Source organism: Salinimonas profundi (assembly GCF_014750655.1).
Taxonomy (GTDB): Bacteria; Pseudomonadota; Gammaproteobacteria; order Enterobacterales; family Alteromonadaceae; genus Alteromonas; species Alteromonas profundi_A.
The window spans coordinates 57,672-106,346 of sequence record NZ_JABBXD010000012.1; the positions used below are offsets into that span (position 1 = coordinate 57,672).

At 48.1% G+C, this 48,675-nt stretch carries 45 protein-coding genes (1 of these 45 cut by a window edge); 30 read left to right on the plus strand and 15 right to left on the minus strand.

Annotated elements, in window-relative coordinates; all coding sequences use genetic code 11:
* The 5 genes in view from lepB to HHX48_RS16365 are tightly spaced (at most 15 nt apart) and all read left to right on the plus strand, a layout consistent with a single transcriptional unit that may run on beyond the window.
* A protein-coding gene (gene lepB, locus HHX48_RS16345; RefSeq protein WP_191026404.1) for a signal peptidase I crosses the window boundary here: on the plus strand, positions 1-218 show its 3' portion. The gene continues 661 nt to the left of window position 1, outside the view; the window shows 218 of its 879 coding nt (coding positions 662-879); its start codon lies off the left edge, out of view; it ends in the stop codon at positions 216-218.
* On the plus strand, positions 218-907 hold the full coding sequence (rnc, locus tag HHX48_RS16350; protein WP_191026405.1) for a ribonuclease III: 690 nt from the start codon (positions 218-220) through the stop codon (positions 905-907). Before lepB ends, rnc begins: the two co-directional genes overlap by 1 nt.
* A complete protein-coding gene (era, locus tag HHX48_RS16355; protein WP_191026406.1) occupies positions 894-1,805 on the plus strand; it encodes a GTPase Era in 912 nt (303 codons plus the stop codon). Before rnc ends, era begins: the two co-directional genes overlap by 14 nt.
* Before the next feature lie 15 nt (positions 1,806-1,820).
* On the plus strand, positions 1,821-2,459 hold the full coding sequence (gene pdxH / locus HHX48_RS16360) for a pyridoxamine 5'-phosphate oxidase (protein ID WP_191026407.1): 639 nt from the start codon (positions 1,821-1,823) through the stop codon (positions 2,457-2,459).
* Positions 2,456-3,247, plus strand: a complete 792-nt coding sequence (locus tag HHX48_RS16365) for a TatD family hydrolase (RefSeq protein ID WP_191026408.1) — start codon at positions 2,456-2,458, stop codon at positions 3,245-3,247. Before pdxH ends, HHX48_RS16365 begins: the two co-directional genes overlap by 4 nt.
* Here the strand turns inward: HHX48_RS16365 and HHX48_RS16370 are convergent.
* Positions 3,193-3,762 carry an AhpA/YtjB family protein gene (locus HHX48_RS16370; protein ID WP_191026409.1) on the minus strand — a complete coding sequence of 190 codons (570 nt, stop codon included), beginning with the start codon at positions 3,760-3,762 and terminating at the stop codon, positions 3,193-3,195. The two genes, HHX48_RS16365 and HHX48_RS16370, sit on opposite strands and share 55 nt — an antisense overlap.
* A gap of 205 nt (positions 3,763-3,967) precedes the next feature.
* On the opposite strand from HHX48_RS16370, the gene serB reads away from it, so the two are divergent.
* A complete protein-coding gene (gene serB, locus HHX48_RS16375) occupies positions 3,968-4,981 on the plus strand; it encodes a phosphoserine phosphatase SerB (protein WP_191026410.1) in 1,014 nt (337 codons plus the stop codon).
* Here the strand turns inward: serB and HHX48_RS16380 are convergent.
* Positions 4,970-7,501 carry a PilZ domain-containing protein gene (locus HHX48_RS16380; RefSeq protein ID WP_191026411.1) on the minus strand — a complete coding sequence of 844 codons (2,532 nt, stop codon included), beginning with the start codon at positions 7,499-7,501 and terminating at the stop codon, positions 4,970-4,972. The genes serB and HHX48_RS16380 overlap by 12 nt on opposite strands.
* Positions 7,502-7,646: 145 nt before the next feature.
* Between HHX48_RS16380 and radA the strand changes: the two genes are divergently transcribed.
* Positions 7,647-9,011: a DNA repair protein RadA gene (radA, locus tag HHX48_RS16385; RefSeq protein ID WP_191026412.1), complete on the plus strand. Its 1,365-nt coding sequence runs from the start codon at positions 7,647-7,649 to the stop codon at positions 9,009-9,011.
* On the opposite strand, the gene HHX48_RS16390 is transcribed toward radA, so the two are convergent.
* Both HHX48_RS16390 and ettA read right to left on the minus strand, forming a co-directional pair.
* Positions 8,987-9,400 carry a PilZ domain-containing protein gene (locus tag HHX48_RS16390; protein ID WP_191026413.1) on the minus strand — a complete coding sequence of 138 codons (414 nt, stop codon included), beginning with the start codon at positions 9,398-9,400 and terminating at the stop codon, positions 8,987-8,989. The genes radA and HHX48_RS16390 overlap by 25 nt on opposite strands.
* Positions 9,401-9,637: 237 nt before the next feature.
* The gene (gene ettA, locus HHX48_RS16395) at positions 9,638-11,308 is read right to left on the minus strand and encodes an energy-dependent translational throttle protein EttA (RefSeq protein ID WP_191026414.1); all 1,671 of its coding nucleotides are present in this window, start codon (positions 11,306-11,308) and stop codon (positions 9,638-9,640) included.
* 209 nt (positions 11,309-11,517) lie between these two features.
* On the opposite strand from ettA, the gene lpxD reads away from it, so the two are divergent.
* The 10 genes from lpxD (at position 11,518) to HHX48_RS16445 (ending at position 19,905) form a co-directional block, all read left to right on the plus strand.
* Positions 11,518-12,561 (plus strand): UDP-3-O-(3-hydroxymyristoyl)glucosamine N-acyltransferase, encoded by a 1,044-nt coding sequence (gene lpxD / locus HHX48_RS16400; RefSeq protein WP_191026415.1) that lies wholly within the window; start codon positions 11,518-11,520, stop codon positions 12,559-12,561.
* Between the two features lie 123 nt (positions 12,562-12,684).
* Positions 12,685-13,941 carry a serine hydroxymethyltransferase gene (gene glyA / locus HHX48_RS16405; protein WP_191026416.1) on the plus strand — a complete coding sequence of 419 codons (1,257 nt, stop codon included), beginning with the start codon at positions 12,685-12,687 and terminating at the stop codon, positions 13,939-13,941.
* 60 nt (positions 13,942-14,001) lie between these two features.
* Positions 14,002-14,451, plus strand: coding sequence for a transcriptional regulator NrdR (gene nrdR / locus HHX48_RS16410; protein WP_191026417.1), 450 nt, complete (start codon positions 14,002-14,004; stop codon positions 14,449-14,451).
* 7 nt (positions 14,452-14,458) lie between these two features.
* Positions 14,459-15,592 carry a bifunctional diaminohydroxyphosphoribosylaminopyrimidine deaminase/5-amino-6-(5-phosphoribosylamino)uracil reductase RibD gene (gene ribD / locus HHX48_RS16415; protein WP_191026418.1) on the plus strand — a complete coding sequence of 378 codons (1,134 nt, stop codon included), beginning with the start codon at positions 14,459-14,461 and terminating at the stop codon, positions 15,590-15,592.
* Positions 15,593-15,599: 7 nt separating this feature from the next.
* Positions 15,600-16,262 (plus strand): riboflavin synthase, encoded by a 663-nt coding sequence (locus tag HHX48_RS16420; protein ID WP_191026419.1) that lies wholly within the window; start codon positions 15,600-15,602, stop codon positions 16,260-16,262.
* A 24-nt stretch (positions 16,263-16,286) separates the two neighbouring features.
* Positions 16,287-17,396 carry a bifunctional 3,4-dihydroxy-2-butanone-4-phosphate synthase/GTP cyclohydrolase II gene (gene ribBA / locus HHX48_RS16425; protein WP_191026420.1) on the plus strand — a complete coding sequence of 370 codons (1,110 nt, stop codon included), beginning with the start codon at positions 16,287-16,289 and terminating at the stop codon, positions 17,394-17,396.
* Between the two features lie 94 nt (positions 17,397-17,490).
* On the plus strand, positions 17,491-17,964 hold the full coding sequence (gene ribH, locus HHX48_RS16430; RefSeq protein WP_191026421.1) for a 6,7-dimethyl-8-ribityllumazine synthase: 474 nt from the start codon (positions 17,491-17,493) through the stop codon (positions 17,962-17,964).
* 9 nt (positions 17,965-17,973) lie between these two features.
* A complete protein-coding gene (gene nusB / locus HHX48_RS16435) occupies positions 17,974-18,396 on the plus strand; it encodes a transcription antitermination factor NusB (RefSeq protein WP_191026422.1) in 423 nt (140 codons plus the stop codon).
* A 58-nt stretch (positions 18,397-18,454) separates the two neighbouring features.
* On the plus strand, positions 18,455-19,420 hold the full coding sequence (gene thiL / locus HHX48_RS16440; RefSeq protein WP_191026423.1) for a thiamine-phosphate kinase: 966 nt from the start codon (positions 18,455-18,457) through the stop codon (positions 19,418-19,420).
* On the plus strand, positions 19,420-19,905 hold the full coding sequence (locus HHX48_RS16445; protein WP_191026424.1) for a phosphatidylglycerophosphatase A family protein: 486 nt from the start codon (positions 19,420-19,422) through the stop codon (positions 19,903-19,905). Before thiL ends, HHX48_RS16445 begins: the two co-directional genes overlap by 1 nt.
* A gap of 38 nt (positions 19,906-19,943) precedes the next feature.
* Here HHX48_RS16445 and dxs read toward each other — a convergent pair whose 3' ends face one another.
* Genes dxs through xseB form a run of 3 tightly spaced genes read right to left on the minus strand, consistent with a single transcriptional unit; the run spans position 19,944 to position 23,017 of the window.
* Positions 19,944-21,809 (minus strand): 1-deoxy-D-xylulose-5-phosphate synthase, encoded by a 1,866-nt coding sequence (gene dxs, locus HHX48_RS16450; RefSeq protein WP_191026425.1) that lies wholly within the window; start codon positions 21,807-21,809, stop codon positions 19,944-19,946.
* A gap of 35 nt (positions 21,810-21,844) precedes the next feature.
* Positions 21,845-22,732, minus strand: a complete 888-nt coding sequence (locus HHX48_RS16455) for a farnesyl diphosphate synthase (RefSeq protein WP_191026426.1) — start codon at positions 22,730-22,732, stop codon at positions 21,845-21,847.
* Positions 22,733-22,777: 45 nt separating this feature from the next.
* The gene (gene xseB, locus HHX48_RS16460; protein ID WP_317983515.1) at positions 22,778-23,017 is read right to left on the minus strand and encodes an exodeoxyribonuclease VII small subunit; all 240 of its coding nucleotides are present in this window, start codon (positions 23,015-23,017) and stop codon (positions 22,778-22,780) included.
* A gap of 301 nt (positions 23,018-23,318) precedes the next feature.
* Between xseB and pomA the strand changes: the two genes are divergently transcribed.
* The 6 genes from pomA (at position 23,319) to HHX48_RS16490 (ending at position 31,590) form a co-directional block, all read left to right on the plus strand.
* Positions 23,319-24,080, plus strand: a complete 762-nt coding sequence (gene pomA, locus HHX48_RS16465; RefSeq protein ID WP_191026428.1) for a flagellar motor protein PomA — start codon at positions 23,319-23,321, stop codon at positions 24,078-24,080.
* Positions 24,081-24,085: 5 nt separating this feature from the next.
* Positions 24,086-25,018 carry a flagellar motor protein MotB gene (locus tag HHX48_RS16470; protein ID WP_191026429.1) on the plus strand — a complete coding sequence of 311 codons (933 nt, stop codon included), beginning with the start codon at positions 24,086-24,088 and terminating at the stop codon, positions 25,016-25,018.
* A gap of 269 nt (positions 25,019-25,287) precedes the next feature.
* Positions 25,288-27,459 carry a TonB-dependent receptor gene (locus tag HHX48_RS16475; protein WP_191026430.1) on the plus strand — a complete coding sequence of 724 codons (2,172 nt, stop codon included), beginning with the start codon at positions 25,288-25,290 and terminating at the stop codon, positions 27,457-27,459.
* 29 nt (positions 27,460-27,488) lie between these two features.
* Positions 27,489-28,037, plus strand: coding sequence for a hypothetical protein (locus tag HHX48_RS16480; protein ID WP_191026431.1), 549 nt, complete (start codon positions 27,489-27,491; stop codon positions 28,035-28,037).
* A 12-nt stretch (positions 28,038-28,049) separates the two neighbouring features.
* The gene (locus tag HHX48_RS16485) at positions 28,050-29,495 is read left to right on the plus strand and encodes a PepSY-associated TM helix domain-containing protein (RefSeq protein WP_191026432.1); all 1,446 of its coding nucleotides are present in this window, start codon (positions 28,050-28,052) and stop codon (positions 29,493-29,495) included.
* A 193-nt stretch (positions 29,496-29,688) separates the two neighbouring features.
* The gene (locus tag HHX48_RS16490) at positions 29,689-31,590 is read left to right on the plus strand and encodes a family 16 glycosylhydrolase (protein ID WP_191026433.1); all 1,902 of its coding nucleotides are present in this window, start codon (positions 29,689-29,691) and stop codon (positions 31,588-31,590) included.
* A gap of 104 nt (positions 31,591-31,694) precedes the next feature.
* On the opposite strand, the gene HHX48_RS16495 is transcribed toward HHX48_RS16490, so the two are convergent.
* The 5 genes from HHX48_RS16495 to HHX48_RS16515 are packed head-to-tail and all read right to left on the minus strand — an operon-like array spanning position 31,695 to position 36,101.
* Positions 31,695-32,951, minus strand: coding sequence for an SAM-dependent methyltransferase (locus HHX48_RS16495; RefSeq protein WP_191026434.1), 1,257 nt, complete (start codon positions 32,949-32,951; stop codon positions 31,695-31,697).
* 8 nt (positions 32,952-32,959) lie between these two features.
* The gene (locus HHX48_RS16500) at positions 32,960-33,685 is read right to left on the minus strand and encodes a DUF1365 domain-containing protein (RefSeq protein WP_191026435.1); all 726 of its coding nucleotides are present in this window, start codon (positions 33,683-33,685) and stop codon (positions 32,960-32,962) included.
* Positions 33,682-34,944: an NAD(P)/FAD-dependent oxidoreductase gene (locus HHX48_RS16505; RefSeq protein WP_191026436.1), complete on the minus strand. Its 1,263-nt coding sequence runs from the start codon at positions 34,942-34,944 to the stop codon at positions 33,682-33,684. Before HHX48_RS16505 ends, HHX48_RS16500 begins: the two co-directional genes overlap by 4 nt.
* 12 nt (positions 34,945-34,956) lie before the next feature.
* Complete coding sequence (locus tag HHX48_RS16510; RefSeq protein WP_191026437.1) at positions 34,957-35,673, minus strand: SDR family NAD(P)-dependent oxidoreductase; 717 nt, start codon at positions 35,671-35,673, stop codon at positions 34,957-34,959.
* A complete protein-coding gene (locus tag HHX48_RS16515; protein ID WP_191026438.1) occupies positions 35,670-36,101 on the minus strand; it encodes a nuclear transport factor 2 family protein in 432 nt (143 codons plus the stop codon). The genes HHX48_RS16510 and HHX48_RS16515 overlap by 4 nt, the downstream gene beginning before the upstream one ends.
* A 159-nt stretch (positions 36,102-36,260) precedes the next feature.
* Between HHX48_RS16515 and HHX48_RS16520 the strand changes: the two genes are divergently transcribed.
* From HHX48_RS16520 to HHX48_RS16530, 3 genes are all read left to right on the plus strand, one after another.
* Positions 36,261-36,836 carry an LON peptidase substrate-binding domain-containing protein gene (locus tag HHX48_RS16520; RefSeq protein ID WP_191026439.1) on the plus strand — a complete coding sequence of 192 codons (576 nt, stop codon included), beginning with the start codon at positions 36,261-36,263 and terminating at the stop codon, positions 36,834-36,836.
* Between the two features lie 127 nt (positions 36,837-36,963).
* On the plus strand, positions 36,964-37,575 hold the full coding sequence (locus HHX48_RS16525; RefSeq protein ID WP_139755813.1) for a sigma-70 family RNA polymerase sigma factor: 612 nt from the start codon (positions 36,964-36,966) through the stop codon (positions 37,573-37,575).
* Positions 37,568-38,266 (plus strand): ChrR family anti-sigma-E factor, encoded by a 699-nt coding sequence (locus tag HHX48_RS16530; RefSeq protein WP_191026440.1) that lies wholly within the window; start codon positions 37,568-37,570, stop codon positions 38,264-38,266. The genes HHX48_RS16525 and HHX48_RS16530 overlap by 8 nt, the downstream gene beginning before the upstream one ends.
* A 31-nt stretch (positions 38,267-38,297) precedes the next feature.
* Here the strand turns inward: HHX48_RS16530 and HHX48_RS16535 are convergent, their stop codons facing one another.
* Complete coding sequence (locus HHX48_RS16535; RefSeq protein WP_191026441.1) at positions 38,298-39,065, minus strand: outer membrane protein assembly factor BamD; 768 nt, start codon at positions 39,063-39,065, stop codon at positions 38,298-38,300.
* 168 nt (positions 39,066-39,233) lie between these two features.
* Here HHX48_RS16535 and rluD point away from each other — a divergent pair, with 168 nt between their 5' ends.
* From rluD to clpB, 3 genes are all read left to right on the plus strand, one after another.
* Entirely contained in the window at positions 39,234-40,217 is a 984-nt protein-coding gene (gene rluD / locus HHX48_RS16540) for a 23S rRNA pseudouridine(1911/1915/1917) synthase RluD (protein ID WP_191026442.1), read from the plus strand.
* On the plus strand, positions 40,198-40,935 hold the full coding sequence (gene pgeF / locus HHX48_RS16545; RefSeq protein WP_191026443.1) for a peptidoglycan editing factor PgeF: 738 nt from the start codon (positions 40,198-40,200) through the stop codon (positions 40,933-40,935). Before rluD ends, pgeF begins: the two co-directional genes overlap by 20 nt.
* Before the next feature lie 98 nt (positions 40,936-41,033).
* Positions 41,034-43,625, plus strand: coding sequence for an ATP-dependent chaperone ClpB (clpB, locus tag HHX48_RS16550; protein WP_191026444.1), 2,592 nt, complete (start codon positions 41,034-41,036; stop codon positions 43,623-43,625).
* A 36-nt stretch (positions 43,626-43,661) separates the two neighbouring features.
* Here clpB and prsT read toward each other — a convergent pair whose 3' ends face one another.
* Both prsT and xdp1 read right to left on the minus strand, forming a co-directional pair.
* Entirely contained in the window at positions 43,662-46,439 is a 2,778-nt protein-coding gene (gene prsT, locus HHX48_RS16555) for an XrtA/PEP-CTERM system TPR-repeat protein PrsT (protein ID WP_191026445.1), read from the minus strand.
* Between the two features lie 90 nt (positions 46,440-46,529).
* Positions 46,530-47,258 (minus strand): exosortase-dependent surface protein XDP1, encoded by a 729-nt coding sequence (xdp1, locus tag HHX48_RS16560; RefSeq protein WP_191026446.1) that lies wholly within the window; start codon positions 47,256-47,258, stop codon positions 46,530-46,532.
* 270 nt (positions 47,259-47,528) lie between these two features.
* On the opposite strand from xdp1, the gene pssA reads away from it, so the two are divergent.
* Positions 47,529-48,338: a CDP-diacylglycerol--serine O-phosphatidyltransferase gene (gene pssA / locus HHX48_RS16565; RefSeq protein ID WP_191026447.1), complete on the plus strand. Its 810-nt coding sequence runs from the start codon at positions 47,529-47,531 to the stop codon at positions 48,336-48,338.
* Positions 48,339-48,675: the final 337 nt, after the last annotated feature.

Consider the following 48,675-nt stretch of genomic DNA (forward strand, 5'->3'; position numbering starts at 1 on the left):
ACGAATGGCTGGTGCCTGAAGGCGAATATTTCGTGATGGGCGATAACCGCGATAATAGTCGTGACAGCCGATACTGGGGCTTTGTGCCTGATGCTAACCTGGTGGGTAAAGCAGTCGCTATCTGGATCAGTTTCGAGTTCGAACGTAGTGCTGAAGATATCATTCCAACCTGGGTTCCTACGGGCGTGCGTTTTGATCGTATAGGTGGAATTGAATAATGCAGGGCATCGACAAATATATACATTTGTCACGCGCACTGGGACATACGTTTGCTGATGAGGCGTTACTTGAACAGGCGCTCACGCACCGAAGTGCAGCCAAAACGCACAACGAGCGGTTAGAGTTTCTTGGCGATGCTATTTTAGGAATGGTGATCGCCGATACGCTTTATAAAGCGTTTCCAACTGTACCTGAAGGAAAGCTGACCCGAATGCGCTCCACACTTGTTAAGGGTGAAACCCTGGCTGAGTTGGCGAAGGAAGCGAACGTGGGTGAATTATTGCGTCTGGGGCAGGGGGAGCTGAAAAGTGGCGGGCATCGCCGAAGTTCAATCCTGGCCGATGCCATGGAAGCGATTCTGGGCGCGATTTACCTGGATGCCGGGCTGCCAAAAGTCCAGCAAGTTATTGCCAGCTTATGGGATTCCCGTATTAAAAGCCTGGATCCTAATGAACATCCAAAAGACAATAAAACCCGGTTGCAGGAATTTCTGCAGTCGCGTCGCTTGTCATTACCCGTCTATGAAGTGGTAGATATTACCGGACAGGATCACGCGCAAACATTTAATGTTAGTTGCGCCGTTGAAGAATTTAACCTGACTGTGAGCGCGACAGGTAACAGTCGCCGTAAAGCTGAGCAGCAGGCGGCCAGGCTTATGCTGGAGAAAGTTGAACATGCAGCCAAATGATATTGATACACGTTGTGGCCTGGTAGCGATTGTCGGTCGCCCGAATGTGGGTAAGTCTACGTTGCTTAACCGGTTGCTTGGTCAAAAGGTCAGTATCACATCCCGCAAGCCACAAACCACACGCCATCGGATCCTGGGCATCGACACCGAGGACGAGTATCAGGCAATTTACGTCGACACGCCGGGGCTGCACAAAGAAGAAAAACGTGCAATTAACCGTTTCATGAACCGTGCTGCGTCAAGTTCACTTGCAGAGGTCGGACTGATTCTTTTTGTGGTTGAAGGCACCCGCTGGACCGATGATGATGAGATGGTACTTAATAAAGTCAGACAGGCCGGATTGCCAGTGTTTCTGGTGATCAATAAAGTCGATAAAGTTCCTGATAAAGAGGCGCTATTTGCACAGCTGCAGCAATTATCTGAAAAGTTCGCGTTTGAACATATTGTGCCTGTAAGTGCCAAACAGGGTAAGCAGGTCGACGCGCTGCGTGATCTGGTGAAACAGAGCCTGCCGCCAAGCGAGTTTTTCTTTCCCGAAGATTATATCACTGACCGCTCCAGTCGCTTTATGGCGGCTGAAATCATCCGGGAAAAGCTCATGCGCTACACCGGTGATGAGCTGCCTTATGCCACAACGGTCGAGATTGAACAATTCAAGATGACTGATAATGGTGTGTACCGCATCAATGGCCTTATTCTGGTAGAGCGGGAAAGTCAGAAGCGTATGGTGATCGGTAAAGGTGGTCAGCATATTAAAACAATTGGCGAACAGGCTCGTATAGATATGGAGCACCTTTTTGATACTAAGGTGTTTCTTGAGTTATGGGTAAAAGTTAAACAAGGCTGGGCAGACGATGAGCGGGCGTTGCGTTCATTGGGCTATGGCGACGACAACTAAATCAAAGGAGCGATAATGGCTATTTCTGATATGCGCAGACAATATTCTGCTGGTAGCCTGAGTGAAAGTGATTTAACACCTACGCCTTTACCGCTATTTAAGCAGTGGCTGGATGATGCGATTAATGCAAGCATTCCTGATCCAACGGCGATGACCGTGGCAACCGTCAACGCTGACGGTCAGCCGTCGCAGCGGATTGTGTTATTAAAAGATGTCAGCCCCTCCGGATTTACCTTTTTTACAAATCTGGGCAGCCGCAAAGCGTCAGAGATAGAAAATAATCCCAATGTATCTTTGCATTTTCCCTGGTTCTTTATGGAGCGCCAGGTCCGTGTCAGTGGCGTGGCACATAAACTGAGTGTAAAGGAAAATGCTGCCTACTTTTTCAGCAGGCCGAAAGATTCCCAGTTAGCGGCTTATGCGTCCAGACAAAGTCAGCCGTTATCATCAAAGCAGCTATTGTTAACCCAGTTTCAACAGCTCAAGGAAAAGTTTGCAGAAAAGTCTTTGCCCATTCCTGATTTTTGGGGCGGTTTTCGGGTTGCGCCCACGCAAGTTGAATTCTGGCAAGGCGGGGAAAACCGCTTACATGATCGCTTTGAATATACCCGGCTTGAAGAGGATAACTGGCAGATTCAACGCCTGATGCCATGATTGATAGCCACTGCCACCTGGACTTCGATATTTTTGACAGTGACCTGCATCAGATCATCGAAGATGCAAAAGCAGCAGGGGTGTCGCGATTTTTGATACCCGGTACTACGCCTGACGGCTGGCAACGGCAACTCACGCTAAAGCAAAAGTATCCCTACATTGATATCGCACTGGGGTTGCACCCGTACTTTCCTGACACGCTTATCGACAGACATATTGATACCCTTGAAGCGGTGCTGGCTGACAACCAGCAGCAGGTCGTCGCGTTGGGAGAGATAGGGCTGGACAGCACTGTCGAAATCGCAATGGCGCAACAGGAGCGTATGTTGTGTGCGCAACTTGAGCTGGCTCAAACGTTACATCTGCCTGTTATCCTTCACCACAGAAAGACACATCACCTGTTGCTCAAACATATCAATGCGCTTAATTTTAAAGAAGGCGGCGTAATCCACGCATTTTCCGGCAGTGAGCAGGTTGCCAGAGATTATATCGATCGCGGTTTTTATCTGGGGATCGGCGGCACCATAACCTATTCGCGAGCCAGTAAAACCAGAGAGGCAGTCGCATCACTGCCGTTAAGCAGCTTGTTGCTGGAAACAGATGCGCCGGATATGCCCTTGTGCGGCTATCAGGGCGAGCGAAATACGCCAGCGAAGGTGAGCCTGGTCGCGCAGACACTTGCGCAGCTTCACGATACCAGTATTGACCACATTAGTGAGATCACCGACGGTAATTATCGACGCCTGTTTTGCTCTGAGGGGAATGAAGGAGAGCGGCCCAGCGCATGATAGCGGGCTTTGATTACCGGGCGAAGTTTGTAAAATGATCGGGCAAGATAAATACCGACGACAAATCCAACGATGCAGATTGTCAGCATAAGAAGCCATTGTGCTGAGTGAAGCATGCCTGGTCCCCGCTCATCAGTCTTGTGATGGGTCAATACCCGGATATAACCTAATACAGAGCCCGCATCATTTCGTATATCCTGAACATGGGTTACTGCCGGACCAGTCTGAGACACCAGAGAACTTAACCTGTCCTGCGGGGCAATCTGAACGCCCCGACTATCAAAGACGCCTGCCTGCAGAACCCGATCGTCTGAGGTAAGTACGTTAAGTGCCGCGTTCAGTGCAGCATTATCTTCATTTTGCATGACCGGACTGAGCAGTCGCGCGTACTGCTGCGTCAGCAGCTCACCCGGAGAGCGTTGCTGATCCCTGATCCATGCTTGCTGGAAATCCCGGTACTCTAATGCAGTGAATACGCATAACGCTATAAGGCTCAATACAATCATGATATGCATGAACCGCTTTACCGCATGATAGCCACTGATTGCTTCTGGCTGCGCCCGACGACTTTGAGGGGCAGGACTCTGGCTAATAATAGTTTCACCCTATACAACAAATATCTTTTCATTCTATGTCATTAAATGAAAATTCCAACATTATTTCCCTTCTAATCACCTTAATGTACGATAGCGCTCTGTTTACTATCAATCAGGACACGCCGTGACCACATTGGTTATCAATGCTTCGCAGCACTATCAGAGCCAGTTTTTACTTGAGAGTTTTCAAAATCGTGCATTTCTCACCTACTGTGATGGCCTTTGGCAGCGGGATAATCAGCCGCAGTGTCAGCACAATGCCAGCGTGCTTACAATATGGGGACAGGCACTTACCTTTTATCAACTGGAGGGGGTGATCCGCGACCTCAGTGATGTCGCAACTGTGGGCGACCTGTCTCGCCATCTTTTTTGTACCACCTTTGGTGAAACAGTATTACACGGTAAGGTAACTGTGAAAGATGCCAGCCTGCTGTCACAGCGTCTGGATGAAATCTCCCGCGCTTATCACGTCGACATTGCCGTGCAGAATGAACAGCCACGTCTTGAGGAGCCGGGACTTCTGGTCATGGATATGGACAGTACGGTCATTCAGATTGAGTGTATTGATGAAATAGCCAAGCTTGCCGGTAAGGGCGAGGCGGTTCAGGCTGTCACCGCTAAAGCAATGCGCGGTGAACTGGATTTTAACGAAAGTCTGATCAGTCGCGTGGACTGTCTTAAAGGTGTGCCTGTTGCGCAACTGGAGCAAATCAGAAATAACATTCCGCTTATGCCGGGCGTCCAGTTATTGATTCGCGAACTGAAGCTTCGCAACTGGCACATCGCCATTGCTTCTGGCGGATTCACTTACTTTGCTGATTATCTGAAAACACGGTTGGGCCTGAGTGCTGCGTTTTCTAACGTGCTGGAGACAGCGGATGGTCAACTGACCGGTAAAGTCATTGGCGACATCGTCAATGCCGAGGTAAAAGCACAAAAAGTCATTGAGCTGGCATCGCAGTATCACATTGATACGCCGCAATGTGTTGCGATGGGAGATGGCGCAAACGATTTAAAAATGATGGAAAAAGCCGGATTGGGTGTCGCCTGTCATGCTAAGCCCGTTGTTAACGAAAAGGCAGATACCGCCATCCGTTTTGGTGGTCTCCATAGCTTGCTTTATCTGCTAGCTCAATAAAGAAGCGGTGTCAGCAAAGTTACCAGCATTATGACTGTTAGCGCTTTGCTGGCGGTTTTTGCGAATAAGGGCAGGTTCAATATTGTACCTGCTGAGCACTTCATCGGTGACATCTACCAGGTGCGCACAGGCCACAATATCCCACATGAATTCTTCCAGCTCTCTGGCACGGTGAATGGCGTACATGCTGACGTAATTCATCTCAGCCTGTAGCATTTCCATATCGGGTTTTCCGGTGGTGGTTAACAGTATGTGCAGCGCGATAAACTGGCCGCGACCGATTGCTTCGTTGATAAATTTGATGCGACTTTCGTCCGTAGTGAATTTATCATCAAAACGCGGCAAAATGGCCATGCGGCTTAGCTTTTGATTGGGATCAAAGGCAATAAATAATTCCTGGCGTAATGGCAGGTGCTCAAGCTTGATTTGCTTTATGCCATGCTGGATAAACGGTGACTCCAGGTTACGGTCGCGGAACATAAACTCAAAGTTCAGCTTATCCTCAGGCGCATAGTGTGCTGCAATTTGATGGATACGATGATTATTACGTGAAGCGATTGCCGCTTGTGGCAAATAACGCACGCCTTCTTTGTTCATCGCAAAAGCCAGATTTGGGGTGTTTTTGGCGTTGATACAGCGCAGAGCATGACCAATGCCTGGTATATCTTCCTGCTCATCGTAAGTTTTCAGCGACGACTTATTCTGTTTAATGAGATCATCGAAAAAGTCCCGCGCTACTGCACCGGCCTCGCCATCGGCGGCTTTCAGGTGAATAATATTCTGTTCGCTATTTTTTGCGACTACGCGGTAACGCAAATGCATTAAATCGTAGCTTTCGGTCAGGGTCTGAAGCTTCGGAAAGGCGACGTCGATCATCGTATCCACATCACCTTCAAACGGTTGGTTGAGTTCAACGCGAAGTCCGCGTACCGAGATATCCTCACTGATACCCTTAAAAGCGGTCGCACCATCGGTAGTTGTCAGAGTGATATTCGTTCTGACCAGATAACGCTTTTCCATGCGCTGCTCGTGGTAGCGGTAGCGATAAGTGTCGATAGGCGTGGGTGGGCGATTTCGCGCATGTCCGAAAACACGAAGGTGCGGTAAATTACTTCGGTTAAATTTATACTGACTGTAATGGTGTTGCCCGCTATCGCTGGTGACATCTGTAATGTGAACAACATAGCTGAGATTTTTCAGTCGCGACATCAGGCGTGCGGAAGGCGCCTGATTCTGCCGCTTGATTTTATCACTGACATTATCGGGAATAGATAACGGCGCATGGGCCTGGTCGGGTGACATTTCCCTCATGACCAGTTTAAAGACCCGCCAGCTTACCTTTCTTGCGCCGAAGCCTAAAAACGTCGTTTTGATAACGTCCTTTGCATCCAGTTCCTGCGATGAGGCCGAATAGAAGTAGATCTTATCCTGCTGTAAATGGGTGAATGCATAGACATACAGTTCACGTTCATTTGCCTCGCGGCTGGCCAGCCATTTAAGTCTTGATGCACTGAGCAGGTAGCCAAGACGCAATGAACGCTTTTCATCAGACCAGTAGTCGGTGATATCCGTATTGATTTCATTCAGCATGGCGTATCTGGGCAGCAGTTTATCGCCGATGCTATCGATGAAAACGGGCAGGGAAGGACTGCGGGGGGATAAGAACTGCTCTGCAATTTTACTGTATACCGCGTCAATCGTATTGCTCATATTCACTTTATACCGGCGTTTATTGCCGTGGATAAAGTTTTCCAGAAACTGATCAAATGGCGTGTTCTGGATCTCTGCTGAACGTCTGAGCATCAGATACTGATGATCATTTTTATAGATCATCTTTAACACGCGATAGGTCACGCCATGCTTTTTATCCATAGCAAATTCTTCTTCCAGTCCGCGGAAGAATATTTCAATATCATCATCGACCTGAAGCGTGGTGTCTTTGCTCAGTTTAATCTGCAGCCCTTCGGTTGAAATGTCCACGCTGTTTCCGCGCCACACGCTGCCATCTTTTGCAAACACTTCAATGGTCACCGCGAAGTTCATTCGCTCCTGATTACGGCGCGCATAAGATAACAGGTTGACGACGGGGACCGTGTATTTCTCCAGTGCCATGGTTTGAGGCTGGCTCAGGCGCTGATGGGTGACCTGGCGCTGCTGTTCCTCACGTTCGCGAATGACCCTGAAATTGTTCTCAGTTTCCATCACCGATTCGTAGACACCGAAAGTGAAGCCGCCAAAGATATTCAGTTGCTCCTCAAAGGTGTCTATTGCCACTTCGTCAAGATAGTGCCGGATGCCTCTGTACTCATACAGACGACACTCACCTTTGACCTGACCGCGTAAATCAATGGAGCGCATGCACGGACGGGCCAGACGCTTCATCTCCATTTTTATCAGGAACCGACGTTCTTTAGGCAGGTGTGCTGTCAGCTCGTTTAGCCGTTTTATAAAACCAGGCTTGGTGATTACCGGCTTTAGAGCGTCGATTATGTGGGCGTATTGGCGCAGGTCTTCATTCATGGGCAGTTACAACAGTGATGTCCATCCATTTATTATCGGCAGCGCATGGAGTTTCTACAGTGATAAAATGTGTACCAGTGTTCGGCATGCAGGCGCTTTGTTATCCGTGTAGAATACTCTGAATTGTTCGTTGTGAAAATAGTTTATGGCAAAACGAAAGACCGCTTACGTATGTTCCCAGTGTGGCGCAGACTATCCACGCTGGCAGGGACAGTGCAGTGCCTGCAAAGAATGGAATACGATTACTGAATATGTTGTCTCCGCGGCGAAGACCAGTAGTGCATCGCACTCGGGCTATGCCGGCCAAACGGCGGCGCGCATTGAGAAACTCAATGAAATTGACCTGGCGGCATTGCCCCGCATTACCTCAACCTTTAAAGAACTCGACAGAGTGCTGGGTGGCGGCATTGTGCCCGGGTCTGCGATCTTAATTGGCGGATCCCCGGGCGCCGGTAAAAGTACACTGCTGCTGCAGGTAATGTGTCAGATGGCGAAGGAGCATAACGCGCTGTATGTCACCGGAGAGGAGTCATTGCAACAGGTGGCGATGCGGGCAAGCCGGCTGAACCTGCCGGATGACAAACTGATGATGCTGGCAGAAACCAATGTTGAGACTATTTGCCGGCTGGCTATCGAGCAAAAACCGAGAATCATGGTCATTGACTCTATTCAGGTCATGCATGTTGCAGATATTCAGTCAGCCCCTGGTAGTGTGTCGCAGGTACGCGAAAGTGCTGCGTATCTCACTCGCTTTGCCAAGCAAAATCATATTGCGATGTTCATTGTCGGGCACGTAACCAAAGACGGCAATCTGGCAGGCCCTAAAGTCCTGGAGCACTGTATTGACTGCTCAATGATGCTGGAAGGTGAGAGTGACGGGCGATTCAGAACGCTACGCAGCAATAAAAACCGCTTTGGCGCGGTGAATGAGCTGGGGGTTTTTGGAATGACAGAGCGTGGCTTAAAAGAAGTCAGCAATCCCTCAGCCATTTTTTTAAGCCGCGGGGAAAACCCGGCACCGGGTTCCAGTGTGATGGTTATTTGGGAAGGCACTCGTCCTTTGCTGGTGGAAATACAGGCGCTGGTGGATTATTCGCAGATGGCGAACCCGCGGCGAATTGCAGTCGGTCTTGAACAAAATCGTCTGGCTATGTTGCTGGCTGTTTTGCATCGCCACGGCAATGTTCAGATGAATGATCAGGATGTCTTTGTCAATGTGGTCGGCGGTGTGAAGGTGTCTGAAACCAGCGCGGATTTGGCGTTGCTTCTGGCAATGGTTTCCAGCTTCAGAAACCGCATTTTGCCGCGCGAATTAATCGTATTTGGCGAGGTAGGGCTGGCTGGTGAGATAAGGCCGGTGCCAAACGGAACAGAGCGCATTGCAGAGGCCGCCAAACATGGCTTCAAGCGCGCGATTGTTCCAAAAGGTAACATGCCAAAAAACCGGCTTGAAGGCATTGACGTGGTACCTGTATCACAGCTGTCTCAGGCGCTGGATGCGTTGGAATAAACGGCGTCGATAAATGCGTCCAGATCGTGCTCGTCAAATTGTGCGTCCCCGCTGTTCAGGAGCAGCAGGCGACGCAAATCTGCCAGAGACTGAAGATCAATATGATGTACTTTACAGCCCATGGCAATGGTGGGCTGGCGACTATCGGCATGCCGGTAGAGCTGCTCGATATATATTTCAATTAACGGATGATTATCGTGAGCGAGAAACTGAATAAGATAAGGTTCATGAGAATCAAAAGGCAGGGTGTTGAGCTCAGTTTCAGGGGCGCGCAAACGCAGCCCCTGCAATGAAATGTCTTCAATGATGACCGGCACACTTTCATTGCTGTGACTCAGTGTGCCATTTATATTTAATTTTATTCGCTGAAACTGCCGCTTGTCTGACATGGCATTCTCCGAGTTCTCTTCTTTTTACCTTTGTAAATCACCGTGCTACGCGGGTCAATACGAATTTTCCGGCAACTTCTCAGTAAGCGGTTTCCATTTTCATCTGCATGTTGCTGTTAAGGAAAACTCGTGACGAACGCGAACGCGAACGCGAACGGATTGCGGTTAAGCTGTTTTAGATACGGGCAGGGAGGAGTTAACGTATAAAAAAACCGGGCCATCGCCCGGTTTTTATTGTTACTTTTTCGACATCCGCTTGTATTTGAGGCGGTGCGGTTCAACCACGTCCTGACCATACGTCTCTTTCAGCCAGGTCTCATAATCGTTGTAGTTACCTTCAAAGAAATTAATCTTGCCCTCATCCCGGTAATCCAGAATGTGGGTGGCCACACGGTCGAGAAACCAGCGATCGTGCGAGATAACCATTGCACAGCCCGGAAATTCTAATAATGCATCTTCCAGGGCCCGTAATGTCTCTACATCAAGATCGTTGGTCGGCTCATCCAGTAGCAACACGTTACCACCTGCTTTAAGTAACTTGGCAAGGTGAACCCGGTTACGCTCACCACCTGACAAATCCTTGATGTATTTCTGCTGTGTGGTGCCTTTGAAATTAAAACGACTGCAGTAAGCGCGGGCATTAATCTCAAAATTACCGATACGGATAATATCCTGATCATCAGATATTTCTTTATAGACCGTATTGTTTTCATTCATATGATCGCGGAACTGATCCACACTGGCAATTTGTACGGTTTCACCAATATCAATAGTGCCTGCGTCAGGTTGCTCCTGACCGGTCAGCATCCGAAACAGCGTTGATTTTCCAGCGCCGTTAGGCCCGATAATTCCCACAATGGCACCTTTAGGCACCGAGAATGTCATATCGTCGATAAGAACACGCTCACCGTAGGATTTATGCAAATTCTCAACATCAATGACCTTATCCCCCAGTCGCTCGCCAGGCGGGATAAACAACTCGTTGGTTTCATTACGCTTCTGATAGTCTGATGTCGATAGCTCTTCAAACCGGTTCATTCGTGCTTTAGATTTAGCATGACGACCTTTCGGGTTTGAGCGAACCCATTCCAGTTCCTGCTTAATCGACTTCTGACGAGCATTTTCAGTGCGCTCTTCCTGCTCAAGACGCTTATCTTTTTGCTCAAGCCAGGAGGTATAGTTACCTTCCCACGGAATACCTTCACCACGGTCAAGCTCCAGAATCCAGCCAGCCACATTGTCCAGGAAGTAGCGATCGTGGGTTATGGCAACAACGGTACCTTCATAATCGTGGAGGAAACGTTCCAGCCAGGCAACAGACTCTGCATCAAGGTGGTTGGTAGGCTCGTCAAGCAGCAGCATATCCGGTTTTTCCAACAGCAGGCGACATAGCGCAACACGGCGTCGCTCACCACCTGATAACTTGCTGACATCCGCGTCCCAGGGCGGCAGACGAAGTGCATCAGCGGCGCGTTCCAGCGTGTTTTCAATATTGTGCCCGTCTTTGGCCTGAATAACCGCTTCCAGTTCGCCCTGTTCTTTAGCCAGTGCGTCAAAGTCAGCATCTTCAGCAGCATATTCTGCATAAACTTCATCCAGACGTTTGAGCGCATGGGTGACGTCAGCAACAGCTTCTTCAATGTTACCCCGGACATCTTTTGACTCGTCTAGCTGAGGCTCCTGAGGTAAGTAACCAATATTGATGCCCGGCATGGGTCTGGCTTCACCCTCAATTTCCGTGTCGACACCTGCCATGATTCGAAGCAGAGTGGATTTACCGGCGCCATTGAGACCCAGCACACCAATTTTTGCGCCTGGGAAAAAGCTTAAGGAAATATCTTTTAAGATTTGACGGTTAGGCGGTACAACTTTGCCTACCCGATGCATGGAATAAACGTATTGTGACATGCTTTGTCCTTGCCCTGAAGAAAGGGGGGTATTGTAGCGTTTTTGTCGGCATAATCACCAGCAAAGTCCGATGATAGCGCGTAATTGATGAAGATTTAGTCATCTTTGAGGTGAAACGCCGGATTTGTCTGTAAAGCGGGACGACGAAAAGGCGGTTTTACAGTACTATAGCGTCATTTACTATTTGAATCAGGTATGAGGGGCGTTGCATGGCAGGTGCAGGTAAAAATCAGTACACGCTGGCTGAATTGGCAGAGCATGTAGGTGCGCAGGTGGAAGGCGATGCGTCGATTCAACTTTCCGGCGTGGGGACACTGGCCGGGGCGCAGGCGCATCAGATATCGTTTTTAACCAACACAAAATACAAGCCGCAGCTGGCATCAACCCGTGCTGGTGCTGTTATTCTGCATGAAAAAATGCGCAGCGACAGTCCGGTGCCTGCATTGGTGGTGAGTAACCCACATGCTGCTTTTGCCCTCATTGCACAATTATTTGATACCACACCTGCCGTGGCCTCAGGTATCGCTGAAAGTGCTGTTATTGCAGACTCGGCGCAGGTGGGCGCGAATGTTGCCCTGGGGCATCATGTCATCATCGAAGACGATGTCGTTATCGAAGATAATGTTGTAATCGGTGCCAACACAGTTATCGGTAAAGGCGCACGAATTGGTAAAGACACTATCATCAATCCCAACGTCACTATTTACCATGAGGTGAACATTGGCGAGCGGGTCACGATCCACAGTCAAACCGTTATTGGCGCGTCTGGCTTTGGGTATGCCAATGACAAGGGCCGCTGGATACCCATCCCGCAAACCGGGTCTGTACAAATTGGCGATGACAGTCAAATCGGCGCATCCAGTAGTATCGATCGCGGCGCCATGGAAGATACGGTTATTGGTAAAAATGTTATTATCGATAATCAGGTTCAGGTAGGGCACAACTGTATCATTGAGGACCATTCCTGTATTTGCGGCGCCACGGGGATTGCCGGCTCAGTCCATATTGGTAAGCATGTGATTATCGGTGGTGGCGTTGGTATCAACGGGCACATTCAGATCTGTGACAATGTGCAGGTGACAGGCTACACCATGATAGTACAGGATATTACCGAACCGGGCGTGTATTCATCCGGCCAACCGGCGATGAAAAATCGTGACTGGCGCAGAACGACGGTACGCCTGAATCAGATTGGCAGCCTGTATGATCGCGTAAAAGCGCTGGAAAAAATGCAGGGTAGCGATAATCGCTAGTGTCAACTGATCTTACCACGGCCGTTTATGGTTGAAGGGCCACAAACCAGTATACATACAGGATAAAATCACTAGAATAGGCGTTCATTTTAATGCCATTTCAAATGCTGTTAAGGAGCCTCCATGTTACCTCGCGAAATGACAATTGCGGATTTCGATCCCGAACTGGCTGACGCCATGAAAAAAGAGACTGCGCGTCAGGAACATCATATTGAACTGATCGCATCAGAAAATTATTGCAGCCCCCGTGTAATGGAAGCGCAGGGTTCACAGCTAACCAACAAGTATGCAGAAGGTTATCCTGGCAAGCGATATTATGGAGGCTGTGAGCATGTTGATGTGGTAGAGCAGCTGGCTATCGACAGAGCAAAAGCACTGTTCGGGGCTGACTTTGCAAACGTTCAGCCACACTCAGGCTCTCAGGCAAACTCAGCAGCCTTCATGGCATTATTGGATGCCGGTGATACCGTGCTGGGCATGAGCCTATCTGATGGCGGCCACCTGACTCACGGCTCTCACGTGAATTTTTCAGGTAAGACCTACAATGCTGTTCAGTACGGCCTGAATCATGACACCGGCGAAATTGATTACGCGCAGGTCGAGGCACTGGCTGAAGAACACAAACCGAAAATGATTATCGGTGGTTTCTCTGCTTACTCTGGCATTGTGGATTGGGCAAAGTTTCGTGAAATTGCAGACAAAGTTGGTGCATATCTGCTGGTCGATATGGCGCACGTTGCTGGTCTGGTCGCTGCCGGTGTTTATCCCAACCCGCTGCCGCACGCTCATGTTGTTACAACAACAACGCATAAGACCCTGGCGGGTCCGCGTAGCGGTCTGATTTTGTCATCGTGCGGTGACGAAACTATCTATAAAAAGCTGAACAGTTCAGTTTTTCCGGGTAACCAGGGTGGCCCGTTGTGCCATGTTATTGCGGCGAAAGCTGTGGCGTTTAAAGAAGCACTTGAGCCGGAGTTTAAGACATACCAGCAGCAGGTAGTGACAAACGCTAAAGCGATGGTAAGTGTGCTACAGGAACGTGGTTATAAAGTAGTTTCTGGTGGTACAGAAAATCATTTATTCCTGCTGGACTTAATTGACAAAGACATTACCGGTAAAGATGCTGATGCGGCGCTGGGTAATGCTAATATTACCGTTAATAAAAACTCTGTTCCCAATGACCCGCGTTCACCGTTCGTGACCAGTGGTCTGCGTATCGGTAGTCCTGCCATTACCCGTCGTGGCTTTAAAGAAGAAGAAGCAAAACAGGTAGCAAACTGGATTTGTGATATTCTTGACAACATGGGTGATGACAGTGTCATTGACCGCGTTAAATCAGAAGTTATTGAACTTTGCGATAAATTTCCGGTTTACGCATAAGTAATTGATTGGTGTTGTTCTGAGATGTCGGGGCAACACCGCCGACGATAAGGACGAGCCATGTTTTGCCCGTTTTGCTCCGAGCAGGAAACAAAAGTAATTGATTCCAGATTGGTCGCCGAAGGGCATCAGGTTCGTCGTCGTCGTGAATGCATGGTGTGCCACGAGCGCTTCACGACATTTGAAAGTGCTGAGTTGGTTATGCCGCGGGTAATCAAACGAGATGGCTCCCGCGAGCCTTTTAATGAAGATAAGCTTCGGGCCGGTCTTCAGCGCGCTTTGGAGAAGCGCCCGGTAAGTACTGAAAAGGTTGAGCAATGCGTGCTGTCATTAAAATCCAAGTTACGGGCAACCGGTGAACGGGAAGTGTCCAGCGAACTGCTGGGTAATCTGATTATGACCGCATTGCGTGAACTTGATAAAGTCGCTTATGTTCGATTTGCATCGGTATACCGCTCGTTTGAAGATATCCGTGAATTTGGCGAGGAAATCGCACGTCTTGGTGATTAGGTGATTAATGACCACATCTTCTGAACCATCCGAGTCAATAGAAAATGATTATTTCTGGATGGCGAAGGCACTTCGTCTGGCTGAAAAAGGCCGCTACACAACCTCTCCCAACCCCAATGTGGGTTGCATCATTGTCAATCGCAATAATCAGCAAGTGGGTCAAGGCTATCATCTAAAAGCCGGATCGCCTCATGCAGAAGTTCACGCACTTGAAGAGGCCGGTGAACAGGCACAAGGTGCTACGGCGTATGTAACACTTGAGCCTTGCAGTCATTATGGTCGCACGCCACCGTGTGCAAAAGCGCTTGTTAAGGCGCAGGTCGCCAGAGTAGTGGTAGCGATGACGGATCCCAACCCCAAAGTTAGTGGGCGGGGCATTGCTATGCTGCAAAATGCGGGGATACAGGTGAGCAGCGGCGTCATGGCAGCACAGGCTGCAGCGCTTAACACCGGGTTCATCAAGCGAATGGTAACTGGCAAACCCTGGGTAAGTCTCAAGCTGGCGATTAGCCTGGATGGTAAGATAGCGTTATCTAACGGCCAGAGTCAGTGGATCACAGGTGCAGATGCACGCAGAGATGTACAACGGTATCGCGCGTTAAGTTGCGCCGTTATGACTGGCAGCGGGACCGCCATCGCGGATGATCCGAGTCTGCTGGTACGTCCGGCGCAGGCGGCGCTGGCGTCCTATCCGCTCAAAAGAATACGCCAGCCTGTTCGCGTGGTTATCGACAGAGACAAAACATTACCGGACAACCTGCAGCTTTTTACTGATGGGTTTCCCACCTGGCGCGTTGTCAGCGATGAGCAGACTCCCTCTGCCGATGATTTGCCGTTTGCCGTGACCGACAAGAAAATTAACCTGAGTGACGTGTTGCAGACACTGGCTAAGAAAAATATAAACCGACTATTTGTTGAGGCAGGTCCCGGGTTGGCCGGCGCGTTGCTTGAAGCGGGGGAAGTCGACGAGTTAATCATCTATCAGGCTCCCAAGATTTTGGGCGATAAGGCTCGTAGCATGGTCAGGATGCCTGATTTTGCCTCACTGGATCAGGTAGTGAATTTAACGTTACATCAACAGACTCAGGTGGGAGATGACCTGAAACTGGTATTTCGTGTAGCACCGAGCGAGAAAAGTTGAGAACAGTATGTTTACAGGAATTGTAGCGGCATTGGGAACTATCAGCCGGCTTGACCGCCGCGGAAATGATATCCGGCTGACCGTGTCTACCGGCGAACTTGATATGTCGGATGTGGCATTAGGTGACAGTATTGCCACAAACGGGGTTTGCCTGACCGTTGTTGAATTCGGCAGTGACTTCTACAGCGCCGATGTATCTGCAGAAACGATAAAATATACCGGATTTGCGCACTACAACAGTGGCTCGCGCGTCAATTTGGAAAAGGCGATGCGTCCGACAGACAGGTTCGGCGGGCATATTGTGTCAGGACACGTGGATGGGGTAGGCACCATTGCCAGCATCACCGATCATGGCAAGTATGTTGAAATCTGGGTGGAAGCCCCCATTGATCTCGCCAGATATATTGCGCATAAAGGCAGCATTACTGTGGATGGCGTTAGCCTGACAGTCAATGAGGTTGACGGCGCAAAATTCATGCTGTGGATCATACCGCACACATTACAGGAAACCGTCATTGGTCAGTACCGGTCAGGCACCCGGGTCAATCTGGAAGTTGATGTGGTGGCCCGCTATATAGAGCGGCTAATGCTTGGCGATAAAGCCGCTGAGCCCTCCCGCTCTAAAATCGATATGGCGTTTTTGGCTGAAAACGGATTTCTGAAAAAATAACAGACCCTACAAAAAGCGAAGGTTATGGCACTGAATAAAACAGAAGATATCATTGAAGATATCAGACAGGGTAAAATGGTTATCCTGATGGATGATGAAGATCGCGAAAATGAAGGCGATATCATCATGGCTGCAGAGCATGTTACACCAGAAGCAATTAATTTCATGGTAACGCACGCCCGCGGGCTGGTTTGCCTGCCGATGACCGCAGATCGTTGTAAGCGCCTGAACTTACCGCTAATGGTCGATAAAAACGGGGCGCAGTTTACCACTAACTTCACCGTCTCCATTGAAGCGGCCCGTGGTGTCACCACTGGCATTTCTGCGGCTGATCGGGCGACCACAGTGCGTGCCGCGGTGCATCGCGATGCCAGTGCACAGGACATTGTGCAGCCGGGGCACATTTTCCCGCTGATAGCCAAAGAAGGTGGAGTATTGAATCGGGCCGGACATACTGAGGCTGGTGTGGACCTGGCCCGTCTTGCCGGCTGTGAACCTGCAGCGGTAATTGTTGAAATTCTTAATGAAGACGGCACCATGGCGCGTCGTCCCCAGTTGGAAAAGTTTGCCCAAAAGCATGATTTAAAAATTGGCACCATCGCCGATTTGATTGAGTATCGTAATCTGAATGAAACGACCATCGAAAAGGTCGCCCAGTGCAACTTGCCTACCGAATATGGCGAGTTTGAACTACATACCTATAAAGATATTATTGATAATCAGGTCCACTTTGCTTTGAAAAAAGGCGAGATAACAGCTGAAAATCCTACTCTGGTAAGGGTGCATTTGCATAATACGCTGAGCGATTTGCTTGGCTCGACCCGTTCTATCAACCGGTCCCTGACGCTGCCTGAAGGTATGCGCCAGATTGCCCGAGAGGGTGGAGTATTGGTCGTGCTTGGCAAAGAAGAGGATTTGGTCAGTCAGGTTCAGCGCTTTGCTGCAGAAGACAGAGGCGAGCAACCGGCCGGAAAGACCTGGGAAGGCTCATCCAGAACCATCGGTGTGGGCAGTCAGATTCTGGCATCACTGGGTGTGGAGAAAATGCGTTTGCTCAGCAAGCCAATTAAGTATCATGCGCTGTCAGGTTATGGTCTTGAAGTGGTGGAATATATTCACCCCGACGACGAATAAGAGCTGCTGAGCGAGTCAGCAAAAAAATCATTCCATTTTGTTTATGCGCAGTTGTGCTATACTGCGCGCCGTTTTTTAGCAAGGGTAAACTGCCATGCAGGTAATCGAAGGTAATATCAGAGCAACCGGTAAAAAATTTGCCATTATCGTGTCGCGTTTCAATAGTTTTGTTGTTGAAAGTCTTCTTGAAGGTGCGCTTGACACGCTGGAGCGTCATGGTGAAGTGAGTGATAATGATATTACACTTGTGCGTGTACCGGGTGCGTATGAACTGCCTGTTGCAGCGAAGAAAATTGCTGAAAAAGGTCAATTTGATGCCATTATCGCGTTAGGCGCGGTGATTCGTGGTGGTACACCGCACTTCGACTTTGTTGCTGGTGAATGCAATAAAGGCCTTGCTCAGGTATCTCTTGAATTTGGTATTCCGGTATCTTTTGGCGTTATCACCACTGACTCGATTGAGCAGGCGATTGAACGTTCAGGCACAAAGGCCGGAAACAAAGGTGCAGAAGCAGCTTTGGGTGCACTTGAAATGGTTAATGTCGTTAACGCTTTGGACAGTCTGTAAGGATTAATTGTGAAAGTTTCAGCAAGACGTAAAGCACGCGAACTCGCGGTTCAGGGGATTTACTCCTGGCAGATGAGCAAAAACGACATCGCTCAGGTAGAGCTTGCACTGGCGACCAGTAACAACATGCATCAGGTAGATATGGTGTACTTTCAGGCCATTCTTCGTGGTGTGTCGCAGGACGCTGAACGCCTTGACGGAATTATCAAACCTTACCTGGGACGTTTACCTGAAGAACTCGATCCTATCGAAAAAGCCATTTTGCGAGTTGCTACCTTTGAGTTGGTGGAGCGAATTGATGTGCCATATCGGGTCATTATCAACGAGGCGATCGAGCTGGCCAAAATATTTGGTGCAGAAGACAGCCACAAATTTATTAATGGTGCATTAGATAAAGCGGTCAGAAAGTTGCGCGAAGACGAGCGTAAATGATCTGGCGCTCGAGCGCCCGTCGTAGTGTTACATTCCAGTCTGCACGCATAAGAATATTGTGAAAGAATTTGATTTAATCGGCCGTTATTTTGTAGATGGCGGCTACCAACGTAAAGATGTCGTGGTCGGTATTGGCGATGATTGTGCGGTTACCACCGTCGCGTCTCATCAGCAGTTAGCAATTACTACTGACACACTGGTCGCAGGGGTGCATTTTTTAAAGGATGCGCCGGCTAAATCTGTGGCTTATAAAGCGGTTGCGGTTAATCTTAGTGACCTTGCTGCGATGGGCGCTGAGCCTGCCTGGATAAGCCTTTCTCTTTCAATATCTGATGTAGATGAAGCCTGGATGGTGGATTTTGCCGATGGCATGTATGAGCTAACGCGCTATTATTCCGTACAGTTGATTGGCGGCGATACTGTTCGTGGGCCACTCTCCATGACCATCACAGCGCAGGGGTTCATCCCGCCCGACAACGCGTTAAAGCGGTCGACAGCAAAACCCGGCGACTGGATTTATGTGACCGGTCACCTGGGCGATGCGGCTGCCGGTCTGGATATTCTCACTCATAAACTTGATGCCGGCGATGGGGTAAAAGAGTATCTGGTGAATCGCCATCTTTTCCCCACACCGCGTGTAGCAGCAGGTACCTCGTTGCGACGTGTGGCCAGTTCCTGCATTGATGTATCAGATGGTTTCTTATCTGACCTTAAACATATCCTGAGAGCCTCTGGCTGTGGTGCTGTCGTTCAGGTGGATAAATTACCTGTCTCAAGTCAGTTGCGTGATACGGTGGCTCTGCAACAAGCGATTGATTATGCGCTGACAGGCGGTGATGACTACGAGCTGATTTTTACGGTCAATGAAGAACAGCGAGGTAACCTGGAGACTGCGCTGGCCAGTACGGGTATCAAAATCACGTGTGTCGGACAGATAACCGGTCAGGAGAATAAAATCGATCTTAAAGATCATAAAGATAAATATCCCATGCCGGAAGTGACCGGCTTTGAGCATCAGTTGTAATGCAGCGCCAGTATCGCGAGCGCGTGTCGATGAAAAACCCGGTGCATTTTTGTGCGCTCGGGTTCGGTAGCGGTCTCATTCCGGTTATGCCCGGTACCTTTGGCTCCGCAGCCGCCTTACCTTTACTTGCCGCCACAATATCAGCCCCCTCATGGATGTTTATCAGCCTGACATTGCTTTTTGCGTTTATCGGCGTGTATTTTTGCGGCCGAACCGCTGATGATATGCAGGTGCATGATCATGGCTCTATCGTGTGGGACGAAATTGCCGGCATGTTCTGCACCTTTTTATTTATACCGCTTACGCCATTACACCTGGTGGCCGGATTCGTTCTTTTCAGGCTATTTGATATTTTAAAACCCTGGCCAATTATTGTGGTAGATAAACGCATGCACGGTGGCGCAGGTATTATGCTGGATGATGTTCTGGCCGGATTAATGGCTTGCATGTCGTTACACGCTATTTTGCTTCTCTGGCCATTCTAAAGTGATGGGATAAAAAAACCGGCGTAACGCCGGTTTTTTTAACTTTCCAGAAAGGCGTTAACTTGCCGGATAATGCCTTGTGCATCAAGACCGAGCTCGGTATACATCTCTTGCTGGGTGCCTTGCTCGATGAATTTATCGGGCAAACCAAGCAGAAGGGTGTGAACCAGACGTTTGTCCTGCTGTAAGAACTCAACCACACCGGCACCGGCGCCGCCTGCAATACAGCCATCTTCCAGCGTGACCAGTAATTCGTGCTCATCAGCAAGTTCACGGATAAGCGCTACATCAAGTGGCTTTACAAAGCGCATGTCAGCCAGCGACGCATCCAGAGCCTCAGCAGCCTGCTCAGCAAATGGCATCAGGGTACCAAAGTTCAGGATAGCGACGCGTTTTCCTTTTCGTACTTTGCGGCCTTCTCCGATAGGCAGTGCCTGCATCGATGACTCAGGAGTGACGCCTTTACCAGCACCACGCGGGTAGCGCACCGCTGCTGGTAACTTAGCCAGATGACCGGTATACAACATTTGACGACATTCATTCTCATCTGAAGGCGCCATAATGATCATGTTGGGAATACAGCGTAAGAACGCTAAATCAAATGCGCCCTGATGTGTTTGTCCGTCAGCCCCGACAATTCCGGCACGATCAATAGCAAAGAGAACCGGCAACTCCTGAAGCGCCACATCGTGGATCAATTGGTCATAAGCGCGCTGCAAAAATGTCGAATAAATAGCGACAACCGGGTTCATCCCCTCTTTGGCCAGGCCCGCGGCATATGTCACACTATGCTGCTCAGCGATAGCGACATCGCTGTACTGATCAGGATACTGCTGAGAAAACGTGACCATACCGGAACCCTCACGCATAGCCGGTGTAATTGCCATCAGCTTGGGATCCTTGGCTGCCATGTCGCAAAGCCATTGTCCGAAGACGGCTGAGAAACTTGGTGCACTAGGCTTGGCAGTAGGAAGGGCGTTGTCGGCCGGGTTGAACTTAGGCACCGCGTGAAACTTGATAGGGTCCTTTTCAGCCTGCGGGTAGCCTTTACCTTTTCGGGTAACGACATGAAGCAGTTGCGGGCCTTTAAAGTTACGCATATTACGTAAGGCATCCACCACGGTATTGACATCGTGGCCATCAATCGGCCCGATATAATTAAAACCAAGCTCTTCAAAAATGGTTCCGGGTACAACCATGCCCTTCAGATGCTCTTCTGCACGACTGGCAAACTCTTTAATAGGCGGAACGTTACTTAACAGTTTCTTCCCGCCATCACGAATTTTATTAAAGAAATTACCCGTCAGTAATCGCGCCAGATGCGAATTCAGTGCACCGACATTTTCTGAAATCGACATCTCATTGTCGTTCAGTACAACTACCATATCCTTGTTGATATCACCGGCGTGATTCATCGCCTCAAACGCCATACCGGCGGTCATCGCGCCATCGCCGATGACCGAAACGACTTTTCGGCCTTTGCCTTCTTTTTCTGCGGCAACAGCCATACCCAAACCGGCACTGATGGAGGTCGAGGAGTGGCCAACTGCGAAGGTGTCATAGTCGCTTTCACCCGGCCAGGGGAAAGGGTGAAGTCCGCCTTTTTGGCGAATGGTTGACATGCGACCAGCACGCCCGGTGACAATCTTGTGGGGGTAGGCCTGATGGCCAACATCCCAGATCAATCGATCAAACGGGGTATTGTAGACGTAATGCAGGGCGACGGTCAGCTCAACAGTACCAAGGCCTGAAGCAAAGTGGCCGCTGCTCTGACTGACGCAGGTCAGCAAATACTGTCTGAGCTCATCAGACAGTGTCTTAAGCTTATCCTGAGGCAATGTGCGTAATTGCTCAGGCGTCTGGGCTTTTGCCAGTGTTGGATAATGGGTTAAATCTAAACTCATTGGTTATTATTCTGTCTTTTGCATAGCAGCATTGATTAATGGTTACGATTTACCATTAAATCGGTAAATGCTGTCAGGTATTCGGTATTGTAGGGCAAACTGGCCAGCGCTTGAAGCGCCTCAGCATGCAAATCATTCAGAACCTGTTTTGCCTGCTCCATGCCAAGCAATGCCGGAAACGTATTTTTTCCTAGCGCCTGGTCTGAGCCCTGCGGTTTGCCCAGCATCTGAGCATCACCTTCGACATCAAGAATATCGTCCTGAACCTGGAAGGCCAAACCGATAATACGTGAAAATGTAATGAAGTGTTGCCTGTCTGACTCGCTGATATCAGCAACCTGAGTGATCATTTGCGCACACGCGCTCAGTAAAGCCCCTGTTTTTAACTGATGCAGACGGGTCAGGGCGTCGACGTCGATACTGTTTCCGGTGGTAGCCAGATCAATCGCTTGTCCACCGCACATGCCTTGATAGCCAGACGCTGTCGCAAGGATACTGACCAGTTTTGCTCTGTGCGGGGCTGATTGCTCGGATACCGGTTGCTCCGTTAAAATCGAGAACGCCAGCGTTTGCAAGGCATCGCCCGCTAAAATTGCTGTTGCCTCATCAAATTTAACATGGCAGGTCGGCTGGCCCCGGCGGAGCGCATCGTCATCCATTGCCGGCAGATCATCATGAACCAGAGAATAGGCATGAATGCATTCTATTGCCATACTGATCACATTCTGGTCCTGCTTAGGCACATCCAGCGCGTTGCCTATCAGATGCGTCAGCACCGGTCGCATTCTTTTTCCGCCTACCAGCAACGCATGTTGCATTGCCGCTTTTAAACGGGGAGCATGATCGGGCAGTGACTCAATAAGTGTTAAAAGGCTCTCGTCGGTTTGCTTTTTTATTTGCTGACGAAGCGCATCAAAATTCATAATCTTGCCTGTAAAGGTGCGTAATATGCGGGATAATCTGAAGGGCTATTCGTTATCGTCAGTGAGTTCTGATAACGTGTCCTGACCTTGCTCAGACAACAGTATTTTCACTTTTTGTTCGGCCTGCTCCAGCGCTTGCTGGCTGGCACGGGATAACTTAATCCCACGCTCAAACTTTTCCAACGCTTCGTTAAGCGGCAGGTCGCCATTTTCCATCTGCGTGACGATTGCCTCTAATTCAGTCAGGCTTTCTTCAAATGAAGGGGATTTATCAGTCTCAGTCACAGCTATTTCCATGGTTGGATGAATACGCGCACATTAACCGACAGGGGGGTGGCGGTCAAATGGTTTGTCCAGCTGTGCGACACGCAGTATACGAGGGCGGTGTGCTGATAAAAGTTTGTCATTAGATACGTGAGTTACACAAATCAAACAGCAATTAGTGGAATTTGGTTATAGAATTTTCACGCAATGCCGATAGTATACATGACACTATTTTTGCGGCTTTGTAAGCAGCTAATTTATAAGCATATTAGAAATCATAATCCCGTCGCAAACAACGTATTCATATAGTGAGGATTAACGAGTGGATTTAGCAACCGTCATAGGCATGTTGGGTGGTATTGGTTTTATAGTCATGGCCATGATTCTCGGGGGCGATTTGGTGATCTTCATCGATGTCCCCTCGGTGCTGATTGTATTTGGAGGAACACTGTTTGTAGTGCTTTCTCAATTTACACTGGGGCAGTTTTTTGGTGCAGGGAAAATTGCCGGTAAAGCCTTTATGTTTAAAATCGATACGCCGGACGAGCTGATTGAGAAGATTGTTGAGATGGCCGACTCGGCGCGTAAGGGCGGATTTCTTGCGCTGGAAGAAGCTGAGATAGGTAATTCGTTTATGCAAAAAGGCGTGGATATGCTGGTGGATGGCCACGACATCGAAGTGGTGCGTGAAACGCTGATCAAAGACATTTCCATGACCACTGAGCGGCACGAATTCGGGGTCTCGATTTTCAAAGGGATGGGAGACGTGGCCCCGGCCATGGGCATGATCGGTACGCTTATCGGTCTGGTTGCCATGCTTTCCAATATGGATGATCCCAAAGCCATTGGCCCGGCTATGGCAGTGGCATTGCTGACCACTCTCTACGGTGCATTTTTAGCCAATGTTATCTGTTTGCCCATCGCCTCAAAATTGAAAAACCGCGTAGAGGAAGAAAAGCTGAATCAGAAGCTTATTCTCGATGGTATTGTCGGTATTGCAGATGGCCAGAACCCGCGGGTAATAGAAGGTATTCTTAAAAACTACCTGGCCTCAAGTAAGCGCGGCGCAGCGGACGAGGAGTAAGACTCATGGCGCAGGAAGAAGAATGTCCTAAATGCCCTCCTGAAGGGCTCCCCGCCTGGATGGGAACGTTTGCTGACCTGATGTCGCTGTTAATGTGCTTTTTCGTATTGCTGCTGGCCTTTTCAGAAATGGACGTGCTTAAGTTCAAGCAAATTGCCGGCTCAATGAAGTTTGCATTCGGCGTGCAAAATAAAATTGAAGTCAAAGATATTCCTAAAGGTACGTCTGTAATTGCCATGGAATTTCGTCCCGGTAAACCTGATCCGACACCGATTGAAACCATCCAGCAGCAGACGATTGAAGTCACGCAGCAAATGCTTGAGTTTCAGGCGGGTAATGAGGACTCTGCGGGCGGACGTCAGAAGCAACGTGGCGAACAGCGCGGCGGTCAGGCACAGACAACCTCGACAGAGCAATCTTCATCTGCCCAGCAAAGCGCGGAAAAGGATGAAGTGAATGAAATGATGAAGAAGGTGGCCGAACAGCTGCAAAAAGAAATACTCGATGGCTCTATTGAGTTGGAGAGCCTGGGTCAGCAACTTACCATCCGTATTCGGGAAAATGGCTCGTTTTCCGCCGGATCTGCATTTTTACAGCCGCAGTTTAAACCCATTCTGCGAAAAGTAGGGCGGTTGTTGGCCGACATGCCCGGAGAAATAGAAATTTCCGGACACAGCGACGGCCAGCATATTGCCAATGAGCTTTATCGTTCCAACTGGGATTTATCTGCACAGCGCGCTGTTGCTGTGGCTGAAGAGGTCAGGCTGGCAGATGGCTTTGACGAACGCAGAATGAAAGTGGTGGGTAAAGCAGATACCCAGCCAGTGGTAGAAAAGCCTGCCACGCAGGAGGAGCGTGCCAAAAACCGCCGTGTTGAAATTAATATTAATCAGGGCAAACCGATGGTCTCCAAACCTATCTCGGTACTTGATGACTAGAGACGCAGTGGCAGGGGGCCTGCTATTTAGCTGACCCTCTCACCCTGATAGTGGTATAACAAGCAGAACGCTTAGCTTCATGCGAAGGCCTGATGCGACATCTGATCAACAAAAGCGCCCGTCTTATTTTCTATGCTTGCTGACATTACCTGCCTATTTAGACGTTTCGTCGCACAATCGTCGTACCAGCAAGTGAAAACATTGAAAATGTAAATAAGAATGATTATCATGCGCGGCAGTATTAATCATTCTTGCTTACAGAATTTTCTATGACTTTCAGACGTGCCCTTCTAAGCGCCTCAGTGTGTGCTGTCTTATCCATGCCGACGGTGGCTCAGCAAACCGCTTCGGACCCTTCACAGAACAACAATATTGAGCGCATTGAAGTGCAGGGCTCACAGGTCACATTAAATGGTGAGTACCCTGGGGGGCAGGTTGCCCGTGGCGGGCGTGCCGGTATCCTGGGCAATCTTGATTTTATGGATTCGCCATTTATGGCTACGAATTTCACAGATGAAATTGTGCGAAATCAGCAATCGAAAAGTATCGCCGATGTTCTGCAAAATGATCCTGTAGTGCGGGTAGCACGTGGCTTTGGTAACTTTCAGGAAGTCTATATTATTCGTGGTTTCCCGGTTTACTCGGATGATATGACCTATAACGGTCTGTATGGCATTTTACCGCGTCAGTACGTGGCCGCTGAGTTACTGGAGCGTGTTGAGGTATTTCGCGGAGCCAGTACATTTTTAAATGGCGCGGCGCCCGGAGGCAGTGGCCTGGGTGGCCTGGTCAACGTAGTACCCAAACGAGCACCAGAAACTGCTTTGAATCGAATCCGGGTAGGTGTCGAGGGGCAGGGGCACACCTATATTGCAGCTGATGTTGGCCGGCGCTATGGTGATGAGAACGAAAATACCGGTATTCGGGTGAATCTGGTAAAACGTGATGGTGAGACTGCTGTTGATGAACAGGACCGCGAGGTATCTGTCGCTTCATTTGGCGTGGATTATCAGAGTGATGCACTTCGTTTGTCTGCCGATCTTGGATTTCAGGAGCATGACGTCGACGCCCCGCGTCCCAGCGTAACGCCATTTGGGGCTATTCCCTCCGCGCCAGAGGCAGATAATAACTTTGCGCAGCCATGGACGTTCACCAGTGAAGAGCAGCTTTTTGGTGCTGTTCGCGCCGAATACGATGTACTTGAAAATACCTCGACGTGGCTGGCAATGGGATTCAGAAGTGGCGAGGAAGAAAACGTGCTGGCCAACCCCACGGCATCTGCCGACGGAGATTTCAGTGCTTATCGCTTTGATAACACCAGAGAAGATAATGTCCGCTCCTATGAGGCCGGAATCCGCAGTCGCTTCTCAATTGCCGGCGTAGCACATAACCTGATTGTGTCTGCGTCATCGTTTTCAATGGATTCAAAAAATGCGTATGCTTTTTCTGATTTCAGTGGATTTGTCGGTAATCTGTATAACCCAGTGCCGGCTATGCAGCCGAGTGCCGATTTCTTCACAGGCGGTAACCTTTCACAGCCGCTGGTTACCCTGACCAATGAAAATGAAAGTGTGGCCCTGGCGGATATGATGTCTTTCTTTAATGACAGTGTCATGGTAACGCTGGGCGCGCGTTTTCAGGCCATCGAAACGTCGAGTTTCGACTATAACACCGGCGAGGTACTGTCCAGGTATGATGAATCAAGAGTCACCCCTGTGGCGGGCGTGGTTTATAAGCCGCGTGAAACAATTTCCCTTTATGCCAATTACAGTGAAGGATTAGTTCCCGGCGAGGTTGCACCTTCACAATCAGGTGGTCAGCCGGTCAACAACGCCGGTGAAGTGCTTGATCCTTTCCGCTCTCAGCAGTTTGAAGCCGGTGTAAAAGTTGATGTAGGTAAAATCGGTGGAGTTATCAGTGTCTATTCCACCGAAAAACCAAGTGCCATTGTAAATGAGAATATATTTAGTAGTGATGGCGAGCAACGTAATCGCGGCGTAGAGATATCGGTATTCGGGCTGCCACATCCTGATGTGAAACTGCTGGGGGGATTAACGCTGGTTCAGGCGGAACAGACGAACACTCAGGATGGTCTTAACGAAGGAAAAGATGTAGTGGGGATACCCGATTTTCAGGCCAATATCAATGTGGAGTGGGATGTTGCCGCCGCACCAGGCCTGACGCTGGATACACGCGGCATTTATACCAGTGAGCAATACGCCGATGCCGCCAATATCTACGAAGTCGACAGTAGTCACAGAGTGGACATTGGTGCACGTTACTCAATGATGCTGGGCAACACAGATCTGACCTTGCAGGCTCGTCTGGAAAATGTGTTTGATAATAATTATTGGGCTTCTGTGGGCGGCTTCCCGGGTGCAAATTATCTTGTGCTTAGCGAGCCACGGACCGCTAAACTCACGGCCTCATTTGCATTCTGACAGACGGCGAACAACAGATGATTTTTACCATGGCAGGCATTTTACTGACAAACATTGCGACAATTTGTCTGTATCGTGGATGGCTGGCTGAAGGCGCAAACAAAAGTAAAGCGAGTCAGGGTTTTACCTTTGCAGGCTGGCTGCTGATACCTGTCAGCATCTACGTGTCAGGTCTTGAATCCGGGATAAGATTCGCGGTTGCGTTTGCCATTATTACAGTTTGCTTTTCAGCCTGGTTACTTATTGTCAGAGCACGAACACAGCGTCACACTGGTCGTGAGCGCGCGAAGCATCGAAAGGCGCTGAACTGGCGCGCTGCAGCACAAGGTCTTATCCCACAGCTCCTGACCGCCATTGCACTTATACCGGTGTGTGGCACACTTGCCGCATTCGTAACCGTGGGAATCACACATTTGCTACCGTTTGAACGCGTGAACAATCTTGCGCTGGGCATCTTCACGATGCCGCTGATTTGGGCCGGATTAGCGCTATGGTATATGGCTGAGACTAATCGCATGCGCCTGTACCTGTGTGGAAGCTTACTTGCTGCGTGTTCAGCGTTCTCTGTCTACGCGTAACAAGGAACTGATTTGGCTTTTGGTATCTCACGGAAATTAAGTAAACGGGCTCTTCAGGGACATAGCTGGCTGGGTCTTGCTGTGGGCGTGTTGCTGTACTGGGTATGTTTGTCCGGCACTGTTGCGGTATTAGGCAACGAGCTTGTTCGGTGGGAGCAGCCGAATGTAGCAGAAACACTTGAGTACAGCCCGGCAGCGTTACAACGCGCTTATCGTCAGATGTTACAGGAGCAGGGCGACATCTCCACACTGGTCACCATGCGTTTGCCTACACCGGACATGCCCCGGGCCTTTTTGTCAGCAAACGGCAATGCCTGGTACATTGATGATGCGGGTACTCTCAGCCAGACAAAATCTCATCCAATTACAGATTTTATTGCCGAGTTTCATGCACAGCTGCATTTGCCGCACACCTTCGGAGAGTTATTTGTCAGCATACTGGGTGCATTGCTGACGGTATTGATTGTAAGCGGGGTTGTCGCACACAGACGTATTTTCAAAGATGCGTTTACATTTCGCGGGGGAGCAGACAGCTCGCTTAAGCAGGCCGATTTGCATAATCGTCTAAGTGTTTGGGGATTGCCATTTCATCTGATGATCGCGCTTACCGGGGCTTATTTCGGTTTGGGTGGGCCGCTCAACACTTTATATGCTGAAGCAATGTATGAGGGCGATAAAGGGGCGTTGTTCGGCGAGGTGTTTGGTGAAGTCCCTGATGCACCTGCCTATTATGGCAAGATGGATCTGGGGCATGCTCTGGCTTCTTTAGACACTGTTGCTCCTGACGCCCGACCGCTGTTTATTACCTTCGAGCGGCCCGGCGAAGATGACGAGTTTTTATTACTGGGTGCACAGCACACCGACATGTTTATTTATTCAGAACAGTACCGGTTTGATGCGATGGGTAACTATCTGGATGCCGTCGGCTTTGCACAAGGTCATGCAGGGCAGGAAGCCATTTTTTCAGTATACCGTTTGCACTTCGGCCATTTTGGTAGTGTCTGGATCCTACTGAGTTACCTTGTGTTGGGAATGGCTCTTACGGTGATTTGTGTCAGCGGTATTAATTTGTGGTTTAAGAAAAGACAAATTACCGATGCGCTCAACGACTACTGGGCGGCCGTTGTGTGGGGTACGCCGGCTTCCTTTCTGTCAGCGGCTCTGGCTGGTTTTGCTATTCCGTCAATGATAGTGCCCTTGTTCTGGGGCGCATTTGTAATGAGCTGCAGTTATGCAGTATATAAGCGGGATCCACATAGGGTTAGTCAGCAGTTACGCATCATGACCGCATTACTGCTTCTTGCTTTAGCATTAACAAGTATTGTCTTGCACGGTTGGAAAGATACGTCCCCAGCCTTTATTGCGATAAATAGCGGTATCATTTCTCTCGCTGTGTGTTTATTGAGCTATTTCGCGTTCAAAAAAGCTTCAAGACAGGCAACGTCCAATCTTAAGTAAAAAATTTAATATTATTTACAAACCCTTACAGCGCCTGTTCTGAATACATTTTAGAGCTTAAGAAAAACTTACATTATTAGTTAATTTTTATTACAAGCTGTTTACATTAGTGTTGGAAGCGCTTACATTGACCTCGAGTTCGGCCGATTATTTTTAGTGCTGGGACGCCAACAACTGTAAAAAAGGTATGACTATGTTGATGAATCAAAAGCGTGCTATGCAAGCTTTAGTCATGGTGTCTGGTGGTTTAGTAAGCCACGCTGCGATGGCAGCGGTCTGTCAAAACCCTACACCGGTCTGGCAAGACGAGTTCAATGGAACAGAACTTGATACCAGTAAATGGGAAGTGATGCTGGGAGATGGTTGTAGCTACGGAATTTGTGGCTGGGGAAACAATGAACTGCAGAGCTACCAGGCAGAAAACCTGACAGTTGCTGACGGTAAACTCACAATTACGGCTAAAAAACAACGCGTCAAAGGTAGCCAGTATACCTCTGGTCGTATTCGTACGGCGAATATGCCAAATGGTGGTGAATGGACCTATGGCCGTTTTGAAGCCAGTATCAAACTTCCCACCGGAACAGGTATGTGGCCTGCATTCTGGATGTTGCCAACAGAACCCGCCGAAGGCTGGCCAATGAGTGGTGAAATCGATATTCTCGAGGCCACCGGTCAGGCAGATATGATTGCATTTGGAACCATCCACTACGGTAACGCATACCCTGATAATGAATGGACCAGTGGTCGTATTATCAAGCAACCAGATCGCTGGTCTGACGGATTCCATGAATACGCTGTTGAGTGGGAACCCAATGAAATTCGCTGGTATGTGGATGACATCCTTTATTCAGTGAAAACCCCTGACGATTTGAGCGATCCGGCGTTCTGGACGTTCGATAATTACAACTATCATTTCCTGCTTAACATGGCTGTTGGTGGCAGTATCGGTGGCGTGGTCGACGATACCCAGCTACCTCAGACTATGGAAGTGGATTACGTTCGCGTTTATGATTTTGGACAGCCGTCACTTGAAGGCCCGCACATCGTGGATGCTAATTCACAGGCAACCTATCAAATCGTAGATGAAGCCGGCACCGGTAGCAATTACAGCTGGAACGCGCCAACGCAGCAGACCTCGTCAACAAATAGTCTGACTGTTGACTGGGCAGAGCAGGGCGGCACGGTGACAGCCGATATTACTAATAGTTGCGGTACCAGTCGTGTTGCCATGGACGTACATGTTTTGCCAGTGCTGAGCACCGACCACGTGCTGGACAACTTTGAAGCCGATGGTGAGCTGACTATCACAAGTTGGGAAGGGCAGTATAACGAGGTACCTAACCCTGCCTCAGATGCCGTAAATAGCTCAGCAACTGCACTGGAATATGTCAGAAGCAGTGCGTCTCTGTATGACGTCATTGCCGGCACCACATCAGTTATCACCGATGCAGGTCCGCTAATCGCTGGTAATGAAGCCTTCTATATGGATGTTTATATGCCGGTGCCCTCTAAGCAGGAGATCTTAATCCAGCTTGAGGACAGCAGCCAGGCAACGCCGGATAATTATCCTACTGGCCGCCACTCTAAGTTTATTGCTCATACAGAAGCGGTGGCAGGATGGCAACGTTTGAAGTTTGTGCTTGAAGATCGCGTAGATGGTGGTACTACAGACGTTGACGTAGATACAATTGTGATTCTCATCGCGCCAAACTCCAATAATGGCGATACTTATTATCTGGACAACATGGCGATATATGGTGCAGATGGCGGCGGTCAGGAGACAACAGCGACAACAGCCGTTGTAAGTGATGTCACCACGACTACCGTTAGTGCTGGAAAGGGGCTTAAAAAGGCTCAGTCAACGGTGACAGTAATGGATAATACCGGTGCGCCAGTTGAATGTGCTACAGTGACCGGTCAGTTTACCGGCGACTGGAGCGAGTCTGCCAATGGCGTAACAGATGCGAACGGTGTCGTGGTATTCACTTCATCAACTGCACTGTCGGGTAACGTTAGCGCAAACTTCTGTGTCGACGGTGTACAAAGTAGCCTGACATTTGATTCGGCAAACAGCACAGGAATGTGTACTCAATAAACGGTTCTTTGAAAGTGTCTCCCATGACATAACAAAAAGGCTTACCAATCTTTGGTAAGCCTTTTCTTTATTAACTACCTGTGAAGATAGATTGGAGTACGAGACTACCCACGCACAATTGGCAGCTTGCAACCAGGCTTCGTTATTACTAATTGAACAGCACTGATGGCCCGTTCTAAAAAACCACCCTCGCAGTATTTCAGATAGTATGTCCACATCCGTGCGAATCGCTCATCGTAACCATCCGCCATCAACGCCTCTTTTGCACTGATAAAACCTTCATACCAATCATCCAGTGTTTTCGCATAATCCAGGCCGATATCCTGTAAATCGCGTACCATCAAATCACTGTAGCGTTTCAAATGATCACTGATCACCAGTTGAGAAGGTAAAAAACCGCCGGGGAAAATGTATTTCTGAATAAAATCGACGCTATCCGCATAGCTGTCAAAGCGTCTGTCATCAATGGTGATTGACTGCAACGCCATTATTCCGTCTTCTTTTAACAGGCTGCTACACTTGTTGAAAAAATTGCCAAGGTACTTTTTACCCACAGCCTCAATCATCTCCACAGAGACGAGCTTGTCATAGGTCCCCGTAAGCTCACGATAGTCTTTTTTCAGCAATGTTATCTTATCTGTCAGCCCTTCTCGTTCTACCCAGGCCTGGGCATAAGCATATTGTTCTTCAGAGATAGTCGTTGTCGTCACGCGACAACCATAATGCTTTGCGGCAAAAACAGCCATACCGCCCCAGCCAGTGCCAATCTCCAATAAGTGATCGGTCTCTTTTAACTGCAGCTTATTGCAAAGCGCCCGTAATTTGTAATGTTGGGCATCAGCCAGACTGGTATTCGGGTCCGGATAGATTGCCGAAGAATACATCATGGTTTCGTCAAGAAACCGGGTGTAAAGCTTATTACCTAAATCGTAATGCGCCTCGATGTTTTTCTTTGCCTGCGCGGCGTGATTGCGGCGCATGAAGTGCTGGACCTTATGCAGCGGCATAGTCAGCCATTTAAATTTATTTTCCCAGGCATCCAGAAAGGGCAGGTTTCGTGCAAAAATCCGAATGACTGATGTAAGGTCCGGCGTTTCCCAAAGCCCGTTCATGTACGTCTCACCAGCAGCAATACTGCCGCCGAAAAGAAGTTGGCGGTATGCTTCAATAGACTGGATATCAATAGTGGCTTGTAGTGCATCCCAGGGGTCGCCGAATTGGGCGATAGTATGCCCTTGTTCAGCAATTTTCATATGCCCCTGTGGCAAGGCTGACATAACTTTTAGAAATGCGGTACGGCTCGCTCTGTCAATCAGCGACCCTGCTGGTAGCATCGTTACTGCAGATTCTCCATGCGACATAATATTTCCTAACTATCTGGGTGCGAATAAACAGGCGTGCGCTTGAGCCAGAGCTTAAGCGCCTGCCAGTAAATCCCAAGCACCGTTTTAACGGTCATACTTGGTGTTTTTAAAAGCGCCTGACGCAGGGTCTTCGAGTTTAAGGGAACCCGGGACATTGCCAGTCCGGCACTGAAATCTTTTTTCGTCTGATGACAATCCATCCGCATAGCGAATGTTTTGTCAGGTTGCTCAATTTGCCATTTGTACTGCATATCCATAGGGTTAAACGGCGACACATGAAATGCCTTTTGTGTGTCTTGCTGCGTCGTTAAATCTACCCAGTAATAATGGCGTTCATTCCAGGGTGTGTTAGAAACCTCTGCCAGCATATGGGTAAAGGTATTATCACCTTCGCAACGGACAAAGTAGAAGTTTACCGGACTGAAATACAGGCCGAGCATTCGTAACTGCCCGAGCAAATAAACTTCTCCGTCTAACTGCGGGCCACCCAGTGATACAATTTTTTGTATCACTGCTTCAGAAACATCCTGGCTATTATCACCAACGTAATCTGATCTACGAAATTGAACAAGAGACCGATGCGTTGATGAAAAATGTTTAACCTTTTCATCAAGTTGGTCCAGCTCATTTAAGTTCAGCCAGAATAAAAAGATGGAGTAGCTGAACCGGTGCTGCGTAGGCGAGAACCGTTCGTGGTAGACGGTGCCATGGTAAATACCACTGGTCGTCACAGCGATTCACCGAACCGTTTAGCCACATCCAACGCGCTTTTAACACCGTCTTCATGGAACCCGTTGTACCAGTACGCCCCGCAAAAATGCAGATTATCCTGTCCGCATATTTCATCGCGCCGACGCTGTGCATCAACCATTTTTTGGCTGTATTGCGGATGGGCATATTGGTATCTGCCCAGAATTTTGTCAGAACGTATCGCGGGTGTATTATTCAATGTGACACAAAATGTAGTATCGCTTTCGAGCTGTTGCAATATATTCATATCGTAGGTCACTGTGGCAGGTGCCCGCGCTTCATCCTTGTTTTCAGTTAGCCGGTAGTTCCAGCTCGCCCAGGCTCGTTTTCGCTGGGGCAGTTGGCTGGTATCGGTGTGCAAGACAACATCATTGTTGGCGTAAGGAATGTTGCCCAGAATCTCCTGATGAGCTGCACTAGGGTGAGCCAGCATTTTCAGCGCCTGGTCACTGTGGCAGGCAAATATCACCTGATCATAATAACGTTCGTCAGCCTGCGTCTTGACTGCCCAGCGATGATCGCGTCTTTCTACCCGTCTTACCGCAGAAGAGAGCCTGATATGATCGCTAAACCCTTTCGTCAGCGGCGCTATATACGATGATGACCCACCCCTGAGGGTATACCACTGAGGCCGGTTGGTTATATTGAGCAGACCGTGGTTATTGAAAAACTGAAGAAAAAACTTCAGTGGAAAGGCGCGTGTCTGTTCCAGGCTTGCCGACCAGATGGCTGCACACATCGGTAGAATGTAAAAGTTAGCAAAGTCATCGCTCAGCTTTAACTCAGTGATAAAGCCGAACAATGTCTTATCTGCAGTATCCCTGCCTTCTTTCAGATGCTTTTTACAGGCTTTGTTAAACGCAACAATGTCTTTAACAATACGCCAGAACCTGGGGCGAACAAGGTTACGTCGCTGGGCAAACAAGGTATTGAGTGTATTACCGTTATATTCAATGTTTGATTTGGGGGCATGTACGGAAAAGCTCATTTCCGTTGGCTGCGTTTCCACACCAAGACGTTCCATTAGCTTTATGAAGTTAGGATAGGTCCAGTCATTAAACACAATAAAGCCAGTATCAATAGCATATTGTTTTTCATCAACGGTGACATTTTTAGTTGCAGTATGCCCACCGATATAGTCGTTAGCCTCGTACACGGTGATATCATAGTTTCGCTGGAGCAGATAGGCACAGGTTAGACCGGAAATTCCTGTTCCGATAATGGCAACCTTTTGATTCATTCTTTATTCTCTTTATTTATTGCGCATAGAAAGTGACAATCTTCGCTGAACGGCAGTGGGCAGAATGTGCATAAATCGCATAATCCAGCCAAATAACGTCGGGAAAAAAATTGTCTGATGATTTTTTTCAATACCGTGTAGTAAATCTTTAGCGGCACGGTCAACTTTTATCATCATCGGCATATCAAAATCGTTTTTGTCTGTTAGTGGCGTTTCAACAAACCCCGGTGAAACTGCCTGAACTTTTACACCCTTATCCCACAGGTCGGTTTCCAGCGACTTGGTAAAATAATGCAGGGCGGCTTTCGATGAACCGTATGCTTCTGTTCGGGTGAAGGGAAGCAGTCTGGCCATGCTATCTACTATCACCAGTTTTTTACCTTTATTCAGGTTGGGCAGTAAACCATTTACACAATTGACCACACCAAAAAAATTGGCCTCAAATACGCGCCGGAACATATCGGTTTCAAATTCTTCGATATCAACATACTCACAAGTTCCGGCATTAAGCACGGCAATGTCAAAGTGACACGTACTAAGTGCCTCGAAAGTGGCATCTTTATCACTGACGTCAAACTGTAACGGACTGATATTGTCGTGCTTGCTCAGTGCATCCAGTTTTTCCTGGTTCCGTCCGCATGCTATTACCTGATACCCCTGCGACGCTGCATGCTGAGCCAGCGCTTCACCGATACCTGATGTGGCGCCTGTAATTAACATAGCGGTCATTGTGCCAGCTTCCTCTTTATTTTCTTCACTATCCAGCCGACCAGAGGGACATGCTCATAAACCATTTCGCCAAGGTCATAATAATCACGATGGTAATAAAAGCCCGATGCATTCTCTTTTAACAGCGTAGTACCATCCAGATGAATCGTTTTATCAGGCTTCTTCAGCTGTAACGTCATATGCCAGGTCAGTACCCTAGTTACATCATCCTTATTATTGTTACAGGGAATGATATTGGTGATATCGAACTTGCAAGACCGGGCACTATCATTAAGTTTTGAAAAATAGGCCTCGACGTTATCCCTTCCTTTATGTCGCTGAATTGGGTCAATGAATTCTACATCGTCAGTATAAATGGTCCTTAAATCATTAGATGAAATTTTTGTAAGGTCCCGATAAATCGAGCAAAATCGTTCGATAAGCGTCATAGGCATCATTTTGTAAAATGTATAAAAAGACTACCCAAATTTTCATACCCAAGATCAGATTTGCGCTAATTTTACTCACCACCGTATCAAGTGAACGCCGATCCAATTAGATATTGGTGGCGTAATCAGCCACAAATCTTCACAACTTTATAATGCGAAATGTCGAGCACAACCGTTCCACTGTTTCCGCTTTCCGCACATCTTATGCCGCAAGGCAGGATGTCGCTGCGTATCTTTGAGCCCCGCTATACAAGGATGGTGAAGCAAGTATGTGCTAACGACACGGGTTTTATATTGTGCATGCTTAACGCTGAAGGGGATAAAAATACTAACGAACATATCTTTCCAATTGGTACATTCGCAAAAGTAATTGACTTTGAATTACTCGAAGATGGGTTGCTTGGCATAAAGGTTGCTGGTCTATATAACGTCGAGGTACGAAACATTGAAACAGAGTCTGACGGATTGCGAGTTGGACAGTACTCAGAGCAAGAAGTCTGGGAGTGTAATGTTTCTACCCAACAAATTTCACCTATGGTGAAAAGGTTAAAGGAAGTTTTTGAGCGTTATACTGAAATAAGCAGCTTATATGATAACGCACAATTTGAAGATCCTCAGTGGGTACTCTTTCGGTGGCTAGAACTTCTGCCGATTGATGCTAAACAAAAACAGTATTTTCTGGCACAAAAAAATTGTAAGCCGCTATTAAATTATCTCAGCGCACTGATGCAGTAAAAAAGTCGTAGTGTGTAAAGATTACATATAGCATGTAAGAAGAGAAATACTGGTAACACTGGGCAACGGATCATTTAACTTTTCACTGTAGATACTCATCACCAAACAGGAAATGCGGACGAAGCTTATGTTAGTTGGAATTCCATTAGAACAAAGCAACAGTGTAGTTAAACCGAAAGATTGTGCGGGAGAAATGTCAGGCTATATCGTGTCTGTGGCAGAGAGCCGTTGTAAAAGATCATTCGCGAGAATTTTCAGTTACTTTGCACCTCGATTACGCTCCTATGCATTGAAACAGATGGGTAATGAAGCATTAGCCATGGAGCTGGTTCAAGACACAATGTCGAATGTCTGGCAAAAAGCGCATCTGTTTAATGCAGAGAAAGGCAGCCCATCCACCTGGATTTTCACCATCGCTCGTAATATTCGATTTGATATGCTTCGCAAGCTTCAGAATCGTAAAGAAGATGTATGTTCCGATGACTTATGGCCAGTGCTCTGCGAACAAACCGCTGATGCCAATGAGACTTCGCTTGATGAGCAAATCACTCTTGAACAAATTGGTTTCATGTTTGAAGCACTACCTGTCAAACAAAAAGCTGTTATTGAAGCGATTTACATCGATGGTAAATCTCAGCAGGAAGTTGCTGACGAATTAAGTATTCCATTAGGTACAGTCAAATCGAGAACACGTCTGGCGTTGCAACGTTTAAAGGTTATGCTACAAGACCATGATTAAGTTTCATCCCGACCCTGAACTGCTTTCGGAATATGTTCAGGGTGGGTTGTCTCCTATTAATTCTATAATGATCGCTGCACATTGTGACATGTGCGAACGTTGCGAGAAAATTGCGCATCAGCAAACATTGATTCATGCTGAGAAGTTTGAAAGCGATATCGGTAATTTATCCGAATTCAAGGAAAATGCCTCATCCGACCGTAAATTTGATGAGATGCTCGAGAGCATCTTAAATTTACCCGCTGACAAACGCGCGTTGAAACGGGCGCAGGGACTTTCAGCCTCCGTTGAGCTAGATGGCCGACGATTTATCTTACCCAAAACCCTTCGAAAATTTATTCCCTCCACCGGTAACTGGACAAGTATGGTGGGGCGTTTATGGCAGGCGCCGGTGGATATCGGAAATGATTCAATAGCCGCGAATCTGATCTACATAGGTCAGGGAGGAGGCATTCCAGAGCATTCTCACCGCGGTATAGAAACTACGCTTGTGCTTAAAGGCACGTTTGAAGATGGAATTAACCAGTATCAGGCTGGTGATTACGTGTATATGGACAGCAACGACACACATACGCCGGTGTGTCATTCGCCGCAAGGTTGTTTGCTATTTACTGTACTGGATCAGCCATTACACTTTACGTCAGGTGTTGCTCGGTACACTAATCCATTCAGTCATATTTTCTTCAGATAAAAAAAGACCTGCTAACGCAGGCCATTTTCAATCAACCAATATACCGACTATCCGGATAGTTTAATTTGAGGGTTTTCATGGCGTTATCTCGCAATTCTGTCAGACCCAGTTCCTCATAACTTGAAACCATAATTTCCAGTGCTCGCTGCACCTGGTCAGAATCAGGAAAATGTTCAATCACATAACGTCCACGGTTTGCGGCAGCGACATACGCTTCCCGACGCATATAAAATTTTGCAATAGCAATTTCATAGCTCGCTAAACGATTTTTGATAAACATCATCCGCTTACGCGCATCTGCAGCATATTTACTGTCAGGATATTGCTGAATCAGCCGTCTGAAATCATCAAACGCCTGGCGGGACTTCGCAGGATCCCGATCATCGCGGTCGATATTCATCAGTTCCTGAAAAAGATTACTGTCTGCTTCCATATTTACCAGACCACGCATATAAAATGCATAATCGATATCGGAATGATTCGGGTTTAACCGAATGAAACGATCGATAGTCGCAATGGTTTCGTCAATTTTGCCAGACTTGTAATAACTATAAATAAGATCAAGTTGCACCTGATGCGACAAAGGCCCGAACGGATAGCGCGAGTCCAATGCACTTAACGTGTTTGACGCTGCACTGAAGTTACCGGCCTGCATATTTTGCTGCGCTTGCTGATACATTTGCTGCGCGCCCATATTTGCCAGTGCGGCTTGTTCTTCTGCGTCGTCAGAGGAGCTACATCCTGCAACAGACACCATGACACCAACTACCAGCGGCGCCATATAACGGAATGTCTTCATATTTTTTTCTCGTACCCCAATTCGTCGTTTTGGTGTGGCAATTTTGCATTTATTAATGGCATTCTAACGTACTCATTCTGTGAATGACCACAGAATACTGCAAAGATCGTCTCAAGAAATCCTAAAGCTTGTTATAATGCGACTTTTCATTTAACGAATTGGCGCTCTATGTCCCAGTCACAAAATACCGTGAATCTTGAGGCGGTAACACAGCCCCACCACTTTGGTCAGAGATTAGATCAGGTTTTGGCTGATTTGTTCCCTGAATATTCACGTTCGAAGCTAAAAAGCTGGATTCTGGATGGTAATGTTACTATCAATGGTGAAGTAAATACCACTCCCAGACACAAGATGGCGATGGATGAGGCCGTCAGAGTCAATGCGGTTATGGAAGTTCAAACGCAAAGTAAGCCTCAGGATATTCAACTGGATATCATCTATGAAGATGACGCTATTCTAGTGATCAATAAGCCAGCAGATCTTGTCGTCCATCCGGGGGCCGGAAATCAGGATGGAACGTTGCTTAACGCACTGCTAAACCATGTTCCTGATATTGACAAAGTGCCGCGCGCAGGCATCGTGCATCGATTGGATAAAGATACCACCGGGCTTATGGTGGTAGCTAAAACCATCCCTGCCCAGACACACCTGGTCGAGCAATTACAGGAACGCACGATGAGTCGTGAGTATGAAGCTCTTGCTATAGGCACCATGGTCGGGGGCGGGGAAGTAGATGCCCCAATCGGACGCCATGCGACAAAACGTACGCTTATGGCTGTGCGCGAAACCGGCAAGCCGGCCGTCACGCACTATCGGGTGAAAGAAAAGTTCCGTGCCCATACTTATATTCGGCTTAAACTTGAATCGGGCAGAACGCACCAGATTCGTGTACACATGACCCATATCAAACATCCGTTGGTAGGTGACCCGGTATACGGAGGCCGGCCGCGTTTGCCGCGCGAAGCTTCAGAGACGTTTATCGAGACGTTGCGCCAGTTCAAACGTCAGGCGCTTCATGCGGCACAGTTATCCCTGTTTCATCCTGAAACCGAAGAATGGATGACCTGGCAGGCGCCGCTTCCGGAAGATATGGTGAATCTTCTGGATGTTGTACGTCAGGACACCAAAGAGCATGGTTTTGACGATTACTGATTCAGCACTGATAACGCCGCGTTGGGCGGCCCCTGAATCTATAATGGCTTACTGCACCACACGTGTAGGTGGAGTCAGTCAGGGGCCTTTCGCGTCGTTGAATGTGGGTTTGCATGTACATGATGACCCGTCATTGGTGTTACAAAACCGTTCAAGATTACCTGGTAATGACAAGCTTCACTGGCTGGAGCAGGTGCATGGCAACGACGTGCTAACGTTACCATCCTCTCAGATTAAGGCTGACGCCAGTATAAGCCGCCATCGGGCGAATTGGTGTGCGGTCATGACCGCCGATTGTGTACCAGTATTGATATGTAACAATGCGGGAACAGAGGTTGCAGCGGTTCACGCAGGATGGCAGGGGCTTTATAAAAATATCATAGCCAAAACTATTATGGCTATGCAGTCCCCGGTCTCTGAGTTGATGGCCTGGATTGGACCTGCCATTTGCCAACAGCATTATCAGGTTGATACGCAAATCGCTGACCACTTTACCCAGTACAAAGCTGCGCTGATGAAGGACATTGAAGCAGACAAGTGGCGTATCGATCTGCCGCGTATTGCGGCATTGCAATTATTTAGTGCGGGGATCGCTAACGTCACTCATGCTGGTTTGTGTACCTATAGCAATAATAAACGCTTTTTTTCACATCGCCGCGCGTCTCATCAGCAGATTCCAGATACAGGCCGAATGGTCAGTGTTATCGGCATCCTTTGACATATATCAATAACCTGACTCAAATTTAATCTGTCATCTTGAATCGCAGCGCATATGTACCCATAAATTACACAGGGTTTTTGCTAGAGACTTTAACTATGCGTTTAGACAGATTTACCAGTAAATTTCAGATAGCCATCTCGGATGCGCAGTCGCTCGCACTGGGCAGAGACCATCAGTTCATCGAGCCCGTTCACTTAATGACAGCCATGCTGAACCAGCAGGGCGGCTCTGTACGTCCGCTGCTTGATCAGGCCAGTATCAATGTTAATGCACTACGCTCAGCACTTAGCGAAGCTATCGAACGCCTTCCCAGAGTAGAAGGGGTTGGGGGCGATATTCAGTTAAGTAAGGAAACCGGCATCCTGTTGAATCTTTGCGATAAGATTGCACAGCAGCGCAAGGATGAATACATCACTTCAGAAATGTTTGTGCTGGCTGCACTGGATGATAAAGGGCGTCTGGGCAGTATTCTCAAAGAGCTGAACCTCACAAAGGCAAAAATAGAAAAAGCCATTGATACGATGCGCGGCGGACAGAAAGTCACTGACCCGAATGCCGAAGATGTCCGCCAGGCCCTTGAAAAATACACCACGGATCTAACCGAAAGAGCAGAGCAGGGTAAGCTTGATCCGGTTATCGGTCGTGATGATGAGATCCGTCGGACTGTACAGGTCCTGCAGCGCCGTACCAAAAATAATCCGGTATTAATTGGTGAGCCGGGTGTAGGTAAAACCGCTATTGTTGAGGGGCTTGCGCAGCGAATTATCAACGGTGAGGTCCCTGAGGGACTAAAAGATAAGCGTGTGTTATCCCTGGATATGGGCGCGCTGGTGGCCGGCGCCAAATATCGCGGCGAGTTTGAGGAACGATTAAAAGCGGTCCTGAATGAACTGGCTAAAGAAGAAGGCCGGGTGATTCTGTTTATTGATGAGCTGCATACCATGGTTGGGGCCGGTAAATCCGATGGCGCAATGGATGCCGGAAATATGCTCAAGCCTGCGCTGGCTCGCGGTGAGTTGCATTGCGTCGGGGCAACGACGCTGGATGAATACCGTCAGTACATCGAAAAGGATGCAGCTTTAGAGCGTCGGTTCCAGAAAGTGCTGGTGGATGAGCCTTCTGTTGAGGATACCATCGCCATCTTACGTGGGCTGAAAGAACGCTATGAGCTGCATCATTCGGTAGATATTACTGATCCTGCGATCGTTGCTGCCGCAAGTTTATCGCATCGCTATATCAGTGACCGCCAGTTGCCCGATAAGGCCATTGATCTTATTGACGAAGCGGCATCAAGTATACGCCTGCAGATAGATTCAAAGCCAGAGGATATGGACAGGTTAGAGCGCAGAATTATACAGCTTAAACTTGAAGAGCAGGCACTTGCCAAGGAAACGGACGATGCCAGTCATAAGCGCCTTGAAATGATCGAACTGGAGCGCGAGCAGGCCGAACAGAAGTACGCTGAACTTGATAGCATCTGGAAAGAAGAAAAAGAAGCAATGCAGGGTACCCAGAGCATAAAGTCAGAGCTGGAACAGGCGAAGCTTGATTTGGAAATTGCGCGCAGAGCATCAGACTTAAACCGAATGTCTGAACTGCAATACGGTCGCATTCCTGAGCTTGAAATGAAGTTGGAAAAAGCATCAGAAAATGAGACGCGCGAAACATCGCTGCTAAAAAATAAAGTGACTGACGCTGAGATTGCGGATGTATTGTCTCGCTGGACGGGCATTCCGGTATCCAGAATGCTCGAAGGCGAGCGTGAAAAACTCCTGCGTATGGAGGATGCTCTGCATAAACGTGTAGTGGGTCAAAGCGAAGCTGTGACCGCGGTGTCCAATGCTATCAGGCGTTCACGGGCAGGGCTTGCCGATCCCGACAGACCCATTGGCTCATTCCTGTTCTTAGGGCCGACGGGTGTAGGTAAGACCGAGTTGTGCAAAGCACTGGCGGGATTTATGTTCGATACCGAAAATGCCATGGTGCGTATCGACATGTCTGAGTTTATGGAGAAGCACTCGGTGTCCAGACTGGTGGGCGCACCACCCGGATATGTGGGTTATGAGGAGGGGGGCTATCTGACTGAAGCGGTCAGACGCAAACCTTATTCGGTCATTCTGCTGGATGAGGTGGAAAAGGCGCATCCGGATGTATTTAACATTCTGCTTCAGGTTTTAGACGATGGCAGACTCACCGATGGTCAGGGGCGCACTGTTGATTTCAAAAACACGGTTGTCATCATGACCTCGAATCTGGGCTCGGACATCATTCAGGATAAACATTCACAAAGTCAGTATGACGAGATGAAATCAATGGTGATGAATGTGGTGGGTCAGCATTTCAGGCCTGAGTTTATTAACCGTGTCGATGATATTGTGGTGTTTCATCCGTTGGGCAAAGAGGAAATCAAGTCGATTGCCAAAATTCAGCTGGCGTCATTGCGTGCCCGGTTAGCAGATAAAGGGTTTAAACTGGAATTGTCCGGTTCGGCAATGGACAAGCTAGCCGAGGCAGGATTCGATCCGGTATTCGGCGCGCGACCACTGAAAAGGGCTATTCAGACACAGATTGAAAACCCGCTGGCGCAGGAGCTGTTATCTGGAAACATGGTTCCGGATTCGACCATTCGAATTGACGAGGATGATGGCCAAATTGTTATTCTGAAACCAGAGTCAAACATACATTAGTTATGATGTTAAAAAAGGAGGCGGGCGCCTCCTTTCTTATAATGACTGCATTAAAGCCTGCGCATCCGGTTGTTCCCTGAACGACTTATCCAATGTTTGGTGTTTAGTCAGAATTGCGCGCGCTTCCTCTGGTCGGCCAAGTTTATTAAGGGTGTAGGCAATGTGATATTGCACGCTTGGATCTGAGGCGTCCAGTGTATATGCCTGACGAAGCAGACTCAGGCCTTCTTGATAATCCTCACCCAGAGACAGAAGCCAGCCTTTTGTATCCATCAATGCTGCAGAACGCGGTGCTTTTTCAAGGGCAGTATCAATCAGTTTCAGTGCTTTAGGGAGGTCGTTGACTGCGTAAATATTAGCTAAATTGTTCAGTACAAAAGGTCTGTTTTCAAATTCATCATCGCTCAGCAACTGGTTATAGACTTTCTCAGCACGGGTAAAGTCTGTATCAATATAATAAAGATCGGCCAGTAGGTGTCGCTGAAAGGTATCTCCGCTTTCTTCAAAGGCAGTCAGGTATTCTATCAATTCGCCACGGCCTGTACCGGTGCGGGCCAGTTCAAAGGCTTTAATTAATGCCATCCTGAAAGATGGCGCTCGATCTAACGCTGTCATGTAATGTGAGAATCCCTGTTGCAGCTGATTATCAGCCACGGCAAGATCCCCTCGAAGCATCGCCAGATTCGCTGTTTTACCAAATTGATTAGCAAATTCTGTAATAGCCGGCTGAGCTTGCTCAAGATGATTTTGCCGAATCAGAAATGAAATGTATTCCAGGTGAGGGCGGGGGGCCTTAGGCGCAAGCTTCATTGCCTGTTGCAAGGACTTTTCCGCGCCTGGGGCATCTCCCGCCTGCTCCTGTTGCTCCGCTAACTGCAATAATTTTTCAGGTTGTTGTGCCCACAGCGCGTAAACCATATTCAATTGTGACTGCGCCTCGTTCACTTTCCCCATTTCGTTGAGCACAGACGCTTTTTGTAAATGAAAGTCCGGTGATAAACGGTCAATGCTGAGCAATGCGTTAATTTCACTCAGTGCAGCGTTTAACTTACCCTGTCGCGAATATAGTGACGCAAGTAATTGTCTGGGGGTGGGGTTACGACTTTCCAGCGTTTTAGCTGCCAACAAATGATCCGTCGCACTCTCTATGTTGTCATGAGCGATGTAGATTTGTGCGGCCAGGATACGGGCGGGGACGTTTGTTTTGTCGATCTTTACAGCTTGCTCAATGGCTTCTGTGCTGGATGACCAATCCTCTTTAAACAAACTTATTCTGGCTTTGGCAATCAGGCCGGCAACATTGTCAGGATCAGCACGAAGCAGTTTATCAACAGCTTTATCTGCCTCATCCATACTATTATTGCGAATCAATAAATCGCTGACCAGGGCCTGATGCGCGAGGCTTTCAGGGTGTTTTTGAAGAAGCGACTTAGCAAGTCCAAGTGCTTTTGCATATTCTTCCTGCTCACTGAATAACGCAATATTAAGGCGTACCACTTCTTCGTTGTCAGAGCCGGCAAGCTCGGTCGCCAGCATTTTGCGAGCCTGGTCTAATTCTTTATCGTGTAATAACAGTTTAACTTTTAAAATTGCAAAGTTTTCCTGACCTTTATACCTGGCGGCCAGTGCGGGTAAAATCTGATTACACTTAAAAGGCTTATCCATAGCCAGGTTCAGTTCACAATACAACCGCGCCAGAGGAAGATGCGAGATGACGGTTTCCTCATACTTGTCGAGTAAGTTAGAGGCATCCTTATAATTGCTGTTTTTTATCATTGCATCAGCCAGCATACTGAGCTGTTCCGGCGATGCGTCGCGTTTACCCACATATCGGTAAAGTTCCGTGCTCGCCAGACTGTAATTTTTATTGAGATAAGCCACGATTCCGGCAATCAGGCTTAGCTCTATGCGCTCATTCAATTGCTTCTCTGTTAGCAAACTGAGTTTATCAGTGAGCGACTTCAGTATTTTATCTGCTTCAGAATGGTGTTGGGTCAGCGCCAGTATGCGAGCTTTGATTAACTGGTTTTGAATATCGCCGGGGGTCTGCTTTTCAATTTCATCGATAATGGTAGATGCTTCGTCGAACTGGCCATTTTCCGCCAGAGCGCCAGCATACGCTCGCATGGCTGCCGGATTTTCAGGTGCCTGTTCATAGGCTTTAGCGAATAGGGAGAGTGCATCTTTGCCCTGTGCAGCATAAAGTTTGGCCTGGGTAATCAATGTCAGTGGCTCACTATCGCTAATGGATAACGAGCGCCGGACTAGTTTGTGGGCGGCTGCAAGTTCGTTCTGATCCAGTAATAAGTTGGCCTGCGCATTTAATAGTGGCACTACATGCGGATAAGTCCTGAGTGCTTGTGTATACAGTGACCGTGCTTTATCTAATTGATTAAGTCTTATATAGGCAGTACCGGCTGCCAGTGTTACCGATATTTCCGCATCCCCGGATAATTTGTGACGCTTCAGCATCACAAAAATTTTCTCATACAAGCCTTCGCGCAAATAAGCGCGGGATAAAGCCGGCAGCACGAGGTTTTTGTCACCGCCAGCAAGTAACACTTCTTCGAATTCTTCAATGGCTTCTTTGGTGTAACCGTCCAGAAGCAGAATACGGCCCATCAGCAGTTTAGCGGGCAGGTGATCAGGGGCTGCTTTAAGTACGTGCTTTAGCGTCAGGTATGCGCTTTGAACCTCGCCGGTGTTAAAGGCAGTTAAGGCCTTATCATACGAAGCGGACTGCGGTGTGGCATTGGCTATCGAGCCACCTAAAAGCAACATACTAAGAATACTGGCTTTGACTGATGATTTCACAATGCTCTCGTTTTACTGATTAATAGATATAACAGATAGTCTACACAAAAAAGCCCCTGCGACGAGGGGCTTTCTTACTGATTTTATTCGTTAATGACGACGTTTCAATGCTACCAGCCCTAACAGCGCAAAAAGAAAGGCGGATGCGGGTGCCGGAACATTAGCTGACGGTGCGTAATGCGTCGTCAGACTAACCAGCTTCATGTAGTCTCGATGTTGAGTCCATGCGCTGTCACCACCAAAATTCGCGTTGTATGCACCGATGAGCCAGTACTTGGCTTCTGTCGCAACGCTGGAAAAGCTTAACGTATTCGAATTACTGAACTCAGTATTAGAAAAGCTTTTGGTGAAGATCGCCTGGCTGGCAACATTCGCCCATGTATTACCCGTTAATAATGGGATAGAGTGAAATGCCGCGATCGATAGGTCGTGATCGTTTTGTGTATAACCCAGGCTTAGTCCACTTACGCTAACCGAATCGTCAAAAGAAAACAGCAGCATATCGGTGCTATAAGCATTGTCGATATAGTGACTGTCTTTATTCCGACCTTTCTGAATTTTATTGCTGTTTAATAATCCCCATTCATTGGCGCCTATCTTCGAGGCTTCAATTTCGCCGGTATCAGTGCCTGACCAGGCAGTAATGTTTAGCGTCTGATTATTTTGAGTGGTGGTTATCTGATTTCCGAAACCTTGATTATCATAGGATAACTCTGATTTGTAAGGGTTGAAGTTCCAGATGGTATCTGCGGCCATAACCTGTGAGGGTACAAAGGTGACTGAGCAAATCAGAGCAACGTTTTTTATAAATTTATTCATCGTTTTTTTCCGAACATAAGCGCGCAAATAGTGTGGGTGACTTCCCGAATTAAATGTCATTCAACTACCGGTATACCAAAATGATGAAGTTTACTGCTGATATCCCAGTGTGGCAGGTTTTATCTTAAGTTACCTTTTGAGCTAATACAGCAAATTGAGTGTATGTACTGTTATACCTGGTTATAAAATAACAGGGCGGACATTTCACTATCCCGAGTGCCCTGATATATGAAATACTATGTATATTAGTCTTTTGAATAATGAGGAAATATGTCCCAAAGCAAGCGTAAGGGAATTTATCTGCTTCCCAACTTACTGACAACAGCTGGTTTATTTTCTGGCTTTTTCGCTGTTGTGTCTTCAATGAACGGACGCTTCGAAGCAGCCGCTGTAGCAATATTTGTTGCGATGATTTTTGATGGCCTGGATGGGCGTGTAGCACGGATGACAAACACGCAGAGTGACTTTGGTGCAGAGTACGATTCCATGGCTGACATGGTTTCCTTCGGTATGGCGCCTGCTTTGGTTGCCTATAACTGGGGACTAAGCGGCATGGGTAAACTGGGTTGGCTGGCTGCATTTATTTACGTTGCAGGTGCAGCGCTGCGTCTGGCCCGGTTCAATACTCAGGTCGGTATTGCTGATAAGCGTTTCTTTCAGGGCTTAGCAAGTCCTTCCGCTGCCGCTCTGGTGTCTGGACTTGTATGGGTAGGCGTTGAATACGGCGCTAACGGAGACGATTACGGTTTAGTGGTTGCTTTTATTACCTCTGCTGCGGGTCTGTTGATGGTCAGTAACTTTAAGTATAACTCCTTCAAAGAGGTAAACTGGCACGGCAAAGTCCCTTTTGTAGCGATTTTGATTATTCTCATGGTGTTTGTCATTGTTGCAACCGAGCCGGCCCTGGTCTTGTTTATTGTATTTGCGCTTTACGCATTGGCCGGTCCGATTAATACATTCAGGACGGTGGATAAGATGACATTGGATGATGTTGTCGGTGATCACGAAGAGGCCGATGCGGATTTTAACGAAGACAGCGAAGACGAGACGAGCAGAAAACGCACTGATAAACAGGAATAAAGTCGTTTATTACTCGAATTGATTAAAAGGTGCTCAGTTGAGCACCTTTTTTTATAAAAGAATGAAAAAGGGCTTGCGTTTAATTCTGCACTTTGTAGAATGCGCGCCTCTTCAACGAGCAACGACAGAAACATGGGTCAAGCGAGATGAAGAGAGTCAAAAGTTTTTAAGAAATTTTCAAGAAAATGATTGACAAAAAATGGATGCCAAGTATTATACGCATCCCGCTTGAGACAAGCCCTTAAGGCAAATCAAGCAACGTTCTTTAACAATTTATAACAAGACAATCTGTGTGGGCACTCGTTAAGAGTGTCAACCGACGATTCATAAAGTTTTT

Bases quoted from the DNA above. Each gene is read 5' to 3' on its own strand.
- HHX48_RS16495 (WP_191026434.1), bottom strand. From the start codon at position 32,951: ATGTCGCATGGAGAATCTGCAGTAACGATGCTACCAGCAGGGTCGCTG.
- HHX48_RS16510 (WP_191026437.1), bottom strand. From the start codon at position 35,673: ATGACCGCTATGTTAATTACAGGCGCCACATCAGGTATCGGTGAAGCG.
- HHX48_RS16390 (WP_191026413.1), bottom strand. From the start codon at position 9,400: ATGTCAGACAAGCGGCAGTTTCAGCGAATAAAATTAAATATAAATGGC.
- clpB (WP_191026444.1), top strand. From the start codon at position 41,034: ATGCGTTTAGACAGATTTACCAGTAAATTTCAGATAGCCATCTCGGAT.
- pdxH (WP_191026407.1), top strand. From the start codon at position 1,821: ATGGCTATTTCTGATATGCGCAGACAATATTCTGCTGGTAGCCTGAGT.
- lpxD (WP_191026415.1), top strand. From the start codon at position 11,518: ATGGCAGGTGCAGGTAAAAATCAGTACACGCTGGCTGAATTGGCAGAG.
- HHX48_RS16490 (WP_191026433.1), top strand. From the start codon at position 29,689: ATGTTGATGAATCAAAAGCGTGCTATGCAAGCTTTAGTCATGGTGTCT.
- HHX48_RS16470 (WP_191026429.1), top strand. From the start codon at position 24,086: ATGGCGCAGGAAGAAGAATGTCCTAAATGCCCTCCTGAAGGGCTCCCC.
- rnc (WP_191026405.1), top strand. From the start codon at position 218: ATGCAGGGCATCGACAAATATATACATTTGTCACGCGCACTGGGACAT.
- HHX48_RS16380 (WP_191026411.1), bottom strand. From the start codon at position 7,501: ATGAATGAAGACCTGCGCCAATACGCCCACATAATCGACGCTCTAAAG.
- HHX48_RS16530 (WP_191026440.1), top strand. From the start codon at position 37,568: ATGATTAAGTTTCATCCCGACCCTGAACTGCTTTCGGAATATGTTCAG.
- HHX48_RS16365 (WP_191026408.1), top strand. From the start codon at position 2,456: ATGATTGATAGCCACTGCCACCTGGACTTCGATATTTTTGACAGTGAC.
- xdp1 (WP_191026446.1), bottom strand. From the start codon at position 47,258: ATGAATAAATTTATAAAAAACGTTGCTCTGATTTGCTCAGTCACCTTT.
- HHX48_RS16535 (WP_191026441.1), bottom strand. From the start codon at position 39,065: ATGAAGACATTCCGTTATATGGCGCCGCTGGTAGTTGGTGTCATGGTG.
- HHX48_RS16420 (WP_191026419.1), top strand. From the start codon at position 15,600: ATGTTTACAGGAATTGTAGCGGCATTGGGAACTATCAGCCGGCTTGAC.
- HHX48_RS16370 (WP_191026409.1), bottom strand. From the start codon at position 3,762: ATGCATATCATGATTGTATTGAGCCTTATAGCGTTATGCGTATTCACT.
- rluD (WP_191026442.1), top strand. From the start codon at position 39,234: ATGTCCCAGTCACAAAATACCGTGAATCTTGAGGCGGTAACACAGCCC.
- glyA (WP_191026416.1), top strand. From the start codon at position 12,685: ATGTTACCTCGCGAAATGACAATTGCGGATTTCGATCCCGAACTGGCT.
- HHX48_RS16525 (WP_139755813.1), top strand. From the start codon at position 36,964: ATGTTAGTTGGAATTCCATTAGAACAAAGCAACAGTGTAGTTAAACCG.
- nrdR (WP_191026417.1), top strand. From the start codon at position 14,002: ATGTTTTGCCCGTTTTGCTCCGAGCAGGAAACAAAAGTAATTGATTCC.
- pgeF (WP_191026443.1), top strand. From the start codon at position 40,198: ATGGTTTTGACGATTACTGATTCAGCACTGATAACGCCGCGTTGGGCG.
- HHX48_RS16515 (WP_191026438.1), bottom strand. From the start codon at position 36,101: ATGACGCTTATCGAACGATTTTGCTCGATTTATCGGGACCTTACAAAA.
- ribD (WP_191026418.1), top strand. From the start codon at position 14,459: ATGACCACATCTTCTGAACCATCCGAGTCAATAGAAAATGATTATTTC.
- ettA (WP_191026414.1), bottom strand. From the start codon at position 11,308: ATGTCACAATACGTTTATTCCATGCATCGGGTAGGCAAAGTTGTACCG.
- dxs (WP_191026425.1), bottom strand. From the start codon at position 21,809: ATGAGTTTAGATTTAACCCATTATCCAACACTGGCAAAAGCCCAGACG.
- radA (WP_191026412.1), top strand. From the start codon at position 7,647: ATGGCAAAACGAAAGACCGCTTACGTATGTTCCCAGTGTGGCGCAGAC.
- ribH (WP_191026421.1), top strand. From the start codon at position 17,491: ATGCAGGTAATCGAAGGTAATATCAGAGCAACCGGTAAAAAATTTGCC.
- era (WP_191026406.1), top strand. From the start codon at position 894: ATGCAGCCAAATGATATTGATACACGTTGTGGCCTGGTAGCGATTGTC.
- ribBA (WP_191026420.1), top strand. From the start codon at position 16,287: ATGGCACTGAATAAAACAGAAGATATCATTGAAGATATCAGACAGGGT.
- HHX48_RS16445 (WP_191026424.1), top strand. From the start codon at position 19,420: ATGCAGCGCCAGTATCGCGAGCGCGTGTCGATGAAAAACCCGGTGCAT.
- HHX48_RS16455 (WP_191026426.1), bottom strand. From the start codon at position 22,732: ATGAATTTTGATGCGCTTCGTCAGCAAATAAAAAAGCAAACCGACGAG.
- HHX48_RS16475 (WP_191026430.1), top strand. From the start codon at position 25,288: ATGACTTTCAGACGTGCCCTTCTAAGCGCCTCAGTGTGTGCTGTCTTA.
- HHX48_RS16480 (WP_191026431.1), top strand. From the start codon at position 27,489: ATGGCAGGCATTTTACTGACAAACATTGCGACAATTTGTCTGTATCGT.
- HHX48_RS16520 (WP_191026439.1), top strand. From the start codon at position 36,261: ATGTCGAGCACAACCGTTCCACTGTTTCCGCTTTCCGCACATCTTATG.
- HHX48_RS16505 (WP_191026436.1), bottom strand. From the start codon at position 34,944: ATGAATCAAAAGGTTGCCATTATCGGAACAGGAATTTCCGGTCTAACC.
- pssA (WP_191026447.1), top strand. From the start codon at position 47,529: ATGTCCCAAAGCAAGCGTAAGGGAATTTATCTGCTTCCCAACTTACTG.